At 49.7% G+C, this 57671-nt stretch carries 48 protein-coding genes (2 of these 48 cut by a window edge); 24 read left to right on the top strand and 24 right to left on the bottom strand.

Annotated elements, in window-relative coordinates; translation table 11 throughout:
• A protein-coding gene (locus Q1B04_RS17405) for a TonB-dependent receptor (protein ID WP_299761200.1) crosses the window boundary here: on the bottom strand, positions 1–526 show its beginning. The gene continues 1754 nt to the left of window position 1, outside the view; only the first 526 of its 2280 coding nucleotides appear in the window; the start codon lies at positions 524–526; its stop codon lies beyond the left edge, outside the window.
• Between the two features lie 165 nt (positions 527–691).
• Here Q1B04_RS17405 and Q1B04_RS17400 point away from each other — a divergent pair, with 165 nt between their 5' ends.
• Positions 692–1882 carry a PQQ-dependent sugar dehydrogenase gene (locus Q1B04_RS17400; RefSeq protein ID WP_299761197.1) on the top strand — a complete coding sequence of 397 codons (1191 nt, stop codon included), beginning with the start codon at positions 692–694 and terminating at the stop codon, positions 1880–1882.
• Between the two features lie 160 nt (positions 1883–2042).
• Here Q1B04_RS17400 and Q1B04_RS17395 read toward each other — a convergent pair whose 3' ends face one another.
• From Q1B04_RS17395 to Q1B04_RS17355, 9 genes are all read right to left on the bottom strand, one after another.
• Positions 2043–4028, bottom strand: coding sequence for an OmpA family protein (locus Q1B04_RS17395; protein ID WP_299761194.1), 1986 nt, complete (start codon positions 4026–4028; stop codon positions 2043–2045).
• A gap of 20 nt (positions 4029–4048) precedes the next feature.
• Positions 4049–4987 carry a type IX secretion system membrane protein PorP/SprF gene (locus Q1B04_RS17390; protein WP_299761191.1) on the bottom strand — a complete coding sequence of 313 codons (939 nt, stop codon included), beginning with the start codon at positions 4985–4987 and terminating at the stop codon, positions 4049–4051.
• 26 nt (positions 4988–5013) lie between these two features.
• A complete protein-coding gene (locus tag Q1B04_RS17385) occupies positions 5014–9072 on the bottom strand; it encodes an ice-binding family protein (protein ID WP_299761188.1) in 4059 nt (1352 codons plus the stop codon).
• A gap of 437 nt (positions 9073–9509) precedes the next feature.
• The gene (lipA, locus tag Q1B04_RS17380) at positions 9510–10412 is read right to left on the bottom strand and encodes a lipoyl synthase (RefSeq protein ID WP_299761217.1); all 903 of its coding nucleotides are present in this window, start codon (positions 10410–10412) and stop codon (positions 9510–9512) included.
• 122 nt (positions 10413–10534) lie between these two features.
• A complete protein-coding gene (locus Q1B04_RS17375; RefSeq protein WP_299761185.1) occupies positions 10535–11263 on the bottom strand; it encodes a hypothetical protein in 729 nt (242 codons plus the stop codon).
• Positions 11264–11438: 175 nt separating this feature from the next.
• The gene (gene ytxJ / locus Q1B04_RS17370; RefSeq protein ID WP_299761182.1) at positions 11439–11780 is read right to left on the bottom strand and encodes a bacillithiol system redox-active protein YtxJ; all 342 of its coding nucleotides are present in this window, start codon (positions 11778–11780) and stop codon (positions 11439–11441) included.
• A 21-nt stretch (positions 11781–11801) separates the two neighbouring features.
• Positions 11802–12176 (bottom strand): hypothetical protein, encoded by a 375-nt coding sequence (locus tag Q1B04_RS17365; RefSeq protein ID WP_299761179.1) that lies wholly within the window; start codon positions 12174–12176, stop codon positions 11802–11804.
• A gap of 31 nt (positions 12177–12207) precedes the next feature.
• Positions 12208–12420, bottom strand: a complete 213-nt coding sequence (locus Q1B04_RS17360) for a hypothetical protein (RefSeq protein ID WP_299761176.1) — start codon at positions 12418–12420, stop codon at positions 12208–12210.
• A 96-nt stretch (positions 12421–12516) separates the two neighbouring features.
• Positions 12517–14496, bottom strand: a complete 1980-nt coding sequence (locus Q1B04_RS17355) for a dehydrogenase E1 component subunit alpha/beta (protein WP_299761173.1) — start codon at positions 14494–14496, stop codon at positions 12517–12519.
• A 252-nt stretch (positions 14497–14748) separates the two neighbouring features.
• On the opposite strand from Q1B04_RS17355, the gene Q1B04_RS17350 reads away from it, so the two are divergent.
• The 4 genes from Q1B04_RS17350 to Q1B04_RS17335 all read left to right on the top strand — a co-directional run bounded on the left by Q1B04_RS17350 (position 14749) and on the right by Q1B04_RS17335 (position 18735).
• Positions 14749–16020 carry a pitrilysin family protein gene (locus tag Q1B04_RS17350; RefSeq protein WP_299761170.1) on the top strand — a complete coding sequence of 424 codons (1272 nt, stop codon included), beginning with the start codon at positions 14749–14751 and terminating at the stop codon, positions 16018–16020.
• Positions 16021–16223: 203 nt separating this feature from the next.
• On the top strand, positions 16224–16673 hold the full coding sequence (locus tag Q1B04_RS17345) for a MarR family transcriptional regulator (protein ID WP_299761167.1): 450 nt from the start codon (positions 16224–16226) through the stop codon (positions 16671–16673).
• A 51-nt stretch (positions 16674–16724) separates the two neighbouring features.
• Entirely contained in the window at positions 16725–17543 is an 819-nt protein-coding gene (locus Q1B04_RS17340; RefSeq protein WP_299761164.1) for an aldo/keto reductase, read from the top strand.
• Positions 17544–17637: 94 nt separating this feature from the next.
• Entirely contained in the window at positions 17638–18735 is a 1098-nt protein-coding gene (locus Q1B04_RS17335) for an alkene reductase (protein ID WP_299761161.1), read from the top strand.
• 84 nt (positions 18736–18819) lie between these two features.
• On the opposite strand, the gene Q1B04_RS17330 is transcribed toward Q1B04_RS17335, so the two are convergent.
• A complete protein-coding gene (locus Q1B04_RS17330; protein WP_299761158.1) occupies positions 18820–20046 on the bottom strand; it encodes a T9SS type A sorting domain-containing protein in 1227 nt (408 codons plus the stop codon).
• A gap of 542 nt (positions 20047–20588) precedes the next feature.
• Here Q1B04_RS17330 and ispF point away from each other — a divergent pair.
• From ispF to Q1B04_RS17315, 3 genes are all read left to right on the top strand, one after another.
• Positions 20589–21074 (top strand): 2-C-methyl-D-erythritol 2,4-cyclodiphosphate synthase, encoded by a 486-nt coding sequence (gene ispF, locus Q1B04_RS17325; protein WP_299761155.1) that lies wholly within the window; start codon positions 20589–20591, stop codon positions 21072–21074.
• 86 nt (positions 21075–21160) lie between these two features.
• Positions 21161–22705 (top strand): M28 family peptidase, encoded by a 1545-nt coding sequence (locus Q1B04_RS17320; RefSeq protein WP_299761152.1) that lies wholly within the window; start codon positions 21161–21163, stop codon positions 22703–22705.
• A gap of 258 nt (positions 22706–22963) precedes the next feature.
• On the top strand, positions 22964–24337 hold the full coding sequence (locus tag Q1B04_RS17315) for a LutB/LldF family L-lactate oxidation iron-sulfur protein (RefSeq protein WP_299761149.1): 1374 nt from the start codon (positions 22964–22966) through the stop codon (positions 24335–24337).
• 313 nt (positions 24338–24650) lie between these two features.
• Here Q1B04_RS17315 and Q1B04_RS17310 read toward each other — a convergent pair whose 3' ends face one another.
• A complete protein-coding gene (locus Q1B04_RS17310) occupies positions 24651–25856 on the bottom strand; it encodes an NADH-quinone oxidoreductase subunit D (protein ID WP_299761146.1) in 1206 nt (401 codons plus the stop codon).
• A 371-nt stretch (positions 25857–26227) separates the two neighbouring features.
• Here Q1B04_RS17310 and Q1B04_RS17305 point away from each other — a divergent pair, with 371 nt between their 5' ends.
• From Q1B04_RS17305 to Q1B04_RS17295, 3 genes are all read left to right on the top strand, one after another.
• Positions 26228–26746 (top strand): hypothetical protein, encoded by a 519-nt coding sequence (locus Q1B04_RS17305; RefSeq protein WP_299761144.1) that lies wholly within the window; start codon positions 26228–26230, stop codon positions 26744–26746.
• Positions 26747–26910: 164 nt separating this feature from the next.
• Positions 26911–27099: a hypothetical protein gene (locus Q1B04_RS17300; protein ID WP_299761141.1), complete on the top strand. Its 189-nt coding sequence runs from the start codon at positions 26911–26913 to the stop codon at positions 27097–27099.
• A gap of 3 nt (positions 27100–27102) precedes the next feature.
• Positions 27103–27903, top strand: coding sequence for an SPFH domain-containing protein (locus Q1B04_RS17295; RefSeq protein ID WP_299761138.1), 801 nt, complete (start codon positions 27103–27105; stop codon positions 27901–27903).
• Positions 27904–27985: 82 nt separating this feature from the next.
• Here the strand turns inward: Q1B04_RS17295 and Q1B04_RS17290 are convergent, their stop codons facing one another.
• The 3 genes from Q1B04_RS17290 to Q1B04_RS17280 are packed head-to-tail and all read right to left on the bottom strand — an operon-like array spanning position 27986 to position 29675.
• Positions 27986–28585 carry an NADH-quinone oxidoreductase subunit C gene (locus tag Q1B04_RS17290; RefSeq protein ID WP_299761135.1) on the bottom strand — a complete coding sequence of 200 codons (600 nt, stop codon included), beginning with the start codon at positions 28583–28585 and terminating at the stop codon, positions 27986–27988.
• A 25-nt stretch (positions 28586–28610) separates the two neighbouring features.
• Positions 28611–29162 carry an NADH-quinone oxidoreductase subunit NuoB gene (nuoB, locus tag Q1B04_RS17285; protein WP_299761131.1) on the bottom strand — a complete coding sequence of 184 codons (552 nt, stop codon included), beginning with the start codon at positions 29160–29162 and terminating at the stop codon, positions 28611–28613.
• A 3-nt stretch (positions 29163–29165) separates the two neighbouring features.
• Positions 29166–29675, bottom strand: coding sequence for an NADH-quinone oxidoreductase subunit A (locus Q1B04_RS17280; protein WP_299761128.1), 510 nt, complete (start codon positions 29673–29675; stop codon positions 29166–29168).
• Between the two features lie 551 nt (positions 29676–30226).
• On the opposite strand from Q1B04_RS17280, the gene Q1B04_RS17275 reads away from it, so the two are divergent.
• Positions 30227–31663 carry a thioredoxin-like domain-containing protein gene (locus Q1B04_RS17275; RefSeq protein WP_299761125.1) on the top strand — a complete coding sequence of 479 codons (1437 nt, stop codon included), beginning with the start codon at positions 30227–30229 and terminating at the stop codon, positions 31661–31663.
• A gap of 5 nt (positions 31664–31668) precedes the next feature.
• Here the strand turns inward: Q1B04_RS17275 and Q1B04_RS17270 are convergent, their stop codons facing one another.
• Positions 31669–32223, bottom strand: coding sequence for a DinB family protein (locus tag Q1B04_RS17270; RefSeq protein WP_299761122.1), 555 nt, complete (start codon positions 32221–32223; stop codon positions 31669–31671).
• A gap of 140 nt (positions 32224–32363) precedes the next feature.
• On the opposite strand from Q1B04_RS17270, the gene Q1B04_RS17265 reads away from it, so the two are divergent.
• On the top strand, positions 32364–33044 hold the full coding sequence (locus tag Q1B04_RS17265) for a hypothetical protein (protein WP_299761119.1): 681 nt from the start codon (positions 32364–32366) through the stop codon (positions 33042–33044).
• A gap of 167 nt (positions 33045–33211) precedes the next feature.
• Here the strand turns inward: Q1B04_RS17265 and Q1B04_RS17260 are convergent, their stop codons facing one another.
• Entirely contained in the window at positions 33212–33496 is a 285-nt protein-coding gene (locus Q1B04_RS17260; RefSeq protein WP_299761116.1) for an acylphosphatase, read from the bottom strand.
• A gap of 194 nt (positions 33497–33690) precedes the next feature.
• On the opposite strand from Q1B04_RS17260, the gene sdaAA reads away from it, so the two are divergent.
• The 3 genes from sdaAA to Q1B04_RS17245 all read left to right on the top strand — a co-directional run bounded on the left by sdaAA (position 33691) and on the right by Q1B04_RS17245 (position 40119).
• Entirely contained in the window at positions 33691–34602 is a 912-nt protein-coding gene (gene sdaAA / locus Q1B04_RS17255; RefSeq protein WP_299761113.1) for an L-serine ammonia-lyase, iron-sulfur-dependent, subunit alpha, read from the top strand.
• A 296-nt stretch (positions 34603–34898) separates the two neighbouring features.
• Positions 34899–35870, top strand: coding sequence for a porphobilinogen synthase (hemB, locus tag Q1B04_RS17250; protein ID WP_299761110.1), 972 nt, complete (start codon positions 34899–34901; stop codon positions 35868–35870).
• A 481-nt stretch (positions 35871–36351) separates the two neighbouring features.
• A complete protein-coding gene (locus Q1B04_RS17245) occupies positions 36352–40119 on the top strand; it encodes a S8 family serine peptidase (protein ID WP_299761107.1) in 3768 nt (1255 codons plus the stop codon).
• 67 nt (positions 40120–40186) lie between these two features.
• On the opposite strand, the gene Q1B04_RS17240 is transcribed toward Q1B04_RS17245, so the two are convergent.
• Positions 40187–42694 carry a DUF5916 domain-containing protein gene (locus tag Q1B04_RS17240; RefSeq protein WP_299761105.1) on the bottom strand — a complete coding sequence of 836 codons (2508 nt, stop codon included), beginning with the start codon at positions 42692–42694 and terminating at the stop codon, positions 40187–40189.
• Positions 42695–42995: 301 nt separating this feature from the next.
• Here Q1B04_RS17240 and Q1B04_RS17235 point away from each other — a divergent pair, with 301 nt between their 5' ends.
• Entirely contained in the window at positions 42996–43544 is a 549-nt protein-coding gene (locus tag Q1B04_RS17235; RefSeq protein WP_299761102.1) for a hypothetical protein, read from the top strand.
• An 88-nt stretch (positions 43545–43632) separates the two neighbouring features.
• Here the strand turns inward: Q1B04_RS17235 and Q1B04_RS17230 are convergent, their stop codons facing one another.
• The 4 genes from Q1B04_RS17230 to Q1B04_RS17215 form a co-directional block, all read right to left on the bottom strand.
• Positions 43633–44010 (bottom strand): co-chaperone GroES family protein, encoded by a 378-nt coding sequence (locus Q1B04_RS17230; protein ID WP_299761099.1) that lies wholly within the window; start codon positions 44008–44010, stop codon positions 43633–43635.
• A gap of 16 nt (positions 44011–44026) precedes the next feature.
• Positions 44027–44551, bottom strand: a complete 525-nt coding sequence (locus Q1B04_RS17225; RefSeq protein ID WP_299761096.1) for a hypothetical protein — start codon at positions 44549–44551, stop codon at positions 44027–44029.
• Positions 44552–44645: 94 nt separating this feature from the next.
• The gene (locus tag Q1B04_RS17220; protein ID WP_299761093.1) at positions 44646–45851 is read right to left on the bottom strand and encodes a homogentisate 1,2-dioxygenase; all 1206 of its coding nucleotides are present in this window, start codon (positions 45849–45851) and stop codon (positions 44646–44648) included.
• A gap of 176 nt (positions 45852–46027) precedes the next feature.
• Complete coding sequence (locus tag Q1B04_RS17215) at positions 46028–47689, bottom strand: S41 family peptidase (RefSeq protein WP_299761089.1); 1662 nt, start codon at positions 47687–47689, stop codon at positions 46028–46030.
• Positions 47690–47970: 281 nt separating this feature from the next.
• On the opposite strand from Q1B04_RS17215, the gene Q1B04_RS17210 reads away from it, so the two are divergent.
• The 6 genes from Q1B04_RS17210 to def all read left to right on the top strand — a co-directional run bounded on the left by Q1B04_RS17210 (position 47971) and on the right by def (position 55279).
• The gene (locus Q1B04_RS17210; RefSeq protein ID WP_299761086.1) at positions 47971–49074 is read left to right on the top strand and encodes a DUF4856 domain-containing protein; all 1104 of its coding nucleotides are present in this window, start codon (positions 47971–47973) and stop codon (positions 49072–49074) included.
• Between the two features lie 91 nt (positions 49075–49165).
• The gene (locus Q1B04_RS17205; protein ID WP_299761084.1) at positions 49166–50281 is read left to right on the top strand and encodes an imelysin family protein; all 1116 of its coding nucleotides are present in this window, start codon (positions 49166–49168) and stop codon (positions 50279–50281) included.
• Positions 50282–50348: 67 nt separating this feature from the next.
• Positions 50349–51722 (top strand): HTTM domain-containing protein, encoded by a 1374-nt coding sequence (locus Q1B04_RS17200; protein ID WP_299761082.1) that lies wholly within the window; start codon positions 50349–50351, stop codon positions 51720–51722.
• Between the two features lie 6 nt (positions 51723–51728).
• Positions 51729–54137, top strand: a complete 2409-nt coding sequence (locus Q1B04_RS17195; RefSeq protein ID WP_299761080.1) for a TonB-dependent receptor — start codon at positions 51729–51731, stop codon at positions 54135–54137.
• 159 nt (positions 54138–54296) lie between these two features.
• Positions 54297–54713, top strand: a complete 417-nt coding sequence (gene ruvX, locus Q1B04_RS17190; protein ID WP_299761078.1) for a Holliday junction resolvase RuvX — start codon at positions 54297–54299, stop codon at positions 54711–54713.
• Positions 54710–55279, top strand: coding sequence for a peptide deformylase (gene def, locus Q1B04_RS17185; RefSeq protein WP_299761076.1), 570 nt, complete (start codon positions 54710–54712; stop codon positions 55277–55279). Before ruvX ends, def begins: the two co-directional genes overlap by 4 nt.
• A 91-nt stretch (positions 55280–55370) precedes the next feature.
• Here the strand turns inward: def and Q1B04_RS17180 are convergent, their stop codons facing one another.
• Both Q1B04_RS17180 and Q1B04_RS17175 read right to left on the bottom strand, forming a co-directional pair.
• Positions 55371–55733, bottom strand: a complete 363-nt coding sequence (locus Q1B04_RS17180; protein WP_299761074.1) for a histidine kinase — start codon at positions 55731–55733, stop codon at positions 55371–55373.
• A 59-nt stretch (positions 55734–55792) separates the two neighbouring features.
• Entirely contained in the window at positions 55793–57025 is a 1233-nt protein-coding gene (locus Q1B04_RS17175) for a PAS domain-containing protein (protein WP_299761072.1), read from the bottom strand.
• A 192-nt stretch (positions 57026–57217) separates the two neighbouring features.
• On the opposite strand from Q1B04_RS17175, the gene Q1B04_RS17170 reads away from it, so the two are divergent.
• Positions 57218–57671: the start of a zinc dependent phospholipase C family protein gene (locus Q1B04_RS17170; RefSeq protein WP_299761215.1), read on the top strand. It continues 482 nt past the right edge of the window; 454 of the gene's 936 nt are visible here — the first part of the coding sequence; the start codon lies at positions 57218–57220; its stop codon lies beyond the right edge, outside the window.

The raw sequence follows: 57671 nt of genomic DNA, 5'->3' as shown, positions 1-57671 counted from the left end.
TTCGGATGCCGTAAGGCGAGCGCAGGGCACTTCCACGTATTGAGATGCGGTAGCTGGCAGGTGCCCGCTCCTCCATTCTCACGCCTGGCACCGTATTTACCGCCCGCACAAGAGAGCTTTCATCGAAACGCTCTATCACCTCCCGCTCAATTATACTTACCGCCCCGGCAGTTTGCAGCAGCGGCCGGTTAGTTTCGTAGCCGGTAATCACCACCTCCTGCAGGCTGGCTGCATCCGGCTGCAGCAGCACCCGCAATTCCTGGCTGCCGCTAGGGCTGTTAATTATTTCTGTTCTGTAGCCGATATAGCTAAAAACAAGTCGCCTGGCAGCACCAGGTGTTGCCAAACTGAAATATCCGTTCTCGTTGCTGATGCCTTGCTCGCCTGAGCTGGCAGTAACTGTTACGCCCTGAAGCGGCTGCTCTGTACCGGCACCCAATACATAGCCGCTGTATAGCTCCTGCGCCTGCAGCACTTGCGGGAGCATCATCATCAAAAACAGGAAAAAAGTATAAGTATAACGCAATGAAATAGATGTTTAGTTGATTAATCAATCTGAAAACGGGTAAAGCCCCTGAAAGTTTAAAAGCATTTAGAAGAGCTGATGCCACAGGCGCTTATTGCAACTATTCTTTGCTGCCAGTGGTAAAATGCAGGATAGGGCTAAGTGCCTGAAATCTAAAGAAATATTATGAAAACAAGAATTACCACACTGGCTTTAGGAATGGCTTTGGCAGTATCTGCCGCCTGGGCTCAAGACACCAAACCGCCAATCAGCGCCTCCATGGAAGGCCACATTTTTAAAGCGGCTAAAGTACCTGCCACCTCTGAGCGGATAAGCCAACTTAAGGTTCCGGCAGGTTTTACTATCGCTAAGTTTGCTGAAAACCTGAATAAACCCCGCATGCTGGCTGTGCACACAGATGGAACCGTGTATGTTACGGACCGCGACAAAGGCACTGTCACCATGATCCGGGACACGAACAAAGACGGGAAAGCTGATCAGCAAAAAGTGGTAGCCACCAAAGAAGGCATGCACGGCATCACTATCCGTGACGGCAAAGCATACCTGATGGCTGTGAATGATATCTATACTGCCACTCTTAATAAAGACGGCACGTTGGGAGAGCTGAAGCAGATTGCCACAGGTTTTCCGGAAGGTGGCCAGCACCCGAACCGCACCCTTCGTTTTGGGCCGGACGGCATGCTATATGTATCTGTTGGCAGCACTTGCAACGCCTGCGCAGAAACACATGAGGAGAACGCTACTATGGTACAGATGAAGCCTGAAGGATCGAGCCGGCGTATTTTTGCCAAAGGCCTGCGCAATACCATTGGCTTTGACTGGCATCCTCAGACTAAAGAGCTTTATGGGTTTGACCACGGGATAGATTGGCTAGGCGATGAGACACAGAAGGAGGAGCTGAACAAATTGGTAGACGGCGGCAACTACGGCTGGCCATATGTTTTTGAGGATGGCAAACCAAACCTGGCTGATGAGCCACCGAAAGGCATGAGTTGGGAAGAGTACGCCAAGCAGACGAAATTCCCGGTTGCTACTTACGATGCCCACAGCGCTCCCATGGATCTGCTTTTTTATAAAGGCTCTCAGTTTCCGGAGGAGTTCAGAGGAGATGCGCTTGTGACGCTGCACGGCTCCTGGAACCGCAAAGAGCCGGTTGGCTATAAAGTAGTGCGTGTACGCTTCGAGAATGGTCAGGCCAAAAGTATAGAGGATTTCGTGACAGGCTTTTTAGTTGATAATAATCAGGCTCAGTTTGGCCGCGTGGTTGGGCTGGCGCAGCATACCGATGGCTCTATGTTGATATCTGATGATGAGAACGGCATTATTTACCGAGTAGCCTATACAGGAAAGAAGTAGAGATAGCAGCTACTACATTGAAAGGCAGGAGCGGCGGCAGAAAAAATCTACCGCCGCTCCTGCCTTTTATACTTTCCGGTTTCCCTAGAATGATGAAAGGCTCCGCAGAAACCGCAGAGCCTTTCCAAACTATGAAAGCTAATGAGAATTTAAGTCTTTTTTAGTTCTTCTTGATGATAAACTCAGTGCGTCGGTTTTTCTGGTGCTCTTCTTCCGGGCACTGCACACCTTCAGCACACTTATTCACCAATCTGGTTTTGCCGTAGCCTTTTGCCGTCAGCCGGCGTCTTTCTATACCCATAGACACCAAGTAATCCACGGCGGCCTGCGCTCTTCGCTCCGAAAGCTGCTGGTTGTACAGGTGACTTTCACGGCTATCTGTGTGCGCGCCCATTTCAATCTCCACCGTCGGGTTGTTCTTGAGCAGCGTCACGATCTTGTTCAGTTCTTTAGCCGCATCCGGACGAATGTCAGCTTTATCCAAGTCGTAATAGATGTTTTCCAGCACGATGGCCTTCTCCACCTCATTTTTATCAAACACCAGTGCCACCTGCACGGTATCCGAAGCTGTAGCCGGAACTTCTATCCCGGATTCCATTTTCAGGAATCCAATTTTGGAGCCTTTGAAAGTATAGGTGTTGCCAGCGCGGGCATCGGCAAAGCTTTGCGCCTTCTCATCTGTAATAACCACTGTAGAATCTTTTGAGTTCTTCTGGCTCATCATGATTCTGGTATTTGGAAGCGGCTCCTGCACCGTCTTCTTCTTATTGTTTTGGAAGCGGCCCAGCGTTGTAATAGCCAGCACTACCGGTTTCTGCAGAATTTTGAAGGCATAGATATCTTCAGTTCCGTTCTGAGAGTCGCGGTTAGATGACAATAGGCCGCGCACGCCTGGCTCTGTAAACATGATGCCATAGTCGTTTTGAGGCGTATTGATCGGGTAACCCAGGTTTTTCACTGCACGCCAGCTGCCCGGCTCTCCCTCGGCAGAAAAAATATCCATGCCCCCCATGCCTACATGGCCTTCGGAAGCAAAGTATAATTTACCATCAGCATCCACATAAGGGAAACTCTCGCGGCCACTGGTGTTTATCACGGCACCGGCATTTACAGGTTCTCCCCATGTGCCATCTGCTTTGCGCTTACTATAATAAATATCCGTATCACCCAGACTGCCCGGCATATCAGACACAAAGTATAGCACCTGCCCGTCTGGCGAAACAGCCGGGTGGCCTACCGAATACTCTTCTACTTTGTTGTAATCAAATGCCTGGATATTGCCCCAGCTTCCGCCCTGCTTCTCTGCGGAATAAATTTCCAGACGGTTTATAAGGTTCTGGTTTTCGTTTTTTTCTGCCCAACTGGTAGGATCTGCATTTGCGTTATCCAGCGCAGGCACCATTTTAGTGCGGGTAAAGTATAGTTTGCTACCGTCTTTTGCGGCAGAGGCTGTTGCATTGTGGTAATCGGCGTTTATTACTTCCTGCAGCGGCTCTGGTTTTCCGTAATTGCCTTCTCCGGCATCCTGGGCTACAAACAGCTGCAGGTATGGGCGGCCTGTCCAGCCGTATACTTTAGGGTTTTTGCCGTCTTTCTGCACACCACGGTCAGAGGTAAAGACGATGCCGTTGCTACCATATTGCATCGGACTAAAGTCTGAGGCTCCGTTTTTGTTCAGGGTAGCTACCGGCGTAACCTCCGCCACTGCAGGCATTTTCATCAGGCGTAGCGACTGATCGGTAGCTCTCATGAGTTGTTGAGCGCGCTCTGCATACTCTGGCATTTCTTCGCCCCACTGCATGTACTGCTCTTTTGCCTCCACATACTTGCCGTTGCTGCGCAGCGCCTCAGCATAGTAATACAGGTTCATGGGCGGACGGCTTGGCATGGCCACCACCTTGGCATACCATACTTCAGCTTCTTTGTTCTGGCGTGTCAGGCGGTAGGCTGTGGCAATACGCTCTACAGTTGGCAGTTCTGGTTTACGTTTTTGTATGGCTTCCTTATACGCTGGCAGTGCTAGTGCAAATTCATAGTTATCGTAATGTTTATCTGCCTTGCGCAGCGATGACTGGCCTTGTGCCACAGGCGAAAAGCCCAGCACAGCGGCAGCTGCTATGTAAAAGGGTATATTCTTAAATTTCATATAATAGTAAGCGCTAAGGGTTAAAAGTACTGCGGCGTCATCATTTTGGTCTCTTTCTTACGGAAGAAGTAGTAGCCAACTGAAACTTCGTGGGTGCTCTGGTTGCTGTATCCGTTTAGCATTTTATCGTAAGAGTAACCCAGGCGCAATTGCTTCATTACCTGCAGCTCTCCAATGAAGGCTACAGCGGTGCGTTTTTCCACGTCTCCCATCTCCGCATCGCTAAAAACATTCATGCTGGTACGGTAAGAGCTACCCAGCCAGAGGCGGTCTGCCAGAAGTATAAAGGCGTTCACATCCATACTTGTGGGTGCATGAAAATCCTCTTTTACCAATAGGCTTGGCTTCAGCTTTACAAAAGGGCTTACATCAAACACATATCCAGCGGTAAAAAAGTAGTGGCGCTCCGGCTCCACCTGGTCCATGTCTTTAAACTGCAGCAGCTCTGTGCCTGAAAAACCCGCGTAGAAGCGGTTGGTGTGAAAGTAGGCCCCGATCTTTACATCTGGTTTTATACTTGTTTCTTTTCCTGTAGGGATGGAGGGGTCATCGGTGATGCCAAACTTACTGCCATCTACCGTGTACTGCACTAAACCAGGCGCCAGGCCTAAGCTAAAGATGGCATCTTCGCTCACCTGCAGCTTCACGGCAAAGTTACCATAAACGCTGGTGGTGGTGTGGGCGCCAATCTCATCGCGCGTCAGGTTCAGGCCCAGGCCCAGTCTATCGTTCGCTATTACACCATCCACGGCCAACGACTGGGTGCTTGGCGCTCCTTCTACCCCAGACCATTGCGAGCGGTGAAAGGCATTTATATTCAGCACATTTTTGCTGCCCGTATAAGCCGGGTTGATAGACATGCTGTTAAAAATATACTGCGAGTACTGCGGATTCTGCTGCGCGCTTGCAGCCGTGGTAAGCAACAGGGCCAGCAATAGGTAACATATTCTCATTTTCATTGGAATTACTAAATTTAAGCTGCTGCCTACCTAAAGATGGTAGTATAGCCGGTAAACTCTTTTACTACACCATCACACAATGTCACCCTTACTTTGTAGAAGTAAGTACCCTGCTCCAGTCCTTTTCCATTCCAGTTGTTCTGGTAGCTCTTCGTCTTGAACACCTCAGATCCCCATCGGTTAAAAATGGTTACTTCAGAGTTAGGGAACTTCTCCAGGTTTTTGATGTGCCAGTTGTCGTTTGTGCCATCGCCGTTCGGGCTAAAGGCTTTCGGGAAGTCCAGGTTGCCGTCTGCTTTAGCAGCATCTATTGCCGCTGTAGCCTCCATGCTGCTGCAAGGGCCGTTTTCGGCAACAACAGTTACTGTACCCACCGCGTCGTTCTTGTCGGCTTTCACTGTGATAGAGGGTGTACCCTGGCCTGAAGTGATGGTGAAGCCGCTGCTTACTGCCCATGTATAACCGCTGGCACCTGCCACCGGCTCAACAGAGAATACCAGTCCGTCGCAAACGTTGCTGTTATCAGTAAGCTGGCTCGGTGCAACAGGAGGCGTGAAGATTTGAATATTCAGCTGTCCCTCTGAAGTGCCACAGCTATTTTCTGCTACCACTTTAATAGCACCTGCTGTTGAGCCGGCATTTACTGTTACACTTGTACCGCTGTTACCACCTTCAAAGCTCCAGCCCTGCGGCAGCGACCAAGTATAAGTGGCTCCTTCCTCTGGGTTTGAAATTGAATAGGTGAGCTGTTGCGTAAACTCACATACATCGTTGTTGCCCGCAATAGCCGGGGCGACAGGAGCCAATACTGGAGCTACAGCTTTTACCGCTGCCTCACCCAGACCGCACTCATTTTTCACAGCTACCGTCATGTTGCCGGCTGCACTGCCAACTGTTACTATAATGCTGTTTGTGTTTTGGCCCGATACGAGCGTCCAGGTTGCTGGCACCTGCCACGCATATCCTGTGGCGCCGTTAACAGCCGGTATAGTATAAGTTAGTGATGCACCTATACAAGCGCCGTTGCTGCCGCTAATGACCGGGGCTGCCAGCACATCGTTCACAGCAACATCAAGAGCGGCTGCCTGCACGCTGCTACCGCACTCGTTAGTAGCTTTTGCACTTACTTTTCCGCTGCTGTTGCCAACTGTTACCGTTACTGTTCTTTCTCCCTCGCCAGAAACTACTGCCCAGCCTGAAGGGAAGCTCCAGGTATATGAAGTGGCACCTGCTACGGCTGCAGTTGTATAAGTCTGCTGTGTTCCGGCGCACACTGCGGCATCGCCGGTTATACTTGCCGGAGCCTGTGGCAGCGGGTTAATACCGATTACTTTTGTCGTCTTAACTGTAAAACATCCGTTCGTAACTTCCAGCGTTAGAGTTCCTCCACTGGCACCTGCACTAACTGCTACCGTAGCTGTTTCTGCTCCGGAAGTAATTGCCAGGCCGCCGTTGGCAGTCCACTTGTAAGCTACCGCACCTTCATAAGCTGGCGCTGTGTATATATTTCCTGTGCTGTTCTGGCACACATTGCTTGTACCGGAAATGGCAGGAGTAGCCAATAAAGGCGTTACTACCACTGTTTTAGTTACAGTGAATGTGTTGCCGCAGAAATCAGTTACTGTTACAGTTACGGTACCGTTTGTGGCGCCTGCTTTCACTGTTACTTTATTGCCTGTTTCTGATACTTTCGTTAAGCCGCCTTCTGCTTCAAAGCTATAAGTAGCTCCCTCTAGTGCAGTTGCCGTAAATACAAGAGTAGCGTTCTGGCAAGCTTCAGCATCGCCATTAAGAGCGAAATTCTCGGTGCTTGGCGCGGCGTTTACATTAATTGTTCTGGTAAAGGCTTCGCTGCTGCTGCAAGCGTTATTAGCTTTCACGCTGATTTCTTTCTCGCCGCTGGACTCGCCTACCATTACAGCTACTTCTCTGCCGGTTGCATCTCCTACCACAGTCCAGTCAGCCGGGAAGCTCCAAGTATAGCTTGTTGCACCTACTACTACTGGCGTAGTGAAGGTAACTGGTTTGGCTGCACATACATCTATATCTCCAGAAATGGCAACAGGAGTTGCTGGAGCAGGTGCTATTGTTAGCACTTTAAAGCTTGTACTGCTGAAACCGCAGCTGTTCGTAATCTTAAGCATTACCCTGCCGCCTAGCAAGCTGCCGTTCTTTGGCTTCACGCTTACACTGGCTCCATCTGCCGGGCCATCTATTTCCAGATTATCGCCTACAGTCCACTCGTAAGTCAGTTCTTCTTCAGACTCACCCGCGCCTAAGGTAATGTTTCCGTTAAAGCATACAATAGCCTCACCTGTTATAGCTGGGGCAACCGGAGCACCGGTTACATTTACAGCAGTCTCTGCACTTACAGTATTACCGCACTGGTCAATTAAATTTACTTTTACTGTTTTACTTCCGCTGGCATTACCTGCATTTACAGTTATTTCATTGCTGTTTCGGTTAGTGCCTGCTGCAAAGTTCCATCCGGCTGGTAGTACCCAGTTGTAGGTTCCGCCTATTACTGATGTTGTTGCTTTCAGTGTGATGCCTGTTGCACTTGCGCATACCGTTGCTGGTGCTGCCTCAAAAGCCACACTTATTTCAGGGCTACAGGTTACATTAGGTATTGTCACCTCATCCTCGTCATTGTCTGGGTCAGAGTCCTTATAATCTTCCGGACCAGTTGGGTTAGCAGGATCTACAGGGTTGGTAGGGTCTACCGGTACAATGTCTTTAGCTATAATGCTGACCACGTTTCTGATCTCACCGGCCTTAACCAGTTTGGCTTTTATAGTAAGCGTAACAGAAGAATTGCCTGCAACGGATGGCACATAAAAAATGCCTGTGTCGTTATTATATACACCTGCACTAGCGGTATAACTTACTAGCTCCAGCCCCTCCGGCAGCTTCTCTCTTATGTATACATTGTTTTCGGCGGCATCAGCATAGTTTGTGAGCGTGATCCTATAATCTACAAGATCGCCTACCGCATAAGACTCCTTCGGGTTGAGCAGCACCTTCATTACTCCTAAGTCTGGAAGTATGATTACTGCATCGTCCTCATCATTATCTGGTACAGGGTCCGGGTTATCACCAATGATAACAACCTCATTCTTTATATTACCCGTGCCCACAATCTCAAACTCCAGCTTCAGGGTTTCTGTAGGCCCTACCGCCATATCGCCAATCAGCCATTCATGCGTTTCTTCGTTGTATGTGCCTTTTGTAGCAGAGACAGACCTTATAAATTTCAGTCCGGCTGGTATCTGCTCTTTTACCACGACATACATAGCCTGGCCCAGCCCCTTATTAGTGGCTTTTATAGTATAAACCACTCTGGCACCTAACGTAATCTCGCTGTACTCTACATCTTTCTTTACTTCAAGATTAGTCTGTATGATAAGCGGCATAGCCGTAGAGTTCTGGTCGAAGTAAATAGTACCATCAAGTGAAATGGCACGACCAACTAGCGCAGCCCTGTTTTGGAAGGCAATGTCTTTTGTGGCAATAATATTGCCCTGAAAGGAGCTGCCTGCCCCAATAGTAGCGCTGCCGTTTACAACCCAGTACACATTTTTGGCAGAGGCTCCCATGTCGGAGAACTGGATACTGCCACTGTTGGATGTAAAGTTGCCATCTATAATAAATATAAACTTCGAGTTTATATCACTTTGGCCGTCGAGGCGCAGGTTGCCGTTAAGCGTCGTATTGGAATCGAATTTATAAACACCGGGACCTAATGAGTTATTATTACCCAACACTGGGCCATGGTTCATCGTTATAGGCAAACTGATCAGCTCATTATAGGCGCTATTGGCGCTCTGCATACCTGCAATCGCTAGTACTGAGTTACGCTCCTTCCGGCCTAGCACATCCAGAAACTGTTCGCCTTCAATGGTTCTGCCGGGGCTAATACCAATGTTACCGTCTATTTGAGTTATTCCGGGGCCTTTGGCTACAATTTTCTTGCTGGCCAGGGCAGAAAAAGTGGTAGCCCTCCCTAGGGATATGCTCTCCTGCGCTTGGCTAAGGGTGATACTGCCAGTCAGTAAAAGAAAGGTCAGCAGTAGATGTTTAATCATAAAAATTTAAAAAAACTGTATATAACGTCACTTAAATATTCATAGATAGGGCTATATCTATCTTTACTCTTTTACTTGATTGCCCAAAAATGGTTTTCTCCAAGACAACAAGATCATGCTATATTTATATATAACTATAGTAACAGTCAAATCTTATATTAAGTCGACCATTTTTCTTTCATCAAGAAGGAAGTGGGGGTAAGCAGTGCAAAGAAACTTTGCGAGGAGATAAGTAAATTTGTTTACATAGGCATAGTTGTAGTATTAAGGATTCGCTCTTAAAATTACATTTTATACCTCTATTTTAAAATATATTTGAATATTATTATCAAAATATTAGTTTATTACAATTTGACTATTATTGTATAAATATAAAATAAAGAAGCCCCTGCAGCAATTAAATGCTACAGGGGCTTCTTTGGTTTGATGTTATGCTGTTAAACGTTTACGTGGCGCTCGGCATGATATGAAGATCTTACTAATGGACCAGATTCCACATATTTAATTCCTCTTTTTAAGCCTTCTTCGCGGTAGTGGTCAAAAAGGTCCGGGTGAATAAATTCGGCTACCTCCAGGTGCATCTTTGTTGGCTGCAAGTACTGGCCTAATGTCAGGATGTCGCAACCGTTAGCAGCCAGATCATCCATGGCTTGGTATACCTGCTCACGGGTTTCGCCTAAGCCCAGCATGATACCAGTCTTGGTGCGCTGCCCAAATTCTTTGGTGCGGCGGATCTGCTCCAGCGAGCGGTCATACTTAGCCTGCGGACGCACGCGGCGGTACAGCTCCCTCACCGTCTCCATGTTATGCGAAACAACCTCCTGCCCCGGCGAAATCATCGTAATCAATGCATCCCAAGTGCCTTTCACATCCGGAATCAACGTTTCGATGGTTGTTGTCGGCGACATCAGCTTCACCTGCTTTACCGTATCGTGCCATACAGCGGCGCCACGGTCTTTCAGCTCATCACGGTTTACGGAGGTAATTACAGCGTGCTTTACGCCCATCAGCTGTATCGCCTCGGCCACACGGCGCGGCTCGTCTTCATCGTACTCGTTGGGTCGGCCGGTGGCCACAGCGCAGAAAGAGCAGCTGCGGGTACACACGTTACCTAAGATCATGAAGGTTGCTGTGCCTGCACCCCAGCACTCACCCATGTTCGGGCAGTTACCGCTCTCGCATATGGTGTGCAGTTTATATTCATCTACAATGCTTCTTACTTTGGCGTATTCCTTCCCAACCGGTAGTTTTACCCGAAGCCAGTTTGGCTTGCGTGGCTGGCCCAGCGCGTTAAGTCCCTCGGGCTTGGCGTTGGGCTGAATAACCGGAAGTGTCATCATTTCATCCATGGTGCAAAGATAGGAAGTTATGGGTTAAGAGTTTAACCATAGGCTAAAAATGTGCCTGTGGCAAGTATGCTCCTTTAACAAACCGGCTCTGGTAATTGTTCGTAGGGGGGGGGTTACTTTCTGCTGCCGTAGTACAGGTTCAAGTATACCGAGGTGAAGGTATTATTATTTTCGGCTAACGGGATAATGATTGGCTTGCTCGGGAAGTACTCTACGGTCACACCAACCTCTATGCCCGCTATGCTTTCGCGGTATCTGCCGTACTCAAAGCTAAGGCCGGCTTTTGCATGCAGGCCCGGTTTAATTTTAGTCTGGCCCAGCCCCCGGAAAACGGTGTCGCTTCCCAGTATGTAATCCGTATTAACGTGTACGGTCTCATCGTATGGAACTGTGCGCACATCGTTGGTGGTGCCGTCGTAGCTATAGTCTATATAGTATGGCACAAGCAAACCAATGGAAGGGCCTATCGCACCTAAGGCATTTACCTGCACACCTGATTCAGCCGCTTTCCGGAATAGTACAAGCTCGCGGCCATAGTGCGGCCTCACCACAAAAAAGTAGTTCTTCTTGCCATACACGAAAGGCTCGCCCACATAATTCAGGTAGCGCTCTTCTTTAGGGTGCTTTACTTCTACAATCTCAATGCCTCCGAACTGGTACATCCGCTCGTTCATAAAGAAGGTAGAGCGCACAAAGGCTCCGCCAATCAGCCCACCGTTGGAGTTGAAATTGATGCCGTAGCTCGTCTCTCGCTCAAAGCTTTCACTTTCATCCGTCTGAGCAACGGCTGGAGTGGCTGCCAGAAGTGCCGCCACAAGTATGATTGTTAAAAATCTTATCACAGGCCAGTGAGTTTCAGATGGTATAAAGGTACTTAACTTTACGTGTATTTCAAACTCAGGATTTCTGCTCTCATTTACGGCAAAGCATACAAGGCAACAGGTTAAGAAAGAAAATACTATGCCCGGACAGTGGCCCAAACTCCTTGGCAAAGAAGCTTGGCAAAAGTATAGATTACTATGCTGCGGTTTGCTTTTTGATAGCGTCTACGCTAATGCCCAAGTGCGAGGCATTGTAGGTGCAAACACCATCCTGCACCAGCAGCACCTGCGGCGACTGGTGCCTTACCTGCAACAGCTCTGCCACCTCGTTCGAAACAGGTCGGTAGCTGATCAGGTCAAGGTAATAAGGTTTTATATGATCCAAGCCAGCGCCCTGCCACTGGCGCTCCAGGCGGCTTTTGGCAGTTGAGCTAATAGAACAGGCGGTGCTATGCTTAAAAATAACGACTGGGGTGTTTTTGGATTCTTCTATAATCTCATCCAACTGCTCAACGCTGGTTAGCGGGTGCCAATTCATTTTGTCAGGTCCTTTCTCTTTTTAGTTTGATTCTCTTCTCTCGCTCCGAGACTTATACTTTCTCTTCTTCTTAAAGAGCTTTGGCTTCTTGGCTGGTTCTCCGTTTACGTTAAACTGCAGCTTAGAACGACCATCGTCTCTCTTAACCCGTTTGCGGCCAGCCACTCCTTTCTTAAAAGTATAAGTATCAGTGTTCAGATGGGTGCTTTTATACTTATTGTCTACTTTCTCCGCGTCTTTCAGCGATTTCCGTAGCTGCTGCTCATGCCTAGCCGATGCCTCATAGCTTACCTGCCCATAGCCGGGTAAAGTACCTAACAGGAAAAACAGCAGCAGGCCAAAGCCATACTTATATGCTGTCTGGCAGCAAAATTCAGCAACACGCACCTTCATCATGGTCTTATACTGATTCTGATTAAACTGGTTTCTAAAACAATCCTAACACGCGCTTCTTCTTCACCCTGCCGTTTTTGTCTGTTGATACTTTAATAGCCTCTAGCCCCTGTGAGTTTGGCCCTTGTATCTTTACAGTGCGTTTGCTGGTAGGTTTAGGGCACGGAATTCCTTTGCGCTGGCAACCGGAACCCGCAAGCAGAAACAAACACAGCAACATAAAGAGGTATGGGCGAAGAAAATGCATGATGCAAATATATGGATTTTATTTTATATAAATAGTTTAAACACAAAATCAGCATAGCATACTGCAAAACAATACACTAGACTGCTTTTGTAGATCTTAGTAATTTAACATTGCTTCTGCTTTCTGGCGCAAACGCTGCTTTGGCAGAAACTCCTGCTCAAGCGGTGGCGCGAACGGCACGGCGGTGTCCAGGCTGGCCACGCGGGCAACTGGCGCATCCAGCAGCTCAAAGCAGTGCTCGCTAATCCAGGCGGCAATCTCCCCACCGATGCCACCGGTCATGGTATCTTCATGAAGTATAATGGCACGGCCTGTCTTCTCCACGGCAGCGCGTACCGCATCTTTATCCCAAGGCAACAGTGTACGCAGGTCCAGGATTTCTATACTTGCACCCGTTAGCTCCTGCTGCAGCTGCTTGGCCCAGTGCACACCCATACCGTACGTGATGATAGTTAGGTCAGAGCCTTCCGCCACTGTTTTAGCCTTACCAATCTCCACGGTGTAGTAATCATCTGGAATTTCCTGCGAGATGGAGCGGTAAAGCAGCTTGTGCTCAAAGTACATGATCGGGTTCGGGTCTTCTATGGCGGCATTCAGCAGGCCTTTAGCATCGTAAGGCGAGGATGGGTACACGATCTTCAGGCCCGGCGTATGGAAGAACCAGGCCTCGTTGCTCTGCGAGTGAAACGGACCTGCTGCTGTGCCGGCGCCCGTAGGCATGCGTACCACCACATCGGCATTTTGCCCCCAACGGTAATGGCTCTTGGCCAAGTTATTTACAATCTGGCTGAAGCCGGCGCTCACAAAATCGGCGAACTGCATCTCTACCATACTTTTCTGCCCGCGCACCGACATGCCCAAGCCAACACCAAGTATAGCCGATTCGCAAAGTGGCGTGTTGCGAACCCTGTCTTTGCCGAATTTATCTACGAAGCCCTCAGTAATTTTAAATACACCACCATACTCGGCAATATCCTGACCCATCAGCACCAGCTCCGGGTAGCGCTCCATACTTTGGCGAAGGCCATCCGAGATGGCATCCACAAAACGGCGCTCTGTTTTACCGTCACCGGCTGGCTGTATCACCTCCTGAGAGAAAGGCTTATACATATCGGCTATTTCCTGCTCGCGGTTGGCTTCCGGCATTGGCTCGGCAAAGGCTGTCTGCAGCCCCTCCTCTATCTCGGCCTTCAGCTCCTCCTTTATACTTTCCATGGTCTTCTGGGTCAGCACCAGATCATCGAGCAGGTACTTTTCAAAGTTCTCCACAGGGTCTTTCTTAGCCCATTTCTCGAACAGCTCCTGCGGCACATACTTGGTGCCGCTCGCTTCTTCGTGGCCGCGCATCCTAAACGTAATGGCCTCAATCAGCATCGGGCGCGGGTTCTTACGGATACTGGCCGCTGCTTGGCGCACGGTGTCGTAAACTTCCAGAATGTTGTTGCCGTCTATCTGCAGGGAATCAATGCCGTATGCAGGGCCTTTGTCAATGAAATGCTTAAACCTGAACTGCTCGTTGCTTGGCGTGGAAAGGCCATAGCCATTATTCTCGATCATAAAGATAACCGGTAGCCCCCACACGGCTGCCACATTCAGCGCCTCATGGAAATCACCTTCCGAGGCGCCGCCATCGCCGCTAAACACCAGCGTTACCTTCTCCTTGTTCTCCAGCAAATCCGCCAGGGCAATACCGTCGGCTACAGCCAGTTGCGGGCCCAGGTGCGAAATCATACCTACAATGTGGTGCTCATTGGTGCCGAAGTGGAAAGAGCGGTCGCGGCCTTTGGTAAAGCCGTGAGTCTTACCCTGGAACTGCGCAAACAGGCGGCCCAGGTCGATGCCGCGGCTTGTAAATACGCCTAAATTGCGGTGCAGCGGCAGAATATACTCATCCTGATCCAGGGCCAAGGCTGAGCCCACCGAAATAGCTTCCTGGCCAATACCGGAAAACCACTTGGTTACGCGCCCCTGGCGCAGCAGCACTAGCATACGCTCCTCAATCATGCGCGGCTTCAGAATGGCGCGGTATAGCTGTATCAGTTCCTCCTCAGAATATTCTTTGCGGTTGTAATTCATCTCTTTTATGAAAACCTCGTTATAGTTTGTCTGGTTAAAGTAATGGCAAGGCACCTGAAATGTATGCCATTAATTTATACTTTTGTTTAGTTGATTATACACAAGTGCCAAACGGCAACGCACAGTTGGCGAGCAAAAGCTACAGAAAAGCTGTAAAGCCTGCAAGCTAAGACATAGTATAAAGTATAGATTTGCTGTTTTGCGGCAGTTTGGCTCCTGTATACTGATCATTTTAAAAACCGAAGAAGAGCAATGATAGAGTTTAAAGAATTTACCCTTGATAACGGCCTGCGCGTGATTGTGCATGAGGATCATACTTCCCCGATGGCGGTACTGAACGTGCTGTACGATGTAGGCTCGCGTGATGAGGAGGAGGCGCACACTGGTTTTGCGCACCTGTTCGAGCACCTGATGTTCAGCGGGTCCAAGAACATTCCGGTGTATGATGAGCCTCTGCAGCGCGTAGGCGGCGAGAACAATGCTTTTACCAGCCCCGACATCACCAATTATTACCTTTCGGTGCCGGCGCAGAACCTGGAAACAGGCTTTTGGCTGGAATCGGACCGTATGCTGGAGCTTGCCTTTAGCGACCATGGCCTGGAGGTGCAGCGCAAAGTGGTGGTAGAGGAGTTTAAGCAGAACTACCTGAACCAACCTTACGGCGATGTATGGCTGAAGCTGCGGCCACTGGCTTACAAAGAGCATTCTTACAAGTGGGCCACTATTGGCAAGGAGATCTCTCATATCGAGGAGGCCACCATGGATATTGTGAAGTCTTTCTTCCGGAAGCATTATTCTCCGAGCAACGCTATACTTGTAGTAGCCGGCAACGTCACTTTTGAGCATGCAAAAGAATTGGCGGGAAAATGGTTCGGCCCGATACCTGCCGGCGAAAAGTATGAGCGCCAGTTAAAGGAGGAGCCGCGGCAGACGGAGGCGCGTACACTGGAAATCAGTTCTGACGTACCGCTCAGCGCTCTTTATAAAGCATACCACATGCCAAGCCGCCAGCACCCCGATTACCACGCCGTAGACCTGATCAGCGACATTTTGGGCCGGGGCAAATCAAGCCGCCTTTACGAACGGCTGGTAAAGGAGCAGAAACTCTTCAACTCCATCACAGCGTCTGTAACCGGAAGCGTGGAGCCAGGCCTGCTCATTATTCAGGGTAAACTGAACGAAGGCGTGGACCTGCAGGAAGCCAACGCGGCCGTAGAAGCCATTGTGCAGGAACTGATCGATAACCTTGTGGATGAGGAGGAACTGAATAAAGTAAAGAACCAGGCCGAAACCAGCATTGTTTTCTCGGAGATAGAGCTTTTGAACCGCGCCATGAACCTGGCCTACAGCAAACTCCTCGGCGACGCCAACCTGATTAATCAAGAGGGAGAAAAGGTGCAGGCCGTTACGTCAGACGATATCCAGCGTTGTGCCCAGGCGGTACTGCGCCAAACCAATTGCTCTACCCTGCTATATAAGGCGGAGAAAAAGGAGCAGCCGGTGGAGGAAACATCAGAAGTATAATTATGATAAAGTATGAAAACAGCAAAGGCTGCCACAAACTGGCAGCCTTTGCTGTTTTGGTGCAGTTGATGTTTTCCTCCCCGAGCGTCCGCTTGTGCTCTCTGCCTGCTATTAGCATCGACTGCCTCATTTCTCTGCTCCCGCCAAACCTTACATTTACAAATTTTGTATATACAAATAAATTTCTTAACTTTGCCATAACAATGAGGATAGAAGACGAAATACACCAGAAAGAGTTTAAGGACGATTACCGTCGCCTGATGGCTAACCTGTTGTTCACAAACAATTGGCTAAACCAGCAGCTGATTCCGTTTTTTAAAGGGCTGGGCCTTACGCTGCAGCAGCAAAACGTGCTGGCTATACTTCGGGGGCAACACCCGAGCCCGGTGTGCTTCGGCGATATACAGAACCGCATGGTAGACCGCAACTCTAACGTTACCCGCCTCATCGACAAACTGATTGAGAAAGGTTACGTAACCCGTGATATCTGTCAGACCAACCGCCGCATGATTGATGTGCGGATAACTGAAAGCGGCCTGAAGAAGCTACAGGAAGTAGACGATAAATTCCCTACTTTATTTGAGCGATTCCATAACCTTTCGCAGGAGGAAGCTGTTCTGGCAAGTAACCTACTCGACAAACTACGCGGGTAGTATTTTTTTGACTCAACATTTGTATACACAATTAATGTACTTACTATCAATATGAAACAAATTAATATAAAAGGTGCTACTGTGCCGGCACTTGGTTTTGGCACTTTTCAGTTAGAAAACGATACCGCTTACAAAATGGTGAGAGCGGCCCTGGAGGCTGGCTATCGCCATATAGATACGGCCCAGATATATAATAATGAAGAAGGCGTTGGCCGTGCCATAGAGGATTCCGGAATTCCTCGCGAAGAAATATTCCTGACAACTAAAGTATGGTACGAAAAGCTGGACAAGCAGCAGTTTATGCCGTCGGTGGAGGAAAGCCTGCGGAAGCTGAAGACAAAACAGGTAGACCTGCTCTTAGTCCATTGGCCAAATCCAGAGGTTCCTGTGGAAGAATATATAGGCGAACTGGTTAAGGCACAGGAAAAAGGCTACACAAAGTATATCGGGGTGAGCAACCATACTACTACCCTGCTCGACAAGGTGCTGGCAACCGGCGCTGAGATCATCACAAACCAGGTGGAGTATCATCCTTTTATTAATCAGGACACACTCAACAACTACTTTGGCAAGAATGACATTACGCTAACGGCTTATAGCCCCATTGCTCAAGGTAAGGTGATGGGCAACGATACGCTCAAAGGCATTGGCGAGAAGTATGGCAAGAATGAAGCCCAGGTAACGCTTCGCTGGATGATACAGCAAGACGGTGTAATGGCTATCCCGAGAAGTTCCAAAGAAGCACACATGAAGGCAAACCTCAACATCTTCGATTTTGAGCTAACCCCGGAGGAGATGCAGGAAATCACTGCTTTAAGGCAAGACAATGGCCGCATCGTCAACCCACCGTTTGCCCCTGACTGGGATTAACCTGAATTTTTGAATGCCTGATTGAGTGGAGGGGCGAAAACATAGCCCCTTCATTCTCTTACAGCAATTTAACAATCAACAAACAGCAATTAATATGCAACCTCTTTTAAAACCGATAAAATTACATGACCTGGAACTGAAAAACCGGGTAATTATGGCGCCCATGACCAGAAGCCGCGCCGACAATGAGGGTAACGTCCCGAATGATTTGATGGTCACGTATTATACCCAGCGTGCCGGCGCAGGCCTTATTATCTCAGAAGGATCGCAGATCTCGAAGCAGGCAGTTGGTTATATCAACACACCAGGCATTTACAGCGCTGAGCAGGTAGAAGGCTGGAAAAAAGTAACCAAAGCCGTGCACGAGGAAGGCGGCAAGATTTTTCTGCAACTATGGCACGTAGGCCGTATATCGCACCCCGACTTCCATAACGGTGAGTTACCAGTGGCTCCGTCTGCTATTAACCCTAACGACAAGTCGTTTACGCCGCAGGGCTTCAAAGAGACTGAAACACCGCGTGAGCTTACTGTTGCAGAAATAAAGCAGATTGTGCAGGACTTTAAAAATGCAGCCAAAAATGCCATGGAAGCTGGTTTTGATGGCGTAGAGGTTCACTCTTCTAATGGCTACCTGCTGCACCAGTTCTTTTCTTCGACTTCTAACACCCGCACCGATGCGTACGGAGGTTCTATCGAGAACAGAGCACGCATACTTTTCGAGGTGCTGGATGCGATCGGAGAAGTAATGCCTCTTGAGAGAGTAGGTATTCGCCTGAACCCAAGCTTGCACGGTATTTTCGGCATGACGCTGAACGAAGACACCATCCCAACTTTTGATTACATTGTTGAGGGCGTGAACAAGTATAACCTGGCGTACCTGCACCTTTCAGAACCGTTTACCGATGTCAGCAACCTGCCGCACGCAGAGCCAAACATCGCAAAACGCTACCGCCCGCTTTATACAGGCAACCTGATTATCAACGGTGGCTTTACCCAGGAAAGCGGTAATAAAGTAATTGAGGAAGGCGATGCCGACATGGTGGCTTACGGCGTTCCGTTTATCGCAAACCCAGACCTGCCGGACCGTTTCGCACAGCAGGCGGAGCTGCAGCAAGCCGACAAAGACAAGTTTTATACTCCTGGTGCCGAGGGTTATATCGATTTTCCTTCCCTTTCGGAAGTAGAGGCCTAAGCCTGAAGCGCTTTTACATATATATGCAAAGAGCCGGCTGCATACGCAGCCGGCTCTTTTTGTTTTTTTTCATTTCATGAAAGATCAATCAAGCAGCAGTTTCTTGGTAATGCGTGCGGAGGAACTTTGCCATACTACTTGATACATTCCTTTCGGGAGCTTTTTCACGTTCAGCTCAGTCTCTGTGCTGCCTTTGGTTACTTCCCTCTCCAGAAGCTTCACACCAGACGCACTCCAAACCACTATTTTTTCTGATCCTGACGCAAGTGGGTGCTGCAGCTTTACAACATTCCCTTTTGCAGGATTGGGGTACAAATGCGTGTCTTGATCCAGAGCAACTGCAGCTGTAACTACTTTGCTGTATTCAAATGTGCCGTCCAGATCTACCTGCTTTAGGCGGAAGTAATGGCTCCTGGCATTTCCAGGGCTAAACTTAAAACTATAGTTAAGCATAAAATTAGAATTGCCTGCGGCAGCTACATTCCCTATACTTGAAAAGGTTTTTCCGTCCTGGCTCACTTGTACTTCAAAGTGGCTGCTATTCTCTTCTGTGGCTGTAACCCAATCAAGCAGTATATTTTGTCTGTTTTGGCGCGCTCCGAAGCTGGCTAATGTGATAGGCAAAGGCACAGGGCTCTCGTCAACAAATGCATTTCCGTTGTAAGCCACAAAAGCTACATCACTGTTTCCGCTAAGGTTGATTCTGAACTTTCTTATCTGAGACACATTTTTCTGTGTCAGGCCAAAATCTGCAAAGTCCCCGGCCCATAAGCGAAGGTCACGTTCAGTTTTTTTGAAACCGGTTTCCAATGTCATAGGGCTCTTGCTCGCTTCATAAAAGTCAGCTGTCCATTTGCCAACTGAGGGGATGTTAGTGAAAATGATCTCCACTCTATTTCCTACAACATTCCCGTTTTCGTCTAGAAACTCATAGGAGTCTTTCGAGGCCGAAGGGTCGGCAATTTGCGTAACAAGTATATCCGGAAGAGCATCGCCCACTGCGCTTGGCACGATGTTAGTCATATCAAAGATTAGTGACCCAAACGGCAAGTTGGCTACGCCAGTACCTAAATCCAGTCCGCGTATGCCGTCCTGTAGGTATAGGTTTATATCACCGGAAGGAGACGGAGTACTTTTGCCATTGTCCACACCATCGTATAGCTGCCCCAAAGCCACTTTGGTATTCGAGCTTAATACGGCTGTTACCACAAACTCTGGTAATGACCTGTAGTTACCTTCAGTAAATGTTATTCCATTAGCTGATAGCTTATCGTCATCTACCCCGGTAGAGATGTGTACGCCTTGGTACATGAAGCTTAAAAGGTGATGGCTGTTATCCGGTTTTACAGTATTTGCATTGTTGCTGCTTATCCAGTATCCCTTGTAGTCGGTTATAATCTCGGTTACAGCACGTGGAGAGGTTTGCCCATATGCACTTAAGGAAAAAAGAGCAACAATAGACAGTAAAAGCACTTTGCTTAAAATCGGACCTTTGGAGTTTCTGGACAACATGGCGTTCTTTTAGAATTATACTTTGCAGTATGCTTGGAACAAATATCAATGCGCAAAATTTGCACGCATATATGTTCAAATAACAATCGCATGCAAAGCTAGTAATCTATATATGGTTTCAATCATATATTAACAATAAATAATGGTTAACTTTTAACATTCACCTCTGCTTATATAAGCTTTCATTTCGCTAGCTGTTGTACAAGCAGCGTCTATACCCAGAGCAGGTAAATGCAAAATCATACTTGTTAGTGGCGCAAAATCGTATTTTTGGTTTAGATTTACTTTTAAGGCTGATTCCGTTTGGGCTTTATACTTATTTATACTTCCGATACACTACTATGAAACTGAAAATAAGAACCGGCTTCGGCTATGATGTGCATCAACTGCAGGAGGGGCTCGACTTCTGGCTTGGAGGCATTAAAATTCCGCACACGCACGGTGCTTTGGGCCACTCCGATGCGGATGTACTTATCCACGTCATCTGCGATGCGCTGCTGGGTGCCGCCAACATGCGCGACATCGGCTACCACTTCTCCGACAAGGACCCTAAGTATAAAGGCATCGACTCCAAAATCCTGCTGAAGGAAGTGGTGCACCTGCTTAGCCGCGAGGGTTACGAAATCGGCAACATCGACTCCACCATCTGCCTGCAGGAGCCCAAGGTAAACCCGCACATCCCTGAGATGAAAACCTGCCTGGCCAATGTGATGGGCATACCGGAGGAGGATATTTCTATCAAAGCCACCACCACCGAGCAACTCGGCTTTGTAGGCAAAAAAGAAGGGGTGGCTGCCTTTGCAACAGTTTTAATTGTAAAGCAATAAGCAGGCTATCTCAACAGTAAATTAAACCTGCCGTACCAGTACCTGTCTAACCTGAACTAATACTCAATAAACACCTAAACGAAACCATGAAGAGACACAATCTCTATGCTGCCCTGCTCTTAGCCGCCGCTGGCTATGGCTGCGCCCAAGGGCCAAGCGCCAGCAAACCAACAACCGATGTGGCCAAGCTAAGCGAGGCAGCCCCTAAGTATGCCGAAAGCATTACGGCAGCAGACCTTTCCAAGCATTTGTACATTATCGCTTCTGATGAGTATGAAGGCCGCAACACTGGCGAGAAAGGACAGAAAATGGCTGCTGAGTACATTGCCCGCGAGTTTCGGGAGGATGGACTGACAGGCCCTGTGCAAAGCAACAGCACCAATCCGTACTATCAAACTTTTGACCTGCAGAAAAGCAGCTGGGGAGAAGGCCATATTACCGTTGGCACCGAAAAATACCTGATGATGCAGGACTTTTTCCCGTTCGGCTCCTCTCCGTTTACAACTGAGCAAAACATAGCGGCTGTTTATGTGGCTGATGCCGCTCAGATTGCAGGGAAAGGCGCTGAAGGCAAACTAATTGTAACCATGCTTACGCCAGCCGAGATGCAGACAAAAATGCGCGGTTTCTCTGCCGCCGCCGAGAAGGCAGGCGCTAAGGGTGTTGTGTATGTGTTAGGCGCTGAAGAATACCGCGGCATGGCTGATCGCTTTTCGCACCGCATTTCGCAGCCTTCCATTTCGCAGGCAGGCGATACAGGCAGCCGCCCGGCTACTATCTTTGCCACACCTACAGTTGGAGCAGCCATACTAGGCACCATGCCAGAAAAACTGCAGCAAACCGCAACCACAGCTTCTTTTACTCCTTCTTCAGATATTAAAATACTGATGAGCAGAACTTCTGAGCCGCTAGCCACTGAAAACGTGCTTGGCTTTGTGGAGGGCACCGATAAAAAGGATGAGATAATTGTTGTAACAGCTCACTACGACCACGTAGGCGTAGACGAGTCTTTGGAAGGCGACAAAATTTACAATGGCGCCAACGATGATGGCTCTGGCACAGTAGCTGTAATTGAGCTGGCCGAGGCTTTCGCGCAGGCGAAGAAAGACGGTTACGGCCCGCGCCGTAGCGTACTGTTTATGACGGTAACCGGTGAGGAAAAAGGTCTGCTAGGCTCTGAATATTATGCCAACAACCCGATCTTCCCGCTTGAGAACACCGTTGCTAACGTCAACATCGACATGATCGGCCGTATGGATTATGAGCATGAGAAGACTAACGACAGCAACTACATCTATGTAATCGGTGCGGACAAGCTTTCTTCTGAGCTGCACCAGATTAACGAGGCGATGAACGAGAAGTACGTGAACCTGAAGCTTGACTATACTTTTAACGACGAGAACGACCCGAATCGTTTCTACTACCGCTCAGACCACTATAACTTCGCCAAAAACGGTATTCCAATCGTGTTCTACTTCAACGGCGTGCACGATGATTACCACCAGCCAGGCGATGAGCCGGACAAGATCATCTACGAGAGCGCTGAGAAGGTAGCCCGACTGGCGTTCCACGTGGCATGGGAGCTGGCAAACCGCGAAAACCGCATCGTAGTAGACAGCAATAAGAAGTAGTTAGAAGGTTTAGAAGTTAGAACGTTAGAAAGTGGTAAGTATGGCTTTGCAGTTCAGCAGCCATAGGATTTTACGATCAAAAATGAAAGTATGAAAAGTGCACTTTCAGCTTATGATCATTTACAGTTTTACTTTTTAACCTTCTAACATTCTAACTTTTCAACTCTAAGAAAAACACCCTACCTTTAAGGGTGTTTTTCTTTTTATAAGGGTAGCCTGAAGTATAGATTACCCAGGAACACGCAGGGGAGATACAGTATGAGCAAACTGAAACAGTTTCTGCAGGACGCGGAGACAAAATCATTCGACCAAGGCCACCGCGCCACCATTAGGTTTAACATCGGTAAGTATAACGCCGCTGTGCAGCGTGGCCTTACCCAATACTCTGACCACGAACTGGCCCGGGAGCGCGGCTCTTTCATAAAAACACAGACCATCAACAACTTAGACAAGTACCTGATGGAGTTTGAGGCCAACTTTACCGCTCGTGGCGGCAAGGTGATCTGGGCCCGCGACGCGCAGGAGGCTTTGAAGGAGATTGGGGAGATTATGAAGCGTAAACGCGCCCGCTCGGTGGTAAAGTCTAAATCAATGACCACGGAGGAGATCCACCTGAACGAGTACTTGGAGAAGAATGGTATTGAAACGGTAGAAACAGATCTGGGCGAGTACATAGTACAGCTGGCAGAGCAAAGGCCTTACCACATCGTTACGCCGGCCATGCACATGTCCAAAAAGGATATTGCGGATCTGTTTGTGCGCAAGCTGGGCATCCCTCCTACTGATAATGCTGAGGAGCTGGTGGGTGTGGCCCGCAAGCTGCTACGCGAAAAGTATACTTCGGCCGAGGTAGGTATAACTGGCGGCAATTTTTTGATAGCTGATGTGGGTGGTGTGGCTGTAACGGAAAATGAAGGCAATGCCCGCCTTTCCACCGCTTTCCCGAAAACGCATATCGCCATTGTGGGCATCGAGAAGATGATTCCGTCTATAATGGATTTAGACCTGTTCTGGCCGCTTTTGAGCACTAGTGGTACCGGCCAAAACGTAACGGTTTACAATACAGTTTTAACCGGACCGCGCCAGCCAAAAGAAACGGATGGCCCGGAAGAGATGTATGTGATTTTGCTGGACAACGGCCGCACCGACCTGCTGGCCCTGCCCGAAAAACGCGAAGCGCTGAACTGCATCCGCTGCGGCGCCTGCCTGAACGTGTGCCCGGTATACAAAAATATTGGTGGCCATACGTATGAGACCACTTACAGCGGCCCGATCGGTTCTGTGATTTCGCCGCACTATAACGGCATGGCTGAGCACAAGCATTTGAGTTTTGCCAGTTCCTTGTGTGGCGCCTGTACGTCTGTATGCCCGGTAAAAATCAACATCCATAACCTGCTGCTGCTAAACCGAAAGCAAAGCGTAGACCAGGGCATGACCGAAAGCCAGGAGAAAACAGCCATAAACCTGTGGCTTAAAGCTATGAAGAGCCGCACACTGCTCAACCTGGCTCCTTCCGGCATCAAGAACTTTGTGTTGAAGTATGTGCTGAAGGATACCTGGAGTAAACGCCGCGAGCCGCTGCATGTACCTAAAAAATCATTCAACCAACTCTGGAAAGAGCAACGGGGATAAAGTATAAAGCCTGCTGATGAAGCAGGCTTTTTTTGTCTGAATCTGGATTTGCAGGATAAGAGGATGAATAGGATTTTCTCCAACACGCTGTTTATTTCTGGCGCGAGTCTCCTGACTCGTGACCTAACTATGATGTAAAGTCTCCGACTTCACTGAGGCCAGAAGCATCAGGTTAAGTTCTGAAAACGATTATCATCCCCTTACCCGCTTCAAAGGGAGATGAACGGCAGTTACTAATATTCGCTGATTTAAAGTGGCAGCAGCAAAGGCTCAAGCGGATGCTTGCGCCAGTGAGTAGCAAGTATAACTACCCTTACCTATCTACCTCACCCAGCACAATATCCACAGAGCCGACGATGGCAATAAGGTCGGCTACCATGCAGCCCCGGCTAATATCTGGCAGTACGGAAAGGTTTACAAAACTTGGCGCGCGGCCTTTTGCCCGGAAAGGCACATCGCTTTTATCGGTGGTCCGGAAATAGTAGCCCAGCTCGCCACGCGGAGTTTCCCCTCTAAAGTATAACTCCTGGCTACCGGTCATGCGTATTTTCTTGGGGCAGGCTGCCTGCGGGTCAAAGTCGGGGGTGCGTTTGTAGTCGCCGGTAAGTTGGTCCAGGCATTGGCTGATGATCTTTACAGACTCGCGGCACTCCAGCGCACGGACATAGTTTCGGTCCCAGCAGTCGCCGGTGGTGCCGGCAAGCCCCTGCCCTATCGGCACCTCAAAATCCAGCTCCGGGTATACGCTGTAGCCGTCCACGCGGCGCAAATCATACTTTAAACCCGAGCCGCGCAGCATGGGGCCGGAGCAGCCGTAGTTAATCGCCACATCCAGCGGCAGTACGCCTACATTGGCCGTTCGGTCTATAAAAATTTTGTTGCTCAGAAGTATAGTATCCAGCTCGTCGAGCTTGGGCTGTAGGTACTCAATAAACTCGCGGCAGCGCTCCTCAAACCCGATGGGCAAATCATAGTATAAACCGCCCACCCAAATGTAATTGTAAAGCATGCGCGCGCCGCACACCCACTCCAGCAGGCGCTGTATGTGCTCCCTATCGCGCAGCAGCCACAAGAAAGGTGTAAAAGCCCCAATATCGATGGCGTAGGTGCCGATGGCTACAAAGTGCGAGGCGATGCGGTTTAGCTCCGTTACCAGCACGCGTATGTACTCCACCCGCTTCGGAATCTGATCGGTAATGCCCAGCAGCTTCTCCACGCCCATGCACCACACATGCTCCGAGTTCATGGCGGCCAGGTAATCCATGCGGTCTACATAAGGGATGGTCTGGTTGTAAGCCATGCTCTCGGCGTGCTTCTCGAAACAGCGGTGCAGATAGCCGATGTGCGGCACCACCTCCTGTATTATCTCGCCATCGGTGACCACCTCCAGGCGCAGTACGCCGTGCGTGCTCGGGTGCTGTGGCCCCATGTTTACGATCATCTCGCCGGCCTTCAGGGCATCCTGGCTGAACTTGTTCGGCTCCGACTGCAGCAGGTAGTTTTTATAGATCGTAGACACAGGCGAGTTAGAAAGTTAAAAGGTTAGAAAGTTGCCTCTTCCGCAAAGTTCGGAAAAAAGGGGGATTTGTGCAGGGGTTTGTTGAAACGAGATTAATTCAAAAACTGATTTATAACGCAAGGCAATATTTTGCACTGCTTGCGCTAGTGCGAGCTTGTAGCTCGTACTGTTACTTTAGCTGAAAGTATTGCTGCGTAGTGATTTGAGAGGCACGAGCAGGGGTTTGTTGGAAGCTGGTAAAATCTAATTATCTATATTATACTTATTGAATATATTTATAAAGTAATTTGTACTTTAGACTTAGGCAAATCCAAGGATTTTTCTACAGTATATAATTTCTGAAATAGTTCTACTTATGTATTACCATCAATATGAATTTAGAAAAATTATTTGTTGAGTACTGGAGCCAAATAACTCTATTACTTCTAGCTATAGGTTATTTTATAAAAAGATTCTTCGATACAAAATCTAGAAAAGTCGAAATAAATCACACTTTATTCCAGCAAAATAGAATCAGTGCTGTAAACAACTTTTATTCAAGTTATGCAAAAGCAAAGTTAATGTGGGAACAGTTAGCTATATATGAAATTCTATCACGCGAAATTGACCCTAAAACTATTGATGCAGTAGTCTTTCCAAGCCTTAATGATCTTAATAAAAACTTGTTAGAGATAAAAATTTACTTCGATGAAGAAGAAACTAACTATTTCGATGAATTAGTCAAAGGTTTGATGTCAATCAATGGAAAATTACATGCTCTATATTATGATACCAAGCCGTTGAGTGCAAGAGCAGATGACTTCTATTCTTTTAGGACTAAGGTATCTGAAGCAAATAGCGGAGTACTCAAAAAGCTAAATCAAATAATTAGAGCTTCTTATGGAAGTTAGCCCCCGCTAGTGCGAGCTTGTAGCTCGTACTTCCACTGAAGCAATAGAACAACAGCACGAGCTGCAAGCTCGCGCTAGCGAGGGCGCTTGCTTTCCACCTAACCTGCACAAAGCAACTATAAATTCACAGGAATTCGCTATATTGCTTTTATAATATACTTCCTATGAAATTCCCATACATTATACTTCTCGGCCTGCTGCTGCTCGTCGATATACTTACGTTTACAGAAATTGCATCGCTGGTGCGCCAACCTTCCGACCTGAAGGTAGCTATTGGCCTGGGGCTGCTGCTGGTGCTTGTCATCGCCAATTTCTTCGTCATCCGTCTTTCCATCAACAAACTTAAAGCCTAACTAATGAACAATGCCCGTCAGCTCCTGACCTGGAGTATCAGCTTCATACTTATACTTGTTTTCTCTATCACTGCCATGAAATCCTGCACACGCATTGATGCAGGTCACGAAGGCATACTTGTAAAGCTCTACGGCACCGACAAAGGCGTGCAGGACGTAAACCTGGTAACCGGCCGTGTGTGGTTCAACCCATTTACCGAGGAGGTGTTTCAGTTTCCAACTTTCGTGCAGACGGTGGATTACCCAGCCTTTACCGTTAACGCCAAAGACGGTTCTGTTTTTACCGTTGATCCGACTATCTCCTTTAGAGTAAGCCCCGGCGAGAGCCCGCGCATCTTCAGCAAGTACCGTAAAGATATTGAGCTGATCACCGAAACTACGCTGTTTAACTACACCCGCGATGCCTTCCGCATTCAGTTCAACAAGTATAGTACCGACAGCATCATCTCAAACCGCCAAAGTTTTGAAGACAAAGTACAGATTGCTTTAGACAACGCCTTACGAAAAGAGGGCTTTGAGCTGGAGCAGATGACCAGTGGTTTGCAGTACCCAGACGAGATTGTGCGTGCCGTAAACCTGAAAAACCGCGCCGTGCAGCAGGCCCTGCAGGTAGAGAACGAGCTGAAAGTAGCCGAGGCTCAAGCCCGCAAAAAGATTGTGGAAGCCGAGGCCGAAGCCCGCGCCAACGAACTCCGCCAACGCACACTCACGCCCCTGCTCATACAGCAGCAGTTTATTGAGAAATGGGACGGCAAAACTCCGCTTTACAGCAACTCGCCAACGTTTTTCAAGAATGTGCAGTAAGTATAGCCAAGTATAAAATAGAGGCTGCCGGAAATATAACCGGCGGCCTCTATTTGTTTTCAGCGGCTTGTTGGATCCGGTGCTACTCCGGCTTCTCCCGCATATCCGGAAACTGCTCGTTCTCTCTTTTGATGATCAGCTGCGGCTCGCTTTTGAAACCGTTTAGCTCATTGTGCTGGTCGAAGGGGACTTTGATGCCGTGGTAGTAATCCTGCAGCACGTAATCCTTGCGGAGCGGATGTCCTTCCCAATCGGCGGCACAGAGGATGCGGCGCATGTCGAGGTGATCTTTAAAGTAAATGCCGAACATATCAAATACCTCACGCTCGTGCCAGTCGGCGGTGCGCCAGATGTGGCTAACGGTAGGCACCTGCGGAATAGTTTGCTCGGCTGTGCTGTTGCGCGGCACCTGCACCTTCAGCGTCAGGTGATGATCAAACGGGATTGAGTATAAAGTATAAATTACCTCCAGGGTGCCGGCTTCGGAGCCGTTGTCCATTCCTGTCAGGCAGGACAGGAAATCGAAGTAGGTTTGCGGGTTGTCGTGCAGCTCCAGGCAAATGTCTGGCAGGCGCTCCGGCTGCACCAGCAAGTAGGGTTGCAGGGCATTGGCTTTGGCCTCAAGTATAACCTCTGCGCCAAAGGTGTCACGTATAAACTGCTGTAGCTCCTCGAAAATCATAAAATTGGGCGAATGAGTGATTAACTTAGGCGTTCTCTTGACTAGCCGCTTCTGCTGCTGCCGTACGCTTGGCCATAAGTTGTTGTACGGCTCTCGGGGCGCGTATACTTTCCTTTCGGATGATCTCCTGCAGCTTCAGAAAGCCACCTATCAAAGCTTCCGGCCTTGGCGGGCAGCCTGGCACGTACACATCCACCGGTATAATTCTATCCACACCCTTCACCACGTGGTAACCATGCTCCCAGTACGGACCACCGCAGTTAGAGCAGCTTCCCATTGAGATAACATAGCGCGGCTCCGGCATTTGCTCATACAGGCGGCGCACACGATCGGCCATTTTAAAAGTAACCGTACCTGCCACAATCATCACATCAGACTGCCTTGGGGAGGCGCGCGGTATCACGCCAAACCGGTCCAGGTCATAGCCAGAAGCATAAGCGCCCATCATTTCAATGGCACAGCAGGCCAGGCCAAACCCCATCGGGAACAGCGAGGTCAGCCGCGCCCAGTTCAGCAGGTCGTCCAGTTTGGTGATCACTACACCGCCTTCGCCAGTTTTATCCTGTGGTAAATCCATCTGTTATTCCGTTTCCTGCTGCTGTGGTTTCTGTGGTTCATACTTTCGCTCGTTTACGCGCTGGTATACATCCATCGGTATTTTGGAGCGGCTCTGCGGCAGCACTGGCTTGGGCTTTATCCAGTCGAGGTGGCCTTTTGCCCAGGCATAGGCTAAGCCCAGCACCAGCACTCCTATAAAGATGAACATTTCGACCAAAGAGAACCATCCCCATACACCGTCTGTAGCCTCAATCAGTTCGCGCCGACCAAACACTGTTGCCCACGGAAACAGGAAAGCCAGTTCTACATCAAAAATTATAAAAATAAGCGCCACCACGTAAAAACGCGGGTTAAACTGCACCCAGGCGTTGCCAATTGGCTCCTCCCCAGACTCATAAGTAGTTAGTTTCTCTGAGTTTGGGCGGTTTGGCCGGATAATCCTGGCTGTCAGTAACCCGATCATCACAAATATAGCCCCGCCCACCAGAAAGAGCAGGATGGTCCCGAAGTCTGAAATATAATTCTCTGCCATTGTATTGCAGCTGTTTAGGCAAATTTACGATAATTATGCGAGTTATGGGTAAAGGTGCTTAATATGGTGCAAGCGTCCGCTTGTGCCTTTAACTGCCGCTGCTTTCTGCAACTAGAGCCAAGCTATACTTGCTAACTGCTGTTTATCCCTAGCCTTACAACCTGCTCTTTTCACCTCTGGCTTTGGCTTCCTCCAGGCGGGGGTAGGGGCCCTCTTTAAGGGAGGCCTCGTCTTCCCGCATCGCGCCTTGTACATTTCCTTTGCTCCTTCGTCGCAAATTCGCTGAAGCGAAACCAGAAATCTACAAGGCGCTCTTTACGAGGGCCCCTACCCCCACGGAAAGACTGGGATCAGTTTTCAATAGCCCCTTCTGACGGAGCTTCTACATAATTCCCCTCCTTAGACTACCGAGAACGCGAGTTCGAAGATAGCGAGCGTAGCTCTGAGGGGCAGGGGTGGTTGGACACGGTATTGCTACAATTATAAGAACAAAACGCCTTCCAAACCTGTAACAACTATAGCAACCCATATACCAAAAACAGACTTATACGATGCTTACCGGACGCGTAAACGCACCAGACATTAACACCGAACACGGCTGGCTTAACACCGACAGGAACTGGTCTATCAAAGATTTCCGGGGCAAAATTGTGCTGCTCGACTTCTGGACTTTTGGGTGTATTAACTGCCAACACATTGTTCCTGACCTGAAGCGGCTGGAGGAGGAGTACGCTGATATATTGGTTGTGATAGGTATACATTCTGCCAAGTTTGATGCCGAAAAACAGAACAAGACAATCCGGCAGGCTATCCGAAAATTTGGGGTAGAGCACCCTGTGGTAAACGATGCTGACTATAAAATCTGGAACCAATACGGCGTTCGTGCCTGGCCCACCACAGTGCTGATAGACCCTAATGGCAAGGTAATAGGCCAGCACGCAGGCGAAAGTGTATATGATACTGTCCGCCCCTACATCCAGAAGCTGAAGGAGGAGCACAAGGAAGTCCTGAACCACGAGCCGATTGGTTTCCACGTGGAGCATGAGCGGCGGCAAAGTGCTGGTTTATACTTTCCGTCTAAGCTGGTGCATGATGCCGAGGGAAATATTTACCTCTCCGACAGCGGCCATAACCGCATATTAAAGTTAAACCAGCAGGGGCAGGTGCTGGAGGTAATCGGCAGCGGCCAGCAAGGCTTTAAAAACGGCAACTACACAGAAGCTACTTTTTACGAACCCCACGGCATGGCGCTGCATGAAAACATACTTTATGTGGCTGATGCCAAAAACAACGCCATCCGGAAAATAGACCTGCAGGCTAAGCAGGTAAGCACCGCAGCAGGCACTGGCGAGTTAGGTTATTATTTTCTGCAAGACAAGCTGGAAGAACATGTTAACCCAAACAGCCCTTGGGATTTGCTTATCTACAAAAACAGCATGTTTATAGCCAGCGCCGGCAACCACCAACTCCTGCGCATGGACCTGGCCACGGAGCAAGTATACCGCTTTGCCGGTAGTGGCCGCGAAGCCTTAACCGATGGCCCTCTGCGAGAGGCGGCCTTTAACCAACCCAGCGGCCTAGCCATCAGCGGGCCAGTGCTCTACATAGCCGATGCTGAGGCCAGCGCCATACGTACTGTAAACACAGAAACAGGCATGGTGCTCACACCGCTCGGCAGAGGCCTGTTCGATTTTGGAGACGTAGACGGAGACTCTGATGATGCGCTGCTGCAGCACTGCGTGGGCCTGGAGGTAATAGACAGTAAAGTATACATTGCCGACACTTACAATGGCAAAATCAAGGTGCTGGACATGCAGCGAAGACGTGTACATACCCTCACCGACGGCCTGCAAGAACCCAACGATATTATTTTCCTGAACGGGCAGCTTTGGGTTACCAGCACCAACAGCCATCAGTTATTTACTGTTGATATACAAACCGGCGAAAAACAGGAAGTGGAGATAAGTTTTGCGGCTGCAGAAGTATAAAAAGCTTATGCAGCCGCAAGCTGCGCCAGTTGCTGTTTTACCCGTAACGCCTGCTGCACGTGCCGCTCCTCATGCACCACCACAAACTCCAACGTCTCCCCTATACGCAGTTTCAGCAGCTTAAAAAACTCTACCGGCACAGCCTTTCGGCTCAGATTTGCGCTTTTAGAGTCTTCCAGCATGTACCGTAACTCCTGCTGGTGCTGCAGAAACTCCTCTATAGTGGCGCGGGTTAGCTGGCTGTTATTGGGGTTCATGTGTTTCACAGTCTTGTGCTTCTTCATATTCTGCGGCTGCACCATCTCCAACGATTTTCTGCCCAGCCAGCTGTAAGTTATGTTAGGCATATAGTTCCCGTCGCAGTTTTGGGCTATGGCCTTGGCCAAAGCAGGGTTATAATAGCGGCTGTAGCGGTTCAGGTGCTCCAGGCACTCCAGCATACTCCAGCTACCGGAGGCGGGCTTGTAGTTAAGGTCAACCAGGCTGATGGAGGCAAATTCGTGGGCTACGGTTTCGCAAAGGCCCTTTGTTATTCTAGATAGCTCTTCCAGTGTTTTCATAGTATCATAGTTTTAAGTTGTATGGCACAAACATACAGCAGGTTATACGTCTAAATACTTGACGAAAATAAAGATACGCCATAGTTTATATTAAGATTTTTTTGCATCTTCAGCACCTAAAGCTATACCGAATACACCATATGAGAAAAGCAGTTAAAGTACTTGTGCTTTCGTTTCTGGCCAGCGGGCTATTTTACATGGATGCTGCGGCACAGTATACTCAAACCTCTGATATGAAAGGCAAGGCTGTGCATGAGTACAACACCATCTCTATGCAGGGCTCTCCTTACCTGCACCCCGATTGGGCGGAGGGCAGTATTGCACTGAGCAACGGCACCATCTATCAGGGTATCAACATGATGTATGACCAGGTGAAGGATGTGATCGTTTTTAAGACCAAGGATAACCAGGTAAGAGAGCTGATAGAACCGGTACAGGAGTTCAGCATTAGCTACATCCAAAACAACGAGAAAGTAAGCAAGATCTTCCGTAAAGGCTACAGCGGCGAGAGTGTTTCTCCTGACACCTTTCTGGAGGTGCTTACTGACGGTAAGACAGCTTTACTGAAGCGCACCTCCAAAAATATATTTGACCGCAAAAACTACAGCTCCGCTACTATAGACCGGGAAGTGCAGGAGAGCGAAGATTATTACGTAGCCAATGGCAACAAATTGGTAAAAGTGAAGAAAACCAAAAGCTCGCTTCTGTCTGCCCTGCCGGAGAAAGCCGATTACCTGCAAACCTACATCAAATCAAACGCACTGAACCTGCGCAACGACAGCGACATAGCCAAATTGGTAGCTTATTACAACAGTCTGTAAGCAGGCCAGTTACCTCGGCCGGGGTAGTTTGTTGGAGGTGAGTGCGGCTATACTTTTTAAACCTGCACCGGAACAGACGCGGGCTGCGCAGCCTTACACTCAATTTTACTTAACAGCGCTTGTTCCGGTACATTACGCAGGCGTACACTTGTGCTAAACTTAATTCTCTACCGCCGCTGCTCAAACCTCTCAAACCCTTCTATACTTTCTTTTTCCTCTACTTCTACCTTTTCTACCCGCGCACGGGTTGGACCCTGATGCACCCATTGCTCCAGCTGCTCCAGGGCGGCAGCGCTTCCTTCGGCCTCTAAGTATACTGTGCCGTCGGGCTCGTTCTGCACAAAGCCCGTAAGGCCGAGCCCCTGTGCCTTTTCCTCTGTGCTGGCCCTGAAAAACACGCCGTGTACTTTGCCGTGCACGCGCATGGCTACTCGCTTTTTGTCTTTCTCCATAGTATAAGTATAAATTGAGTTTACTCTTCAGGAAACGGCCTGAGCCGCTATAGGTTAACCACGCATACTTTTAAAGTATAGAACATTTCCTGCCACTGGTTATGTTATCTTTGAAATACGTATACTTGTAGCAAGGCCAGGTACACTGCAACTGCCCGACCAAACGCGACAAACACTATAGAAGGAATTAAAACATGTCATTACTATTCACTGATTTTAAGAGCTGGAAAAAGCACTGCGCTGAAACCGGCGAACCGCTATACCAGCCTGTGCTGGAGTACGAGATTGAGCAGAAAGGCCGCTCCGAAGCTTATATCTGGGAGAACATTGCCAAGGCCTTTGATGTGATGAAGGATGCCGTGCAAACCGGCCTCACCGAAGACATGAGATCACGCTCGGGCATGGTAAACAACAGCGCCAAGAAAGTAGCCAAATCGCCGGTTACGGTTCTCTCGCCGGAGTTTCAGATGCTGGTATCGCGTGCGTTGGGCGCCAAGGAGGTTAACTCCTGCATGGGCCGCGTGGTGGCAGCTCCAACGGCGGGCGCCTCCGGTATACTGCCGGGCACGTTAACCACTTTGCAGGAACTGCATGGCCTGGATGACAGAAAAATACACGAGGGCCTATTGGTAGCTGCTGGCATAGCTCTTATTATTGAGCAAAACGCCTCGCTAGCCGGTGCCGTGGGTGGTTGCCAGGCCGAAACGGGTAGCGCTGCTGCTATGGCAGCAGGTGCCATTGTATACTGCCTCGGTGGCGATGTGCAGCAGGTGTTTAATGCCGTGGCCATTACTATACAATGTATGCTGGGCCTGGTTTGTGACCCGGTGGCGGGCCTGGTGGAGGTGCCTTGCATTGTGCGCAACGCAAGCGCCGCGGCTATCGCCTTTTCTTCCTCGCAGCTGGCCATTGCCGGCGTTGATCCGGTTATACCGGTAGACCAGTGCGTGGCGGCCCTCGGCGAAGTGGGCGAAAGTATGGAACGCAAGTATAAAGAGACCGCTGAAGGAGGCCTTGCCAATACACCGAGAGCCCGCGAGATCGAGAATTTTGTGCTGGTGCAGGATGTGGAGATTTTACCGGATGAGGATAACGATAACCAGTGATCTAGCTGATTTTCGGTAGCTTTTGTTTTGCTGAGACGCAGCGGGCTGCGTCCCTTTTTTTATACTTCCGTCTGCCGCGTCTGCTGGCGCGAATTTGTAACTCGTGCCTATCTATGCTGCTGAGTTTTTAACCCGACTGACCCGAAGGGGCAGGAAGACAGCTGCACTACTCTTCTTTTATACCCTCTCCCCGACATACGCCTGCCCTACTGTTACAAACACACAGCTTTTCTACCATTTAAGCCGTAACTTTGCAAAGATTTAAAACAGACAGTTTTTCTGTAAAAACGATAGATATGATCAGAAGACCAAGACGCAACCGCCAAATGGAAGCTATACGCAACCTGGTGGAGGAAACAACACTGGGGGTTAACGATTTTATACTTCCTTTATTTGTTATAGAGGGGCAGAACCAGCGGGTAGAAGTAGCCTCCATGCCTGGCATCAACCGTTTTTCCATTGATACGCTGCAAGAGGAAATAGCATCCTGCGTTGCTCTAGGCATTAAAGCTTTTGCGCCGTTCCCAAGCATACCGGATCAGCTTAAAGACAAGTATGCTACCGAAAGCCACAACCCTGACGGCCTCTACGCTAAAGCCATCCGTGAAATAAAGAAGAATTTCCCGGAAGTGGTGCTGTTTACCGATATCGCAATGGACCCATACAGCTCTGACGGCCATGACGGCATTGTGCAGAACGGGGAAATCCTGAACGACGAGACGCTGGAGGTACTGGGCAAAATGGCTCTGGCACAAGCGCAGGCCGGTGCCGATGTAGTGGCCCCTTCAGATATGATGGATGGCCGTGTGGCGCACCTCCGCCACGTGCTGGACGAGAACGGTTATCAAAAAGTAGGCATCATGAGCTACACAGCAAAGTATGCCAGTGCCTTCTACGGCCCGTTCCGCGATGCTTTGAGCTCCGCCCCTAAAATGGGCGACAAGAAAACCTACCAGATGAACCCGGCCAACAGCCGCGAAGCATTACTGGAAGCCGAACTGGATACGGCCGAAGGCGCAGACTACCTGATGGTAAAACCAGCCCTGGCTTACCTAGATATCATTAAATCATTGCGCGAGAGCTCACACCTGCCTATTGCCGCCTACAACGTGAGCGGTGAGTACGCTATGGTGAAAGCCGCAGCCGAAAAAGGCTGGATAGACGGTGAGAAAGCCATGCTAGAGAGTTTGCTAAGCATAAAACGCGCCGGCGCCGACATCATCTTGTCTTACTTTGCCAAGGAGTTCGCGCAATATCAGCAGCAATAATTCTGTAGAGATAACTATACTTTATGAAAGCGCCCCGGTTATGGCCGGGGCGCTTTCTTTGTTTTAGCACCTGTAGTAGCTTTTGCAGCCTCGGCAGCTTCTGCCTCAAAATTCCATTTTATAGCTTTTGGGGGCGAACTTTCGGTTTATGGAAGTATAAATGCTGCTGGTTAGCGCAAGCTGAAAGCTTGCTGACATGGAAAGCCACAAGTTGAAACCTCGCGGCAGGTTTGCTGATTTATACTTTAGTCCCTTGCAAAAGCATACTTACATACGCAGCAGCTATTTAATATAAGTATAATTCGGAAGGTGAACAGCAAGTATAAACTGCCTCGCATTACAGCAACAGCAGCTGCACTAGTATAAAACTTCCCCAACACGATAGCCTCAACCTAAATATTTAATCATCAGGAACCTCTTTGCCTTTATAATGATTTTACAGTATCTTTAGAATGGAACACTTTTACCCTCCCGTTTTTATATGAAAAGACTGAGCCTTTGGCTTATTGCGCTAGGTCTGGCTACAGGCTCTACAGCACTTGCGCAACGTGGCCTTACCCCGGACCGTGCCAACACACAGGCACTACAGCGCATCGCCATCGATGCCAAAAAGGATCACCAGGCAAACCGTGCCAAGGCATTGGCGCTGGCTGCGAAGTATGGCTGGGTAATAGAGAAAGAGTATAAAGACGGTACATTTATTTCGCTGCAGGGACTGGACGCGACCGGAATGCCTGTTTACTACATCACTTACAACAACTCAAGCGCAGCTGCCACCACCCGCACCAACCAATTGTGGTCAGGGGGCGCTTTGGGCCTGAACTTGAGCGGCAGCAGCAGCAACCTAACGAACAAGCTTGCCGTCTGGGATGGTGGCCGTGTACTTGCCTCACATCAGGAGTTAACGGGACGTATCATCCAGAAAGATAATCCAACTAAAGTTAGCGAACACGCCACGCACGTAGCCGGCACCATGATAGCCACCGGTGTAAACCAACTGGCAAAAGGAATGGCCTTTGGCTATAAATCTTTACTGGCCTATGATTTTAACGGGGATAATGCCGAGATGGCCGAGGCTGCCAAAGACCTGCTGATCTCTAATCACTCGTATGGCAACCTGGCTGGCTGGCGCTTTAACTCAGACCGCGAAGGCACCGACGAAGACCCGTACTGGGAGTGGTGGGGCAATACCAGCGTGAGCCGCGAAGAAGATTATACCTTTGGGTACTACAACAGCGAAGCCGCCACTTGGGATGAAATTGCTTTTAACGCACCGTACTACCTCATCGTAAAATCTTCGGGCAACAACCGCAGCGAAAGAGGCCCTGAGGTAGGCAAGCCATACTTCCAGCGCAACAGCAACGGTACGTTTGAGCTGGTGCCGTCGCGCCCGAACAATATAAGCAGCAACAATGGTTACGATGTAATTTCTACTACAGGTACTGCCAAAAACATACTTACTGTAGGCGCTGTTTCCTCTATTACGGATGGGTACAACCAGCCACAGGATGTAAAAATGGCTGCTTTCAGCTCTTGGGGACCCACAGATGACGGGCGTATAAAGCCGGACATTGTGGGCAACGGCGTCAGCGTACTCTCCACCTACTCTAGCAACGACCGTAGCTATCAGGTGCAGAGCGGCACTTCTATGGCGGCGCCCAACGTAGCAGGTACTTTGCTGTTGCTGCAGGAGCATTACTCCAAGATCAACTTTGGCAAATTTATGCGGGCGGCTACTTTAAAAGGCTTAGCTATACATACCGCCGACGAAGCAGGCACTTCCGAAGGCCCCGACTACAGCTTTGGCTGGGGACTCTTAAATGCTGAGCAGGCAGCCAACGTTATCAGCAATACCGGCGGTACGCACCTGCTGCAGGAGAAAACGCTGAAACAAAACGAGACGCAGACACTGCAGGTAACTGCCTCAGGCAACGGCCCGCTTAAGATCACGATTTCTTGGACTGACCCAAAGGCCACTGTAACAGCCATAGGCACCAAAGCGCTGAACAACCGCGCCCCGAAACTGGTAAACGACCTGGATATTCGCGTAGCGGGCAATGGCAAAGACTATCTCCCCTGGATGCTGAACCCTGCCACTCCCGAGGCTGCCGCCACAACCGGCGACAATATAGTAGACAATGTGGAGCAGATACTGGTGCCAGACGCTGTTCCGGGCCAAACGTATACGATAACTATTAGGCATAAAGGCAACCTAACCGCAGGCACCCAGGATTACGCGCTGCTGGTGAGCGGCGCAGGAGGCACAGCAGCCTGCGCCAGTGCGCCCGCCTCTAACCAAGGGGCCCGTATCAAAAAGCTTACCTTCGGATTTCAGAGTGTAAGCCAGCAGGACGACTGCACCACCTACCGCGACCTTACTTCTACCGTGTTCAGCATGGAGCCGAGCCAGACAAAACAGCTTAAGCTAGAGCTTGGCAGCTGCGGCACGTCGGCCAGCAAGGTTGCTAAGGTGTACATCGACTGGAACGGCAACGGCAGTTTTGCGGACCCTTCCGAAGTAGTTGCCACATCCGGGGTTATCAGCGGCGATGGTACTTATACAGCTTCTATCAAGGCTCCCGGCATTCTGGTAACCGGCGACAAGGTACGTATGCGCGTGGTAGTGCAGGAAACCACTGATGCCGCCACAGTAAACGCCTGCAGCAGCTATACCCATGGCGAAACGCAGGATTACCTGATCCAATTCATAAAACCCCAAAACGACGTAAGTATAGCTGCCGTGCAGCCAGTCGGGGCAACCTCGCTGTGTGCCAATGCTGCGCAAGGCGTAGTGGTAACCATAAGCAACAACGGCACAGCGGAGCAACAGAACATCCCTATAAGTATAAAAGTACTGAAGAATGGGCAGGAGTTGACAACGCTTACAGGTACTTTCGATAAAAAAATGGCGGCTTTTGAACAAGCTGAACTGCTGCTAAACGGCTCCTTTGCCACGGAGGCAGGCGCTACTTACGAGCTGCTTGCGCAATCAGCCTTAGCTTCGGATGCGGTAATTAGCAACAACCAGCGCGGGTATACTTTTACAGTGTCCGGCGATGCGGCTATACCTGCCAATGCCTCGGCTTTCCGTTGCGGCACAAACCCTACTTATACCTTCTCGGCAGAAGGCGGGGGCACGCCTTATTGGTATACCTCCTCTACCAGCACCACTCCAATAGCGGCGGGCAACCAGGTACAGGTGCAGGCAAACACAGCAGGCAATTCGCTCTTCGCAGCTTTCGATGATTTTTCTGCCACCATTGGCCCTGCAGATAAAAACCATTTTCCAGGCGGTGGCTATAACCAGTTTAGCCCGGATGTGCAGGTAACAACGCAGGCCCCGCTTATACTAGAGCAGGCGCGGCTATACATTGGGCATAGCGGCAAAATAACTTTTACGGTGTACGACAGCAACGGCGCACCTGTATCGGCACGCGAGTTAAGGGTTACCGCCACCCGCAGCACTCCAGCCCAAGGCCCTCAGCCCGACGACACTAACGACCAAGGGCAGCTTTACTACCTGGGTCTGGAGTTGCCGCAGGCTGGTACGTATAACATCGCGATCTCTTATCAGGAAGGAGCCACTATTTACCGAAACAATAACGGTGTGCAGGGGTATCCGTTTGGGATAAAAGATGTCTTTACTATCAGCGGAAACACTGCTACCAGCTCCTGGGAGAGCTACTACTATTACTTTTACGACCTGAAGGTGCGCGCCCTTGGCTGCCCAAGCCCCCGTGTGGCGGTAACGCTTAAAAATGGTACACCCCTGGACCAGCCAAAGGTAACACGCCAAGGCAAAGAACTGATTTCCAGCCAGCCAGAAGGCAACCAGTGGTACTTAGACGGCCAACCTTTGGAAGGCGCCATCGGCCAACGCTTCACGCCTACACTGAATGGCCAGTACAGCGTTATTACCTTTAAGGAAGGCTGTGTTTCGGATATGTCTTTGGCGTACAGGTATGAGTTGGAGAGCGCTGAGCGTAATGTGGGGCCGGAATTAATGGTGTTCCCGAACCCAAGCGCCGATGGCAAGTTCAGTTATACTGTAGAAACCGCTACACCCGAAAACTTAACCTTGACAGTGGTAGATTTGCTGGGCAAGCAGCTGTACTCAGCCTCAGTAAAGCAGATAAATGGCCAATACAAGGGTGTATTCGACCTGAGCAAGCACTCCAATGGCTTATACATTGTGCGCCTGCAACACGGCGATAAAGTATACACCAGCAAGATCATGATCAGGAAGTAACCTGAACTAGAAGTATACATAAAAAGAGCCGGAGCTTATTGCTGCCGGCTCTTTTTATGTATACTTACTACTGCTTTGCGAGCTTCCGTTTCAGCGTAAGGTAATCTAAATAATAAAGTACTTTAACCGAGAAAGTGTTGCTTTGCGGTGAGCGGAGGGTATGGGAGAAGTTATTGAAATAGTACGGGTCCACTATGTTCACCTGCTCCTCAAAAGCATTTTTCCAAACTATACTTATCTCGCTGCCCGGTGCAAACCACCACGAGTACACCATATCCAGGTTAAAAGAGTTATAGTTTACGTCCGGCGATTTTTCCGGTGCGTACTGATGCGGCTCCAGAGCGCCATGATCAAGCAGCCTGAAGTAGCGGTTGTGGTTTACTTTGCTCCAGTTGTGCCACACCCGCAAACCCAGCGACATTCGGTTGTTAAAGACATAGCTACCTGATAGGCTGTTGTAGACGGAATGCACCTCGCGTAAGCCAAACACCACATCAGGGTCTTTCCACTCGTTGCCGTCAGCGTTTTTGTAGCGGAGAATATTCACAAACCCCATATCATCGTACCGGTTGCCCGACTCAAAGCTGTAGTTAAAGCTAAGCTGGTTATTTACCCTAAAACGCGGCGAGATGCCATAGCTAAAGTTGCGGCGCTTATGCTCATCAAATGTGCGATAACTCATGTTCAGGTCCACGGCAAACCGCTTACGGTAGTCAGTAGACACCCAACCTCCTGCACTATAGTTTACCGGAAAAGCATATACCCTTCCGTTCAGGCGAGGCTCAAAAAAATCGTAGGTTACAACAGGCTCCAGGTTGATGTTGATGCCAGCACTTGTAAAGTTTTTAAAGGTGCCGTTTACGTTACCGTAGATTACAAAATTCTGAAATTTGTTAGGCTGAAAACGCCGCTCGTATACTGCCCCAATAGTAGTGTACAGGTTTAGCAGCTTCCAGAAAGGGTCGTAGAAATTGTAGGAGAAATCAACCTCCTGCGCCGATGAGTTGTTTGTGAACAGAATACCCAAGTCGTTTGGGTTATACTTATCGGAATACAGCACATGAGCCGCACTGAACTGGAAATTGCCGCTTACTTTGCCCATACCCAGCCGGTACATGTAGCCTCGGTCTGTCTCTCCGGAGCGAAACTGCTGACTCAGGGCACCCTTTCCATCAATGGCATACTTGTTTCCTTTGTTAGCTATCCTGAAGAGAAGGCCGGTCAGGTTAGCATCGTAGGTGGAGCCCTGCCGCATCACGTTAGTGTTTACCAGTGTTACATAGGAGTTGTTTTTAAGCGACTGATCGAAAACGGCGATGTTGTAGTTGGTGAGTGGCTGCGTTTTCAGCTTTAGCCGGTTTCCTTCCTTGTCTTCCAGTTCGGCGTACTGCTCGCCTACCACCGCATTAAAAATACCGATGCCCAAGCCAGACTCTGTTCGGCCTGAAATTTTGGTGCCGTTGATCATCTTGGTTTCGCTTGGGCTCTCCACTACCTCGTACTCGCTGTAGGCATCGTCGTAAATAATTCCGGAGTTAACTGGCCTGCCCCCAATCCGGCGGGAGTAAAAAAAGCCGCCTTTGTTGAACAGTTCTGTCCCTTCCAGGAAAAAAGGCCTGTTCTCGCTGAACTGCTGCTCAAACGGCGAGAGGTTCAGCACCCGGTTATCAGACTGCACCTGGCTAAAATCCGGCACCAGCGTCATGTCCAGCGTAAACGCGTCGTTGATGCCATACTTTACGTCCATGCCCCCACTGAAATTAAAGTTATGGTCGTGTGATGACTGCCCGGACTCTTCCTGTGCCACAGGATAACGCTCCATATAAGCCGAAATATACGGTGTGAACGACAGGCGCAGCGGTGCCTCAATATTACGCAGCCCCTCCAGCCTGCCCCATTGGTTGGCGAAACCGTCTTTGGCCGGGTCTACGTAATTCCAGAAGAAAGCCTCGCGCGTGGATTGCCGGTTGCGCATAAAGTTAAGCCCCCACAACTGCACAGGCTTGCTGCTAAACCGGATGGCGGAGTACGGAATTTTCAACTCGGCTACCCAGCTTGTTTCGTTCAGTTTGGTGCTGCTCTCCCACACGGCGTTCCAGCTCCAGTCTTCGCCGTTGGAGGAGTAGCGGGCATCGAGCTGCACCCCAGCTGGAGTCACCAAAAATCCAAAACCGTTTATCTCATCCAGGTAAGTATCCAGAAAAATGCCGAAAAAGTCTGTGTTACCCAGGTCATCTCGGCGGCCCAGCTCCCTAAAAATGGAATCCTGCGACACATCATGCATAATGGCTCCTATGTAAATGGCGGCATCATCATAAAGGATGCGCACCTCGGTGGGGTGTTTTTCGAGAGGCCCCGGGTTAGGCCTGTTTTTAATGAACTGCGTGGCAATTTCCGCCCGCTGCCACATGGGCTCATCAAGTACACCGTCTATCTTCAGCGCCTGGTCCACGCGAAGCGCCTGCAAGTTTTTTTGAGGGTAATTATACTTCTTCTGCTCCTGCTTCTGCTCCTGGGCACGACAGTTAAAGTAAAGCATACATAAGACAAGAGGCAGCAGTAATTTTAGATTCATAGATTGATGATGTATGACAGACATTGGTTCGCTTAGAAGTCTTCATCTAATCAGATGCTAAAGCAATGGCAGAGGTTGCTTTAAAACAAATTTATATTTTGACGAAGTATAGTTCTAAGTATAGAACTCGGAAAACCAACTGATGCTCCCGCTGCTTTGCTGTGTCTGTCTTTGTTCTTGAGCTGGCCACTGCATTACTTTATACTTGCTAACCCGCTAAGCGACAGCAAATTTAACCAACTGCGGCATATGCTAACGTATAAATATAGCCTTCCCCAGATTTATTCTCTATTTTGCTCCCATGAAGCAACTGATGACTTTTATCTGTCTGCTATGGCTGGCAGCCTGCGTTAAGCCGCAGTATCAACTTGGCAACCCGCAGCAATCGTTCTATAAAAGTATGAGCAGCCTGTGCGGACAGTCATTCAGCGGAAAAGTGGTTTTCCCGGCGGATGGCAAAGACCCTTTTGCGGGTGCGCCGCTTCTGATGACCGTGCAAACGTGTTCTGATAGCACCATCCATATTCCGTTTGCAGTTGGCGAGGATAAATCCAGGACCTGGGTGATCAGTAAAACACCGGAAGGCCTGCAACTGAAGCACGACCACCGCCATGAGGATGGCACCCCGGACGAGATCACCCTATATGGCGGCTTGGCCCTTACTTCTGCCAATGAACTGGAGCAACGCTTTCCGGCAGATGCCTATACAGCCCAGCTCCTGCCGGCCGCCGCTACCAATGAGTGGATACTTGCCATCAGCCCCGACGGCCGTACGTTCAGCTACATTTTAAAGCGCGACAACCAACTTCGCTTCCAAGCTGATTTTGACCTGACAAAGCCGTTAGAGTAACCAAGTATAAAAGCAAAGCGCCTTGGCTGCATACAGCCAAGGCGCTTCCTGTTAAAGTATAAACCTCCCTCTTTCGGCGGGTACTTGTTTATAAATCTTCTTCACGCACCAGCATGAGCACTGCCGATTGTGGCACGATAAAGTATTTCTCGCCGAGGTAGTTAATCTCGATGGCATCGCGCTGCAGGTAAATAGCCAGATCGCCCTCCTTGGCCTGAAGCGGAATGTAGCGCACCTCTTCTTCCTCCTGCCCCCATGTTTCTTCGTCAAAGCCAAAGTCAGCGGGGATAGGGTAACCAGGTCCAACACGCATGATGTAACCTTCTTGCACCTTCTCCTTTGCCTGCACCCCCGGAGGCAAGTATAAGCCGCTCTTGGTTTGGTCGCTGGCGGTTTTCGGCTTTATCAGCACGCGGTCGCCTACGATAATTATCTTCTCTAATTTATTATGTTCTGAAATTCTCATTTGTATTGTATACATCTTATAAAGGATCTGCGGTTACTTTAAATCGCATATCGGCTTTAATGGTAATGTCTTCCGTTATAGGCTTTGATATCTCGGCTTGCGTGCGGATAGTATAGTTGTTGCTTTTAATGTACTCGTCAAGTTTAGCGTTCGTCGATTTCAGCTTCAGCACACTGCTGCCTGTGGGCACCTCATCGAGGTAGGCTATTCTTACCTCCGGCTGGTCTTCGCTGGAAATGTATAGCTCGATCCGCTTTAGAAAATCGAAGTTCTGCCCTTCTGGTTTTTTGATTGTTAGCTCCAGCCTGTTCAGGGTAACGTCCTTTACCAGTTTCGCACGGGTTTTATTGTTCTTAAACGTCTCTTCTGAGTTAGTGGTAACGGTAAACGGCGTAGCAGGTATCAGTGCGCCTAGCGGAAACCCCGATTCAATGGTGAAAGTCTCCTCCTCGTTAATGTAAAAAGTAAGCAGGTCATCAATCTTCTCACAGGCAGTGGCTATTATGGCAAACAGCAGCACAGCCATCATCATTCTTTTCATCAATGTAAAGTATAAGGGTGAAAACAGTTGCGGCGTGAAAGGCAGAACCTTAGTTTCTGCCTTTCACGCCGCAAGTTACAAAACTAGAAGCAGTTTAGTCAAACATATCGCCTTTGCGCACTTTCCCGTCACCGTGTTCGTTCCAGCTCATCGGATACTTCTCGTCCAGGTACGGCAGGGCCTCTACTGTTAGGTGCAAGGGTTTAAACGTGTCGATCATCACGGCGTATTCTTCTGTTTCCTTCTTGCCTATACTTGCCTCCACGGTGCCTGGGTGCGGCCCGTGCGGAATGCCGCCCGGGTGGATGGTAAACGAACCACGGTCCACGCCTTTGCGGCTCATAAAGTTGCCTTCCACATAGTATAGCACCTCGTCGGAGTCTACGTTGGAGTGGTTGTAGGGCGCAGGTATAGACAGCGGGTGGTAATCGAAGAGGCGCGGCACAAATGAGCAGATCACGAAATTGTGCGCCTCAAAAGTCTGGTGCACGGGAGGCGGCTGATGTATGCGGCCGGTAATCGGCTCAAAATCCTTGATATTGAAAGCGTACGGATAAAAATAGCCATCCCAACCCACGGCATCAAGCGGGCTGAAGTTGTAGTAGAACTGGTGCAACTCTCCCTCCTTTTTTACCTGCACCAGGTGCTCGCCATCTGTATTCTCAGTGATAAGCTCTACCGGCGGACGCATATCGCGCTCACAGAACGGCGAGTGCTCCAATAACTGGCCAAAGTGGTTGCGGTAACGGCGGGGCGTTTCTATCGGGCTGAAAGACTCAATGACCAGCAGCCTTACCTGGTTCTCGCCTTTATCGAAACGGAATTTATGAATAACGGTGCGCGGAATAACCAGGTAGTCGCCGGGGCCAAAGGGGATGCGCCCCATTTGGGTAAGCAGGTCGCCGGTGCCGTCGTGCACAAACACTACCTCGTCGGCCTGGCCGTTTTTATAGTAGTAGTCCATTTCATGCTCCGAAGGGTTGCAGAGGCTGATGGCCACATCATTGTTAAACAGCATGGTTTTACGGGCGCTCAGGTAGTCGGGGCCGGTAGCGTTTACCTCTACGGTGCGCAGGTGCTGCGGCGCCAGCTTTACGCCTTCTGCCCTTTTAGGCGCAAAAGGTTTAGGGTCGCCGATGCGGCTGATCTGCGTGGGCGGGTTAATATGGTACAGCAACGACGAAACGCCACTGAAGCCCAGCGTGCCCACCAGCTGCTCCGCATACAGGCTGCCGTCAGGTTGCCGGAACTGCGTGTGGCGTTTGTGCGGGATCTCCCCAAGTTTATAGTAAAATGCCATGTATGATTAGTTTTAAGGTGTCGTTAGGTTTTGTACAGAGGATTGAGTTTATACTTCGTAGTATGATCTACCAAATAAAACTAAAAGATAGAAAACGTTAAAACATTCTCCACTCGTTCTTATCCCTGGTAAAGTATAGTCTTCATACGTGATCTAAATTCAGAAATACGTAAAAGCTACATACCTCCTGCTGCCATACTTTGCGCCTTCCTAAAATACTTCAGCCCCTGCTGAAACTCCTCATCCGACTGGTGCAGCACCGGGAAGAAGCCATCGTTGCCATACACACTTCGGGCAATAAAGGCTTTTAAATGATTCCGGAGCAGGTTGCTGGAGCGTTTAAACTGCGCCTCGTTATAAGTTACGCCAGATGCTGTGGCAGTCTGCACCACCTCCTGCAGCATTCTATCAGTCACTTCAAAGCTGTTGACAAACTTTTCGTAAGGCATTTTATCCAGCTCTTTGCGGTGCTTTTGGTAATAGCCGAGTGTATATTCCCTGATTACGTTCTTGTTATACAGCTGGCTCAGGTACTCCGACAGTTCTGTGGTATCGCGGGGCACAAACACATCGGGCATAATGCCGCCTCCGCCGTAAACAGCTCGGCCACTTAGTGTTTTATACTTTAGCGAGTCTACATACAAGCTGCTGTCCGGGTGAAAGTACTCGCCTCGCTCAAAGCGGTTCAGAATATCCATCTGGTAATCATCCATCCCTTCGCTGTAAGGTTTTTGGATGGAGCGGCCGCTAGGCGTGTAGTAACGCGAAATAGTCAGGCGCAGCTCAGAACCGTCGTTCAACGGGATCGGCATCTGCACCAAACCTTTGCCGAAAGAGCGGCGGCCCACTATTAAGGCGCGGTCGTTGTCTTGCAGGGCACCGGCCACAATCTCAGAGGCAGAAGCGCTTCCTTCGTCCAGCAGCAGCACCAGAGGCCCTTTCTCAAACACTCCTTCCCTTTGCGCAAAAGTTTTCGAATCATACCTGTCGCCCTTGCCGTCGGTGTACACAATCATCTTATCGCCGGCTATAAACTCATCAGCCATCCGGATGGCATGGTCCATATAACCGCCGGGGTTGCCGCGCAAATCGAGTAACAACTGCTCCATGCCTTTACTTTTTAAGCTGTTGAGCGCTGCCATGAACTCTTCGTAGGTGTTGGCCGAAAAGCGGCTAACCTTAATGTAACCGGTTTTATCATCCACCATGTAGCTCACATCCACAGAGTTTGTCGGTATTTTGCTGCGCTCAATGGTAAAGCTAAGTTGCTTTTTGATGGCGTTCCGTTGGATGGAGAGGTTCACCTTGCTGCCTTTTGGCCCGCGCAGGCGCTTAAAAACACCTTCGTTGTTGATGCCGATACCGGCTACTGTCTCACCGTCTACTTTTATGATTTTATCGCCGGCTTGTATGCCCGCTGCCTCTGATGGGCCTCCGCTCAGCGGCGTAATTACATAAATAGTATCTTTAAAGATATTAAATTCTACTCCGATCCCCTCAAAATCACCTTCCAGGTAAGATCGCGCCATGGCTAGCTCGTCAGCCGGAATGTAAGCCGTGTGCGGGTCCAGTTTCTCCAGCATCTTAGTGATGGCAAAGTCAGTCAGCTCCTCTACATCCACAGTATCTACATAGTCGCGGTCAATGTAACTCAGCACGTCACGGAATTTAAGATAGCTTTTGGCAGTGCCCTGCGGATTTGTGGTGGAGGGAGAGAACATTGTAGCACCCAGCAGCAGGCCCACTACCAGCGCCAGGCTTATAAACAGCGGCAGCTTTATCTGGAATGCAGAGTTCCGGACGCTGCTCTTTTCTTCACCATGCTCCATCTTGCTCATGTTTTAAAGTATAAATTGGTAAAATGCCACAGTACAGGCAGGGCAAAGTAGTCCAAAAATTCACCTTAAATATACTGAGGTCCTTTATATCTATACAAATCTAGATTTGTTAAAGTTGCTGAGCAGCTTCTAACCTCTCCTCCCATACTTGCCCCTGAGAGGATTGTGAAGCCTACACTTTAATTTTATTTAAACTTATTCTAAATAACACTTGCCTCTAATATACCCGTTGCTTAGCTTTGCATCACTATTTTAAATCAGTCCAAATAAAATATATAGAAATGCTTAGCTCTATCAGAAGACACACAACACTGGCTCTTGTCGGATTGGCAGCCTGTCTAACTTTTACCTCATGCTCAGATGACGATGATGCACTGTCTTACAACGTGCCCTCCACCTACAGCTTTGAGAATGTAAATTACTCTGGCCAGACGACCAGATTAGCCATGCTTTCTGAGCTGGATGCCTATGTTAAAACAGGCAACAACGGCGCCAGGCTGGATGCCCAGAAGATGAAGGACATGTATGCCAATACAAACAACGCCTTCTCTGACCCTGCTCTGAACGAAGCCACCTCAAAGCAACTAAAAAACAAAACCATACTTACAGCGCAGGCTCAGTTTGAAAACTACTTTGACGCCGTGGCCGCTGCCAGCCAAAGCGAAGGCGCTGCAGCCTCTGAAGGAACTGCTGGCATCCTTACCTCTGCAGACGGAACCAAGAAATACCTGGTAGACGAAAACGGGATAGAGTACGCACAATTGATCCAAAAAGGGTTGATGGGTGCCGTATTCTACAACCAGGCTGTAGAAGGCTACCTGACAGAGGAGAAAATCGGCGCAGCCGTAGACAACACAACAGTTACCGAAGGCGAAGGCACCAAAATGGAGCACCACTGGGATGAGGCTTTCGGATACTTTGGAGCCCCTGTGGATTTCCCTGCCAACAAAGACGGCCTGAAGTTCTGGGCTAGCTACAGCAACAAAGTAGATGCCGTGCTGGGCAGCAACAAAGCTCTGATGGATGCCTTCATCAAAGGCCGCGCCGCCATCTCAGCTAAAGACATGACAGGCAAGAACGAGGCTGCCGCCACTGTTCGTGCCGAGTGGGAGCGCCTGGTTGCCGCATCAGCCATACTTGAGCTGAATGCAACCAAAACCAACATCGCCGACCAGGCCCTGAAAAGCCATTACCTGTCGGAGGCCATCGGCTTTATCATGAGCCTGCAGTATAAAACCGACCGCAAGTTATCAACTGCCAAATACCAGGAGGTAATGAACGCCATCGGCACCAACCTGTACGAGACAACTGCCGACGATATTAACACAGCTATTGACATCCTGAGCACTGCTTATGACATGGATAGCATTAAAGGACAGCTGTAGCGCCTTATTTATTTGTTAGTGTTTTAGTAAGTGCAGCAGCTGCGGGATAGCCATTCCATAGCTGCTGCCTTTCGCATTTAAAGTATACCACATGATAGCGTTTAAAAGATATACCGTGATGGCCCTGGCTTGCTTTGCCCTACTAAGCAGCTGCAGCTCCGACAGCGATGGCAATAACCCTAAAGCCGACTACGACCGCCAGGCCATGGTGGCTAACTATGCTGAGAACCTGATTATACCGGCTTATAGTGTATTTTTGGAGAAGACTGATGCCATGAACGCGGCTATTGCGGCTTTTGCGGCAACACCCACCACAGCAACATTAGCAGCGGCCCGCACGTCTTACCAAAACGCTTACCTGGCTTGGCAAGACGTGGGCACGTATGAATTTGGTCCTGCAGACGACCAGTTGCTGCGCACAAACCTTAACACCTACCCTACCGATGCCGCCGAGATTGAGCGCAACATCGCGGCCACTTCTTATAACCTGCAGGCTGCCGCCAACCTGGATGCCAAGGGATTTCCGGCCCTGGACTACCTGCTGTACGGAGCCGGAACAGAGGCTGCCGTAGTAAACCAGTACACTTCCGGTGCTAATGCTGGCAAGCGCAAACAGTACCTGCAGGATGTTAGCAGCCTAGTAAAACAGCGCGTGGAGGCTGTGCAAAGCGGCTGGACCACCGGCGACTATGCTACCACCTTCAAAAACTCGCCGGGCACGGCAGTGGGAAGCGCCATCGGCAGTCTGGTAAACGAGCTGAACTATGAGATAGACCTGACCAAACGCGCTAAAGTGGGTATCCCAAGCGGCAGGTTTACCTCAGGCACTGCCCTTCCAGAGCAGGTAGAGGCTTATTATAGCCGCATCTCGCTGGAGCTGCTGAAGCAGGCTATCCGTGCTCAGAAAGCTATCTTTATGGGGCAGACAGCAACTGGTACAAATGGCCCCGGCCTGGATGACTATTTGGACCATGTGCAGGCACCCTATGAAAACGGTTTGCTCTCTGACGCCATTGAGGCACAGTTTGATGCCGCACTGGCCGCCGCCAATGCCATACAGGTTCCGCTTGCAGAGGCCGTTAGCACGCAGCCACAGGCCGTAACCAAAGTATATGACGAGCTGCAGCGCCTCATTGTGCTTACTAAAACTGATATGCCAGCCGCTCTTGGTGTTACTATAACCTATAACGACAACGACGGCGACTAACTGTTGTTTTTCCCTTCGGCTGCGCTTTCAGGCTTGGCCGCAGGAAGTATAACCGGCAAGCACAGACATGCTCCAGAAGTTAAAGCCATACCTTACTGCCCCTGTATCCGCGGCTCCGCTGGCGGCATTCCGTGTTATTTTTGGCGGGATGATGCTGGCTAGTATCCTGCGCTTTATCTGGAAGGGCTGGGTAACGGAACTGTATGTACAGCCAAAGCTATACTTTACTTACTACGGTTTTGAGTGGGTGCAGCCGCTGGGTGAGGCAGGCATGTATGCTCTTTTCGCAGTGATGGTGCTGGCCTTGCTGGGAATAGTGCTGGGCTTGTTTTACCGCCTGTCGGCATTGCTTTTCTTCCTGAGCTTTACCTACGTCGAGCTCATTGACAAGACCAATTACCTGAACCACTACTACTTTGTAAGTATAGTGGCGCTGCTGCTGATTTTAGTACCGGCTAACCGTCATTTCTCGCTGGATGCGCTGCGCAAGCCGCATACTTGGGTAAGCCATGTGCCGCGCTGGGCTGTGCTGATCTTCCAGCTACAGTTGGGGCTTGTATACTTTTATGCGGGCCTGGCCAAGCTAAATCCCGACTGGCTGCTGGAGGCCATGCCGCTGCGCTATTGGCTACCGGCCCACACGCACCTGCCGCTCATCGGGCCGCTGCTCGACAAAGTATGGGTGGCCTACCTGTTCTGCTGGTTTGGGGCCTTCTACGACCTTACTATTCCATTTTTCCTGAGCTGGCGCAGGAGCAGGCTATTTGCATACTTTACCGTGGTCGTATTTCATGTGCTTACGGCGGTGCTTTTCCAGATCGGCATGTTCCCATACATCATGATGGCGAGTACGCTGATCTTCTTCTCCGAGGAATTTCATAACAAGGTGCTGAACGGGCTAAGAAGTATAGCCAACGTGCGGCAGCCAGCCTTCCCGAAGTTTGCGCAGCCTGCCGCGCAGCCGCTGCTGCTGGGCCTGCTGACCGTGTACTTTGTGCTGCAGGTGCTGGTGCCGTGGCGTTTTATACTTTACCCCGGCCAGCTTTTCTGGACTGAGCAGGGCTACCGCTTCTCCTGGCGCGTGATGCTGATGGAAAAAACCGGCACAACCTTTTTCTATGTGCGTGACCCCAACACCGGCTATGAGATAGAGATCAACAACCGCGACTACCTAACCATCAACCAGGAGAAGCAGATGGCCACCCAGCCCGACATGATCCTGCAGTATGCCCACATGCTGCAGCAGGACTTTGCCTCCCGTGGCATACCCGGCGCACAGGTGCGCGCCGAGGTGTATGTAAGCATGAATGGCCGCGGCAGCCGGCTTTTTATCGACCCAAGTGTTAACTTAGCGGCCGAAAAAGAAAGCTTCCTGCCGAAGCCCTGGATATTACCTTTAAATAGACTTGCTCTGCCGCAAAAGGCAGTGGGGCAGAACTAAATTAAAATGCGCGTAACATTAACAATCGCTCTGGTGCTCTGCAGTTCTCTGGCTGCGCTGGCCCAAACGTTCTCCATCACTGGCAAGGTTAACAGTGCCGCCACCAAGCAGCCGGTGCCGCAGGCCGAGGTGCTGCTAAACAATTCCGGCTCTTTATATAAGGCAGATGCTAAAGGCAACTATACGGTAACTGGCCTGGCTCCCGGCACCTACGTGCTCACCGCCTATAGTATAGGCTGGGCTTCGGCTACGCAGCAGGTAAACATCAGCAACGGCAATGTTATACTTGACTTTTCCCTGAAACAGTTGGAAGGGCAACTGAACGAGGTAAACGTGAAAGGCAAACGGGAGAAGACCTTCGGTATTACCCGCCTGAACTCAGTGGAGGGAACCGCTATCTACGATGGCAAAAAGAGCGAGGTAGTGGTGCTAAGCGACCTTATAGCCAATAAAGCCACCAACAACAGCCGCCAGGTTTTTGCCAAAGTGGCTGGCCTCAACATTTGGGAGAGCGACGGCGCAGGCCTGCAACTGGGCATCGGGGGCCGTGGCCTCAGCCCGAACCGTACCTCCAACTTCAATACCCGTCAGAATGGCTACGACATCTCTGCCGATGCGCTGGGCTACCCGGAAAGCTATTACACCCCGCCAACCGAAGCACTGGACCGCATTGAGGTAGTGCGTGGGGCAGCCTCGCTGCAGTATGGCACACAGTTCGGGGGCATGATCAACTTCGTGATGAAAGAGGGTCCGGAGGATAAGCCGTTTGAGCTAACCACCCGCCAGACAGCCGGCTCCTGGGGCCTGCTCAACTCTTTTAACAGCATTGGCGGCAGCAAGGGCAAGTTTCATTACTACAGCTTCTATCACTACAAGCGCGGCGACGGATGGCGCGATAATTCTGGTTTTGATGCGCATACCGCTTTTAGCTCCGTGCATTATAAGGCGAACAGCAAGCTGGAAATAGGCTTTGACTATACATATATGGATTACCTGGCACAGCAGCCGGGCGGCCTGACCGATATTGATTTTGAGCAGGATGCGCGGCAGTCGAAGCGCAACCGCAACTGGTTTAAGGTAAACTGGAACCTGATGGCCCTGACGCTGGATTACCGTTTGGGTGAACGCACCAAGCTTAACATCCGCAACTTTGGTCTGCTGGCGCAGCGCGACGCACTGGGCTATATGGGCAAAATAAACCGCCCGGATAATATGGAAGAGCGCCTGCTGCTCAAAGATCAGTTCCAAAACATCGGAAACGAAACGCGCCTGATTCACCGCTACGACCTGGGCAACTCCTTCTCTACCCTCTTGGTGGGCACCCGCTACTACCGTGGGTTTACCGATCAGGAGCAGGGCGATGCCTCTGCCGGCTCCGATGCTGACTTCAGGTTTGATTCCGAAACTGGGGCACCGAACGAATCTAACTACGACTACCTGAGCCGCAATGTGGCCGTGTTCGCCGAGAACATCTTTAACATTACACCCAAGCTAAGTATAACCCCCGGCGTGCGCTACGAGTGGATCAACACCAACGCTGACGGCAGCTACCGCTACACAGTGCCCAATAACGCCGGCACTATTATTTACGACGAGGTGATTCCGGAAAATCGTGAAAGCTCGCGTAATGTCCTGCTTCTGGGTGTGGGCCTGAGCTATAAACCGAGTGAGCAGATGGAAGTATACGGCAACTTCTCGCAGAATTACCGCGCCATCAACTTTAACGACATGCGCGTGCTCAACCCTAATTTGGTACCGGACCAGAACCTGAAAGACGAAAGCGGCTACAGCACCGACCTGGGGTTTAGGGGCAACGTAAGCGGGGTGCTGAATTACGATGTCAGCCTTTTTTACCTGGCCTACCAGGACCGCATCAACTTTAGAAAAATAGAAGGCACCACCGACCGTCTTCGCACCAACGTAGGCGACTCCTACCACTACGGACTAGAGACCTTTGTGGAAGCCGACCTCCTGAAGCTATACTATGGCGCTGAGCACCCTACCAGCTTATCCGCTTTTTCTAACATCACGCTGGTGCACACGGTCTATGACTCTCCGGACAAGGCAATTGACGGCAACGAAGTAGAGCTGGCGCCATCCGTTATAGCCAAGGCAGGCCTATCGTTTAAGCGCAATAACTTTAAGCTCTCCTATCAGTATGCTTACACCGCCGATCAGTACACCGACGCGGAGAACTCTATCAAAGAGCCAACCGCTGTGGTAGGTGTTATACCCGCTTACTGGGTAATGGACCTATCGGGCAGCTATACTTACAAGCGCTTTACGCTGGAGTCCGGCATCAACAACCTAACCGACAACCGCTACTATACGCGTCGCGCCACCGGCTACCCGGGGCCGGGTATTATTCCTTCGGATGCCCGTAACTACTATGTAACGCTAGAGTTTAAGCTGTAGGTTTTTGCCGCGCCAGCAAGTCTGAAGAGGTTTGAGGCACAAATTTACTGTCTCAACTCTCTTTTCCTGGCTAGCGTGATGCCCATACTACTACCTGGCAACCTAGCATTATCAACCAACCATTAAAATCCTTACCTTTGCAGTGTAAGCAAGTATACTATGGGCAGAATTTTAGGGATTGACTACGGAACAAAGCGAGTGGGACTGGCTGCTACAGACACGCTCCAGATAATAGCCAGTCCGTTAGAAACCGTTCATGCCCAGGATGTGTTGCCTTACCTGAAAGCTTATGTGCAGCGCGAACCTGTGGAAGCATTTGTACTGGGCATGCCTAAGCGCCTTTCCGGCGAGGCTACCGACAACACGCAGCACGTGGTGGGGTTTCAGCGCAAGCTTCAGAAGGAGTTTCCGGCTATACCAGTGCACCTGGTGGATGAGCGTTTTACCTCTAAGATCGCGCAGCAGACCATGTTGGCCGGTGGACTGCGAAAGAAGGCTCGCCAGGACAAAGCAACAGTAGACCGCATAAGCGCCGTAATTATACTTCAGTCGTATTTAGAAAGCAGAAACATATGATTTACCCAATTACCGCCTACGGAGATCCGGTTCTCAAAGAGCCTGCACAAGACATCCCGAAGGATTTTCCGGAGCTAAAAGAGCTCGTTGAAGATATGTATGCCACTATGTACCATGCGCATGGCGTAGGACTGGCCGCTCCGCAGATCAGCAAAGGCATTCGCCTGTTCGTGATCGACTCTGAACCTATGATGGATGAGAAGGATGAGGGAAAGGGCGTGAAGAAAGCCTTTATCAACCCAGAGATTATTGAGGAAGACGGCGAAGAGTGGGGCTTTGAGGAAGGCTGCCTTAGTATACCTGGTGTACGCGAGGTAGTTTACCGCCCGGAGCGCATTGTTATCCGCTATTTTGATGAGGAGTGGAACGAGCACGAGGACACGTACGATGGCATGACGGCTCGCGTAATTCAGCACGAGTACGATCATATCGAGGGTATCCTGTTCACCGATTACCTGTCCGGCCTGAAGAAGCGCCTGATCAAGAACAAGCTCACCAAAATATCGAAAGGAGAGGTAGACGCAGACTATAAAATGCGCTTCCCGAGCATGGCTAAGAGACGCTAATTTTGCATTGAATTTATACCAACCAGAACCGGCCTGCCACAGTGGATGTGGCAGGCCGGTTCTGGTTGGTAGTTATACTTGGCACAAACTACTATACTGCACCCAGTGCAGATACTCCTTCTTCTAACCTGAACAGTGATTTCAGGAATCTGTCAGACTGCTCCTCGATTTGTTGCAGCCCGGTTAATGCTTCCTCAATTTTGCCTCCAGCGTACAGGCGAAACAACTGGTCGGCAGTAGAGCTTAGCTCCTGCTGCACTCTTGCTAGCTCCTGCATACCAGGCATATCATTGTATCTGCCCATGCCTACTGAACTGAACCAAGTGCTAAGAGGACCACTGCGGGAAAAGAAAACCTCATCTTTTGTACCTCCATACAGCACAGAGCGCACCTTCGACTTAAACAGGATATGTTTAATCCGCAGTTGTTGAAAGTCTACTTGTGCTTGGTTCATTGGTAAGTTAAAAGAGCTAATGTATTTCTCCTGGCAAGGCAACAGCCTTATTAGGCATTTTATTTTTTAATTAATGCAGTTGCATCATAGCCGCACACCATAATGCCGGTTGCTTGCTCCTGCTCATCATATATGGCTTGGTAAATAAACGTGACGCACATGTCTTCTAACTCACCTCTATTATAACGGTCTAGTTTGAGAGTGATGTTTTCTGCCACAAAATCTTTACCTGTTCTATATACTTCGTCCAGAATTTTTACGAAGCCCTGCTCCGCTACCTCCGGCAGCGCCTCTGCCACGGTTCTGCCAAGCAGCTCCTTTTCAGGAAATAGCTGCTTATACTTTTCGTTCATAAGTTCATAGCGGTGCTCCGGCCCTCTGAGAATACAGAAAAAGACAGGTGCCTTCATAATAAGGCGCTCCAATATTTTACGTTCCGCCTCAGCTTTCTGATAAGCACGCTCCACCTGGTCGGCCAGAACAGACATTTGCTCATTGCTTTCCAGCAGTTCCTGCACTAGCTGCTTATTATCCTGAATATCGGAGGAACTGCCTACCCGCAGTATTACATTACCGTCTTTGTCTTTAAGCGGCTGGCTTCTGGTAAGAAACCATCTGTACATGCCATACTGGTTACGGATGCGCAACTCTGCCTGTAGCTCTTCGCCTGCGGCCATTGCCTCATCCATTTTCTGCTTAAGCACACGCATGTCGTCCGGGTGAATTGCTTTTTCCCAGCCCCCCTCCTGCAGCGACTCTTCCATCGACTGGCCAGTATACTCTACCCAGCGTTGGTTCACGTATGTCAGGTCACCTGCTTCATCTGTCATGTAGATCAGCTGCGGCACGGCATCTGTCAGAAACTTAAACTTCTCTTCGCTAATTTCCTGCGCCTGCCTGGCTATCTCCCGCTCCGTTACGTCATGGGTGTTCTGGATAATGTACTTTATATTTCCTTCCTCATCCAGCACCGGCGTATGCGATGCCTCCCAATACCTTTCACTGTAGCCGCCCCCTTCTTCTGCCGGTATGGCTATATCATACCGAATCACATTCAGATAATCTACCTCCTTGGTCTCTATGGCCTTGTCTATTGATATCTTTACTGGGTTTTCCTCGTAAGGCATGCTGTTGTTCGGGAAAGCTTCCAGTAAGAAGTGCAACCCTAATATATCATTTCGCTTGCGCCCGGTGGTTTTCAGGTAAGTATCTGTTGCTGCCAGTATTTCTTGTTCAGGCGATATGATAACGATGTTTTCAGGGATATTGGAGAAGAAATCGAGCGTGTCCATCTATAGCAAGGCAAGTTTAGAAAGTACATTTCTTTAGCATACAAAGATACGTAGATAATGTTATCCGATGCTGTAGTTTTAATCTTATCTCTGATGGCTACCGCACAAAAAACAAGTTGCTCCACCTCCTGCAGCCTGATTACGTACACCGCAAGTATGGCCATAAAATGCAAAGCTATACTTCTGCTGCTCATGCTGCTGCCGCCGCTCAACGGCTATACCTGGGGCTTTTTTGCGCACCAGCGCATTAACCGGCTGGCTGTGTTCTCGCTGCCGCCCGAGATGGTAGGCTTCTATAAAAAGCATATCCGCTACATCACCGAAAATGCCGTGAACCCCGATAAGCGCCGCTATGCCGTGGAGGGTGAAGCGCCGCGCCACTACATAGACCTTGATATATACGGCGACAGTGCCCTGTATAAAATGCCGCGCTTTTGGCCGGATGCCGTGGAGAAGTATACGGAAGACACCCTGATGGCATACGGCATTGCGCCTTGGCATATTAACCGGATGAAGTACCAGCTTACGCAGGCTTTTAAAGAGCAGAACGTGGACCGAATCCTGCGCCTGAGCACCGAAATCGGTCACTACATTGCCGATGCCTGCGTGCCGCTGCACACCACCCAGAATTACAACGGGCAGCTAA

This window comes from uncultured Pontibacter sp., assembly GCF_947495565.1.
GTDB lineage: Bacteria > Bacteroidota > Bacteroidia > Cytophagales > Hymenobacteraceae > Pontibacter.
The sequence above is the reverse complement of the archived record's forward strand: the minus strand, read 5'-3'. Positions and strand labels throughout refer to the sequence as shown.

Bases quoted from the DNA above. Each gene is read 5' to 3' on its own strand.
- Q1B04_RS17400 (WP_299761197.1), top strand. From the start codon at position 692: ATGAAAACAAGAATTACCACACTGGCTTTAGGAATGGCTTTGGCAGTA.
- Q1B04_RS17395 (WP_299761194.1), bottom strand. From the start codon at position 4,028: ATGAAATTTAAGAATATACCCTTTTACATAGCAGCTGCCGCTGTGCTG.
- Q1B04_RS17390 (WP_299761191.1), bottom strand. From the start codon at position 4,987: ATGAAAATGAGAATATGTTACCTATTGCTGGCCCTGTTGCTTACCACG.
- Q1B04_RS17385 (WP_299761188.1), bottom strand. From the start codon at position 9,072: ATGATTAAACATCTACTGCTGACCTTTCTTTTACTGACTGGCAGTATC.
- lipA (WP_299761217.1), bottom strand. From the start codon at position 10,412: ATGATGACACTTCCGGTTATTCAGCCCAACGCCAAGCCCGAGGGACTT.
- ytxJ (WP_299761182.1), bottom strand. From the start codon at position 11,780: ATGAATTGGCACCCGCTAACCAGCGTTGAGCAGTTGGATGAGATTATA.
- Q1B04_RS17365 (WP_299761179.1), bottom strand. From the start codon at position 12,176: ATGATGAAGGTGCGTGTTGCTGAATTTTGCTGCCAGACAGCATATAAG.
- Q1B04_RS17360 (WP_299761176.1), bottom strand. From the start codon at position 12,420: ATGCATTTTCTTCGCCCATACCTCTTTATGTTGCTGTGTTTGTTTCTG.
- Q1B04_RS17355 (WP_299761173.1), bottom strand. From the start codon at position 14,496: ATGAATTACAACCGCAAAGAATATTCTGAGGAGGAACTGATACAGCTA.
- Q1B04_RS17350 (WP_299761170.1), top strand. From the start codon at position 14,749: ATGATAGAGTTTAAAGAATTTACCCTTGATAACGGCCTGCGCGTGATT.
- Q1B04_RS17345 (WP_299761167.1), top strand. From the start codon at position 16,224: ATGAGGATAGAAGACGAAATACACCAGAAAGAGTTTAAGGACGATTAC.
- Q1B04_RS17340 (WP_299761164.1), top strand. From the start codon at position 16,725: ATGAAACAAATTAATATAAAAGGTGCTACTGTGCCGGCACTTGGTTTT.
- Q1B04_RS17335 (WP_299761161.1), top strand. From the start codon at position 17,638: ATGCAACCTCTTTTAAAACCGATAAAATTACATGACCTGGAACTGAAA.
- Q1B04_RS17330 (WP_299761158.1), bottom strand. From the start codon at position 20,046: ATGTACCAAGGCGTACACATCTCTACCGGGGTAGATGACGATAAGCTA.
- ispF (WP_299761155.1), top strand. From the start codon at position 20,589: ATGAAACTGAAAATAAGAACCGGCTTCGGCTATGATGTGCATCAACTG.
- Q1B04_RS17320 (WP_299761152.1), top strand. From the start codon at position 21,161: ATGAAGAGACACAATCTCTATGCTGCCCTGCTCTTAGCCGCCGCTGGC.
- Q1B04_RS17315 (WP_299761149.1), top strand. From the start codon at position 22,964: ATGAGCAAACTGAAACAGTTTCTGCAGGACGCGGAGACAAAATCATTC.
- Q1B04_RS17305 (WP_299761144.1), top strand. From the start codon at position 26,228: ATGAATTTAGAAAAATTATTTGTTGAGTACTGGAGCCAAATAACTCTA.
- Q1B04_RS17300 (WP_299761141.1), top strand. From the start codon at position 26,911: ATGAAATTCCCATACATTATACTTCTCGGCCTGCTGCTGCTCGTCGAT.
- Q1B04_RS17295 (WP_299761138.1), top strand. From the start codon at position 27,103: ATGAACAATGCCCGTCAGCTCCTGACCTGGAGTATCAGCTTCATACTT.
- Q1B04_RS17290 (WP_299761135.1), bottom strand. From the start codon at position 28,585: ATGATTTTCGAGGAGCTACAGCAGTTTATACGTGACACCTTTGGCGCA.
- nuoB (WP_299761131.1), bottom strand. From the start codon at position 29,162: ATGGATTTACCACAGGATAAAACTGGCGAAGGCGGTGTAGTGATCACC.
- Q1B04_RS17280 (WP_299761128.1), bottom strand. From the start codon at position 29,675: ATGGCAGAGAATTATATTTCAGACTTCGGGACCATCCTGCTCTTTCTG.
- Q1B04_RS17275 (WP_299761125.1), top strand. From the start codon at position 30,227: ATGCTTACCGGACGCGTAAACGCACCAGACATTAACACCGAACACGGC.
- Q1B04_RS17270 (WP_299761122.1), bottom strand. From the start codon at position 32,223: ATGAAAACACTGGAAGAGCTATCTAGAATAACAAAGGGCCTTTGCGAA.
- Q1B04_RS17265 (WP_299761119.1), top strand. From the start codon at position 32,364: ATGAGAAAAGCAGTTAAAGTACTTGTGCTTTCGTTTCTGGCCAGCGGG.
- Q1B04_RS17260 (WP_299761116.1), bottom strand. From the start codon at position 33,496: ATGGAGAAAGACAAAAAGCGAGTAGCCATGCGCGTGCACGGCAAAGTA.
- sdaAA (WP_299761113.1), top strand. From the start codon at position 33,691: ATGTCATTACTATTCACTGATTTTAAGAGCTGGAAAAAGCACTGCGCT.
- hemB (WP_299761110.1), top strand. From the start codon at position 34,899: ATGATCAGAAGACCAAGACGCAACCGCCAAATGGAAGCTATACGCAAC.
- Q1B04_RS17245 (WP_299761107.1), top strand. From the start codon at position 36,352: ATGAAAAGACTGAGCCTTTGGCTTATTGCGCTAGGTCTGGCTACAGGC.
- Q1B04_RS17240 (WP_299761105.1), bottom strand. From the start codon at position 42,694: ATGAATCTAAAATTACTGCTGCCTCTTGTCTTATGTATGCTTTACTTT.
- Q1B04_RS17235 (WP_299761102.1), top strand. From the start codon at position 42,996: ATGAAGCAACTGATGACTTTTATCTGTCTGCTATGGCTGGCAGCCTGC.
- Q1B04_RS17230 (WP_299761099.1), bottom strand. From the start codon at position 44,010: ATGAGAATTTCAGAACATAATAAATTAGAGAAGATAATTATCGTAGGC.
- Q1B04_RS17225 (WP_299761096.1), bottom strand. From the start codon at position 44,551: ATGAAAAGAATGATGATGGCTGTGCTGCTGTTTGCCATAATAGCCACT.
- Q1B04_RS17220 (WP_299761093.1), bottom strand. From the start codon at position 45,851: ATGGCATTTTACTATAAACTTGGGGAGATCCCGCACAAACGCCACACG.
- Q1B04_RS17215 (WP_299761089.1), bottom strand. From the start codon at position 47,689: ATGAGCAAGATGGAGCATGGTGAAGAAAAGAGCAGCGTCCGGAACTCT.
- Q1B04_RS17210 (WP_299761086.1), top strand. From the start codon at position 47,971: ATGCTTAGCTCTATCAGAAGACACACAACACTGGCTCTTGTCGGATTG.
- Q1B04_RS17205 (WP_299761084.1), top strand. From the start codon at position 49,166: ATGATAGCGTTTAAAAGATATACCGTGATGGCCCTGGCTTGCTTTGCC.
- Q1B04_RS17200 (WP_299761082.1), top strand. From the start codon at position 50,349: ATGCTCCAGAAGTTAAAGCCATACCTTACTGCCCCTGTATCCGCGGCT.
- Q1B04_RS17195 (WP_299761080.1), top strand. From the start codon at position 51,729: ATGCGCGTAACATTAACAATCGCTCTGGTGCTCTGCAGTTCTCTGGCT.
- ruvX (WP_299761078.1), top strand. From the start codon at position 54,297: ATGGGCAGAATTTTAGGGATTGACTACGGAACAAAGCGAGTGGGACTG.
- def (WP_299761076.1), top strand. From the start codon at position 54,710: ATGATTTACCCAATTACCGCCTACGGAGATCCGGTTCTCAAAGAGCCT.
- Q1B04_RS17180 (WP_299761074.1), bottom strand. From the start codon at position 55,733: ATGAACCAAGCACAAGTAGACTTTCAACAACTGCGGATTAAACATATC.
- Q1B04_RS17175 (WP_299761072.1), bottom strand. From the start codon at position 57,025: ATGGACACGCTCGATTTCTTCTCCAATATCCCTGAAAACATCGTTATC.